Below are 53,332 nucleotides of genomic sequence, written 5' to 3'. Positions count from 1 at the left end.
GCAATCGCTGTCGTAGGCGTGGCTCCGATCCTCAGGGCCATCAGAGCATGAACCGCTCGCCCGTTCTCTAGCAAACCGGCGAGCCCGCGGAACCCAGGCGCTGAACGTTCCCACACAGCCTCGGGCCATGAGCCGACATTCCTTCGACGCCGTCGCCTTCGCCGGCGGCGGCAATCGCTGCTACTGGCAGGGCGGTTTCTGGGACGCCTTCACCGCCGCGCATCCACAGAAGCCCCGTTTCGTGGTCGGCGTCTCGGCCGGCGCCTTCCAGGCGTGTTTCTCGCTGATCGGCGAGGGCAGCCGGGTGCGCCGCATCGTCGTCGACGCCTGCGCCACCATCGAGCGCGAGGTGGAGTGGACGCGCCTGCTGAAGGGCCGCTCGCCCTTCGTGGTGGGAGGCCTCTACCGCGAGCTGATCGCCGACGTCTTCGGCGACCTCGAACTCGCGGCGCTGAAAGCTGCGCCCGAGATCCTCATCCAGGTGACGCATCCGCCACGCTTCATGCCGCCGCTGGTAGCGGCCTATGCCGCCATCGGCGCCTATCAGGTGGAGAAGGTCTGGGCGGGCGCGGCCCACTCGCGCGCCGGACGGCATGTCGGGCTGACGCCGAGCTGGGTGTCGACCCACGCCGTCGCCTCGCGCGAGGACCTGGTCGACGCCCTGATGGGGACCGCTGCCGTTCCGCCGTTCATGCCGGTGGGCTTGGTCAATGGCCGTCCAGCGCTGGACGGCGGCCTCGTCGACAATCCGCCGGTTGACCGCATCGCCGCCGTGGAGAAGGACGGCGGACGCTCGCTGGTGCTGACGACGCGGGCGGGCCGCACCATGCCGGAGGTCGAGAACCGGACGGTGGTGCGTCCCTCGGTGCCCATCCTCACCAGCCGCTTCGCCGTGACGGACGCGGACGCGATCCGCGCCGCCTACGAACTCGGCGTCAGGGATGGCGAAGCCTTCGCCGCTTCGCTGCGCTGAGGCCCCTCAGCCGCGCGCGTCGAGCCAGGCGGCGAGGTCCATGAAGGTTTCCAGCACCACGTCGGCATGGGTCTCGAAATCGTCGGGCACCAGCGGGCCGGAGGTGACGCCGACCGCGACGACGCCGGCCGCCCGCGCGGCATGCATGTCGTGCAGGCTGTCGCCGACCATGGCGACCTCGTGCGGCGCCATCTTCCAGGCGTCGAGAAAGGCGTGGATCTGGCCGGGGGCGGGCTTGCGGCCATGGCCCGAGTCCCAGCCGACGATGAAGTCGAAGTGGTGGTCGATGCCGAGGCGCGCCGTCTGGCTGCGGGCGCCATTCTCCGAGTCGTTGGTGACGACACCGAGGACGAGGCCGCGTGCCTTCAGGGCCGCGATGGCGCCGGCTGGATCGCCGATGGGGGTCAGGCCCGCCAGGCCCTCCTCGACGAAGAGAACGTCCATCTCGTCGGTGACCGCCTTGGAGAAGGGCACGCCGATAGCCTCGGCCCAGAGTGGCCCGTAGTCGGCGGATGAGCCGGCAACGAGCGGCGAGGTCGGGCGGAAGCGCATGGCGGCCTCGTCGAAATGCGAGGTGGCCATGAGCCGCTCGACCTTGCCGCGGTCGCCCCTGGCCATGCGTTCCATGACACGGAAGGCGGCAGGCCCCCAGGTGCGGTCGAAATCGACGAAGGTGCCGTCCTTGTCGAGGAGAATGGCGCGAATGGTCATGGGCAGCTCCTAGCCGCGCCATGTGACACGGCGGTAACGGCCGGTCCAGCGTTGCGGGATTGCAGGCTTGCCTTGACGGGGCGCGCAGCCTAATCCCGCCACGACGATTGAGAACGGGCGGTGGAGGCCTCGCCATGCGCTACATCTCGACCCGGGGCGAGGCTCCGGTGCTGGACTTTGCCGATGCCCTGCTCGCCGGACTTGCCCGCGACGGCGGCCTCTATGTGCCCGAGACCTGGCCGGCCATGGCGCCGGAGGCCATCGCGGCGCTGTCGGGGCAATCCTATGCCGAGGTCGCGAGGCGCGTGCTGGCGCCCTTCGTCGCCGACGCGATTCCCGCTGCCGCCATGGACCGCATGATCGAGGAGGCCTATGCCGCCTTCCGCCATCCCGCGGTGACGCCGCTGGTGCAGCTCTCCTCCTCTGAATGGGTCCTGGAGCTGTTCCACGGCCCCACGCTCGCCTTCAAGGACTGCGCCATGCAGCTCCTGGGACGGCTGATGGACCATGTGCTGAAGGCCCGCGGCCAGCGCGCCACCATCGTCGGCGCCACCTCGGGCGACACCGGCGGCGCGGCCATCGAGGCCTTCAGGGGACTCGACCAGGTCGACGTGGTGATCCTGTTCCCGGACGGGCGTGTCTCCGACGTGCAGCGGCGGATGATGACCACCGTCGATGCACCGAACGTCCATGCGGTGGCCATCGACGGCACGTTCGACGACTGCCAGGCCATCGTGAAGGGGCTGTTCAACAACCATGCCTTCCGCGACCGGGTGCGCCTGTCGGGCGTCAACTCCATCAACTGGGCGCGGATCGTCGCGCAGGTGGTCTATTACTTCGCCGCCGGCGCCGCCCTCGGCGCGCCGCACCGTGCCGCCCGCTACGTGGTGCCGACGGGGAATTTCGGCGACGTCTTCGCCGGCTATGTGGCGAAGCGCATGGGCCTGCCGATTGCCGAGCTGGTGGTCGCCACCAATGTCAACGACATCCTGGAGCGGACTATCCGCACCGGCCGCTATGAGGTCACGGGCGTCGTGCCGACCTCCTCGCCCTCCATGGACATCCAGGTGTCGTCCAACTTTGAGCGCCTGCTGTTCGACGCCCATGGCCGTGACGCCGGGGCTGTCCGGCGCATGATGGCGGGCCTTGCGCAGTCGAAGAGCTTCACCATCGGCGAGACGGCGCTTGCGGCCATCCGCTCGGAGTTCGCCGCCGCCCGCGCCGACGAGGCGGAGGTCGCCGGCATGATCAAGGCGACGCTTGCGGAGGCCGGCTATCTCCTGGACCCGCATACGGCGGTCGGGCTTGTCGCGGCGCGCAAGGTGAAGGCCGATCCGGCGGTGCCGACCGTCGTCCTCGCCACCGCCCATCCCGCCAAGTTCCCCGATGCGGTGGAGGCGGCCTCGGGGACGCGCCCGGCCCTGCCCGCCTGGCTCGGCAACCTGATGGAGCGCGAGGAGCACATCGCCCACCTGCCGAACGAACAGGCGGCCGTCGAGGCCTATGTGCTGGAGAAGACCCGCGCGGCGGTGGCCGGCGCGGCGTGAGGCCTCACATGCCGAGATAGGCCTTCCGGACCCCGTCGTCCGCCAGAAGCTCCGCGCCCGTGCCGGACAGCGTGATGCGGCCGTTCTCCAGCACATAGCCGCGGCTGGCGAGCCGCAAGGACACCGCGACGTTCTGCTCGACGAGGACACAGGTGAGCCCGCCCTCGGCGAGGTCGCGGATGGTGCGCAGCACGTCCTGCACGACGGTGGGCGCAAGGCCGAGCGAGGGCTCGTCGAACATGACGAGTTCCGGTTCGCCCATCAGGCAGCGGCCGATGGCGAGCATCTGCTGCTCGCCTCCCGACAGCGTCCCGGCGGCCTGGCCCGACCGCTCAAGCAGCCGCGGGAACATGGCATAGACGCGCTCGAGGTTGCGCGCCTTGTGCCGGTGGGCGCGCGGGATCATGGCGCCCATGGCGAGGTTCTCCGCCACGGACAGCGAGGGGAAGACCTGGCGGCCTTCCGCCACCTGTCCGATGCCGAGATCGCAGACCTCATGGCTCGGCAGTCCCGTGATGTCGCGGTCCTTGAAGCGGATGGTGCCGGAGGCGGGCCGGTGCATGCCGGCGATGGTGCGGATGAGCGAGGTCTTGCCGGCGCCGTTGGCGCCGACGATGGCGACGATGGAGCGCTCCGGCACCTCCAGCGAGACCTTGTCGAGGGCCTGGGCGTCGCCGTGGAAGACGTCGATGTCGTGGACCAGCAGCATCAGAGCGGACCCATCATAGCGCCTCGGCCCCGAGATAGCTCTCGAGCACCTTCGGGTGGCGCGTCACCTCCTCCGGCGTGCCCTCGGCGATCGTGGCGCCGTGGTGGAGGACGTGGATGCGGCCGGCCAGCGCCATGGTGGCGCGCATGACGTGCTCAATGAGCAGGATGGTGACCCCCTGCCGGTTGATGTCCTTCAGGATGGCGACGATGCGGTCGACCTCGGTCGGCCTCAGACCCGCCATCACCTCGTCGAGCAGGAGCAGCCGCGGCTGGGTCGCCAGCGCCCGGGCGCATTCGAGCCGCTTGCGGTCGGGCAGGGTCAGCGATTTCGCCTTGGCCTCCCGCCGATCCCAGAGGTCGAGACGGCGCAGCACCTCGCCAGCCACCGAGCGCGCCGCGTCCATGTCGGGCGCGCGCATCATGGCGCCGATGGTGGCGTTCTCCATGACGGTCAGTTCGGGGAAGGGCCTGACGATCTGGAAGGTGCGGGCGAGGCCGCGCCGGCACAGCTGGTGCGGCGGCACGCCGTCGGCGCGCTCGCCGGCGAAGGTGATGGTGCCGGCATCCGGCAACATCTCGCCGGCGATCATGTTGAACAGCGTTGTCTTGCCGGCACCGTTCGGGCCAATGACGGCGAAGATCTCGCCCTCCTCGACCGAGAGCGAGACAGTGTCGACGGCGGTGAGACCGCGGAAGCGCTTGGTGACGCCGCGGACGTCGAGGAGCGTCGTCATTCGCGCCCCTCCGGAATGCCGAGCTTCTTCTTCAGCCAGGGCCAGACGCCGTTCGGGGCATACCAGATGATCACCATCAGCGCCGCGCCGTAGAAGACGAGGTTGACGCCGGGAATGGCGCGGCCGGCGACCTTCTCCACCAGCGCGATGAGGGTCTGGCCGAGCGGCGTCAGGATGAAGGCGCCGAGGATCGGGCCGAACAGCGTGCCGAGGCCCCCGATGATCGGCGCGAGGATCATCTCGATGGAGCGCGCGATGTCGAAGGTCTGACTGGGAAAGAGGTTGTTCTGGTAGAAGGCATAGACGACGCCCGCGACCGCCGTCATGGCCGAGGAGACGAGAACCGCTGCCATCTTGGCACGGAACACGTCGATGCCGAGCGCCCGCGCCGCCTCCGCGTCCTCGCGCACGGCGAGCCAGGCATGGCCGAGCCGGGAGCGCCGCAGCGCGGCGCAGACGAGGAAGGCCACCACCATCATGACCAGGGCCACGTAGTAGAACAGCATCGGCCCGCCGCGCAGGTTTACCGGGTTGGTGACGGGCGAGACGGGAATGAAGAAGCCGGCCGCGCCGCCGACGAAGGACCAGTTGTCGAAGCCGATGCGGGCGACCTCGGCGAAGGCGATGGTCAGCAGCGCGAAATAGACGCCCTCGATGCCGAAGCGGAAACCGAGCCAGCCGATGACGGCGCCGAAGGCCATGGCGACCAGCATGGCCGGGACGACGGCGATGGCGGGCGAGACGCCGAACTTCACCCAGAGCAGCGCGCCGACATAGCCGCCAAGGCCCACATAGAGCGCATGGCCGAGGGAGAGCTGGCCGCAGAAGCCCATCATGATGTTCCACGCCTGGCCGACGGTGGCGAACCAGAAGATCAGGAAGAAGACCGAGAGCAGGTAGCGGTCGAGAACGGCGGGCGCCACCAGCAGCACGGCGACGAAGGCCGCGAGCAGGACGAGGGCGCGGCGCGGCGCCTCGTCGACGAGCCTGGCCAGAACCGCGAAGGGGTTCATGCCCGCCTCCCCAGCAGGCCCTGCGGCCTGAGCGCGAGGACGAGCACGAGCAGCGCGAAGGAGGCCATGGTTTTCATCGACGGGGCGATGAGGACGGAGGCCATGGCCTCGGCGATGCCGATGAGCAGGCCGCCGACGATGGCGCCAGTCATCGAGCCCATGCCGCCGATGATGACGATGGTGAAGGCGAGCAGGGTGAAGGCCGGCGCGATCATCGGCGTCGCGTCGGTCAGCGTCACCATCAGCGCGCCGGCCGCGCCGACGCAGGCGAGGCCAAGGCCGAAGGTCAGCGCGTAGAGCTTCTTCACGTCGAGGCCGACCACGGCGGCGCCGACGAGATTGTCGGCGCAGGCGCGGATGGCGACGCCCGTATCGGTGAAGCGGAAGAAGGCGAAGAGCAGCCCGGCGACAGCGAGGGCCGCCACTGCCGCATAGACGCGCACCTTGTCGACGATGATCGCGCCGATCTCCCAGCTGTCGAAGGAATAGGGAAGATTGGCGCTGCGGGCATCGGGGCCGAAGATCATCAGCGTGCCGTTGACCATGATGATGGCGAGGCCCACCAGCAGAATGAACTGCTCATGCTCCGGGCGCGACACGAAGGGGTTGATGAGCGTGCGCTGCAGGCCATAGCCGATGACGAAGAACGCCGCGGCGATCGGCAGCATGGACAGGAAGGGGTCGAGGCCGAAGGAGCGGAACAGCACGAAGGCCGCATACATGGCGACGACGGCAAACTCGCCATGGGCGAAGTTGACCACCCGGACGACGCCGAAGATGACCGAGAGGCCCAGCGCCATCAGGCCATAGACGAGGCCCGTCAGGACGCCCTGGACGAGAACATTGGCGTAGAGCGACCAGAGCATGCGGTCCGGGGGTCCTTTGTGGGCGACAGCCGCAGTTAGCGCGACATCGCATCGCGAGCAACCCGACCGGGCGCCGTGCAGCCGGTCACGGCGCCGCAGCGAACAGGCGGGTCGGTATGCCGAGAAACGGGCCGGCCTCGGCAAGACGCCGGTCGAGGGTTTGAATGGAGGCGCCATGGGTCGCTGCGACAGCCAGGTGCAAGGCGTCTCCGGCGCGCAGGCCAAGTTTCTGCTGATCGACGAAGGCAGCCGCCATCCGAAAATGCCGGGCATCCACCGGCAGTATGACAAGGCTTTCGGCAGTCATTGCGTTGAAGGCTGAAAGGCAAGCCGCACGTTGATCCAGCGAGATGCCTCCCGTCCGCAGCTTGACCGCGAGAGCCGAGGAGACTTCCGTGATCGTCCAGTCGCTGATCGCAAGCGGCTCAGATCCATGGCTCTCAAGCCAATGGTGGACGGCCGGCGTCATGGCTTCCTGCGACAGGGCCGCAATGATGAACGACGTGTCGAGATAGACCATCAGTAGCGGTCGCTATCCCGCATGGCCCGAACCAGATCAGCGGCACTCTCCGCCTGCGCCGGCAGACTGTCCGTCAAGGCCCGCAGCCGCCCGACATCGACCGGCTTGCGCGCATGGGGGATGGAGGCGAGGCGGGCCACCGGCTTGCCGCGGCGCGTGATATCGACGCTCTCGCCGGCCTCGACCCGGTCGATGAGCGCGCTGAGATGGGACTTGGCATCGGCGAGATTGATGGTGGGCATGGAGGCTTCCTGACCAACTGGATGGTCATATAGCCTGAATGGCCGAGGAGCGCCAGCGTGACGGCCGGCGCTCCGTGACGCGTTGCCTCAGCTCCGCCCCTGCCAGGCCGGGAAGGGCAGAACCGGCTCGGCCAGGGCGACGTCCTTCGGCAGGACGACGGTCGGCACGCGCTTGAGGTTCTGCACCAGCGCCGATCCGATGTTCGGGTTCTGGCCCTTGGCGTCGAAAGTGATCGGGCCGCCGATCATCACATGCTCGGCGAGACTGGTGGCGCGCACCGCCTCCATGAGCTGGGCGCCGTTGGTCGTGCCGGCGCGCTTGAAGGCGTCGGCGGCGATGAGGAGGCCCTCGAAGGCGAAGCCGGCGTTGAAGCTGTCGACGGCGAAGCGGTTGTTCGGGTTCGCCTTGGCGAAGGCCTTCTCGAAGGCCTGCGTCATGGTTGACTTCGGGTTCGCCCAGGGCAGGCCGAACAGCACGAAATCGGCCAGCGGCCCCAGCGCCTGGTAGAACTCCTCGTCGTAGAAGCCGGGCGAGCCGGGCGAGATGATCGCCTTCGGCTGGAAGCGCTGGCGCACCATGTCGCGCACCATCTTGATGGCATCGGAGGCGCGGGTGACGCACATGACGAGGTCGGGATTGATGGAGCGGATCTTGGTGACCTCGACGGAGAGGTCCTGCGCCCGCGGGTCGTAGGCGATCTTCTCGACCAGTTGGATCGGCAGGTTCACGCGCGGCCAGATGGCGTCCATGGCGTTGCGCTGGGCGGTGCCGAACGTGTCGTTGGCGTGCAGGAACACCGCCTTCTCCAGCTTCACGTTCTTGGCGTCCATCACGTCCTTGATCAGACGCAGGCCGTTGGTGACGAGCTGGCCGCCGGTCTGGAAGTTGCGGACCAGGAACTTGTAACCCTGCTCGGTGATCTGCGGCGCGGCGGCGATGTTGACCACGAAGGGCACCTGCCGCTGCTCGGTCACCTGGGCGATGGCGAGCGTATGGCCGCTATCGAAGGCGCCGGTGAGCACATGGCAGCCGTCGTTGATGGCGCGCTCGGCCTGGGTGCGGGCGACGTCGGCGTTCGACTCGGTGTCGATATGGACGATCTCGACCTTGTAGCCGAGCTGGGCGAGCAGTTCCGGCGCGGCCAGAACGCCGCGATGCATCGACTGCCCGGCCTGGGCGAAGAAGCCCGAGCGCGGCAGCAGCGAGCCGATCTTCAGCGTCTGGGCCTGTGCCCTGACGATGCCCGGGGCGGCGAGGGTCGCGGCGGCGCCGGCGACGACGGCACGGCGCGAGAAACTGGTGGTCTTTGGCATCGAGATCCTCCCTGTGCCCGAAGGTTCTCATCCCGCGGGCCGACTGAAGGGCGCGATCTTACGCAAACCCGCGCGGAGGGAAAGCCGGGCGCGACGCATGGCCACTCCCTCTTTCGGAGCGCGCGGCGTATCGCGCGGAGGTCAGGCGATCGTCTTCTGCTCGAAGCGGCAGATGTCGGCGATGATACACCTGCCGCAGAGGGGCTTTGCCGCCTTGCACACGTAGCGGCCGTGCAGGATGAGCCAGTGGTGCGCGTGCAGGCGATAGGCGTCGGGCACCACCTTCTCGAGCCCCAGTTCCACCGCCAGCGGCGTCTTGCCCGGCGCGAGCCCGGTGCGGTTGGCGACCCGGAACAGGTGGGTATCGACGGCGATGGTGGGAATGCCGAAGGCCATGTTGAGCACGACGTTCGCCGTCTTGCGCCCGACGCCGGGAAGCGCTTCCAGCGCCTCACGCTCGGCCGGCACCTCGCCGCCGTGTCCGGCGATGAGCTTCTCCGACAGGGCGATGACGTTCTTCGCCTTGTTGCGGAACAGCCCGATCGTCTTGATGTAGCCGGTCAGCTTCTCCTCGCCGAGCGCCACCATCTTCTGCGGCGTGTCGGCGACCTGGAAAAGCGGCCGCGTCGCCTTGTTGACGCCGACGTCCGTCGCCTGCGCCGACAGCACCACGGCGACCAGCAGCGTATAGGGGTTGACGCTTTCGAGTTCGCCCTTCGGCTCGGGCTCGACCTGATGGAAGCGGAAGAAGATCGCCTCGATCTCCTGCGGCGTCAGGCCGTCGCGCTTGCGCCGCTTCGCTGCAGCCTTAGCGGCGGCCACATTGGCGAGCGCCTTGCCCGGACGCTTCACCGTCGACGCGGACTTGCGGTTTGACGGTCTGGCAGTGGTCGGGGCGCGCATGTCCGTCGTATAGTCCGAGGTCATGAACCCCGGCAACATGAACGCGACGATGCGGGCGAGCGCTGTGGAGGAGCCTCCGGGCTCCCCCCTGTTCGCGGCCATCCTGACGCCGCACCGCTCGATGGGTTGGCCCGGCTTCATCGCCATCATGGCGGCGGTGGGGGCCGTCAATCTCGTCGGCGGGGTGGTTTTCGCCGCCGTCGGCGCGTGGCCCGTCGTGCCATTCCTCGGGCTCGACGTGCTGATCATCTTCCTTGCCTTCCGCGCCAACTATCGCCATGCGCGCGCCTTCGAGGAGGTCATCGTCACGCCGAGCGAGATCCGCATCCGCAAGGTGAGCTGGCACGGACGCGCCCGCGAGTGGCGGTTCAATCCCGCCTGGACACGCCTCGCCCAGACGCGCGACGAGGAGGACGGTCAGGTTCTGACGCTGACCCTCGACGAGGGCCGGCGCCGCCTCGACATCGCGACCTTCCTGCCTCCCATCGAACGCGAGGGCTTCGGCAGGGCGCTGCGGCTTGCCCTCGATGAGGCGCGCCGCGGACCGACGCGCACGCGGTTCGACTAACGTTCTCCAACAGCAACAGGTAGCAAGGCATGGCCGGATCGGTCGATCGCGTTAGAGAGGCGCTGAGGTCAAAGGGTCACCCCGACGATATCGTCACCTTTCCTGACAGCACCCGCACAGCGTCCGAAGCCGCCGCCGCCGTCGGCTGCGAGGTGGCGCAGATCGCCAAGTCCATCCTGTTCCGCGCCGGCGACACGCCGGTCCTGGTGGTCGCCTCCGGGGCCAACCGCATCGATGCCGCCAAGGTGGCGGCGGAGATCGCGGCGCCCGTGGCGCGACCGGACGCGGCATGGGTGCGCCAGGTGACCGGCTTCGCCATCGGCGGCGTCTCGCCCGTGGGGCACCTGACGGCGCCGACGGTGCTGATCGACGAGGACCTCGCTGCCCTCGACCCGATCTGGGCGGCCGCGGGGGCGCCCAATGCCATCTTCCGCACCGGCTTCGCCGAACTGGTGAGGATCAGCGGCGGGCGGGTCGCGGACATCAGGGAATAGGTCGTTCACCCGCAGGAATCGGGTGGCTGCCCTCCCCGCGACAGGCCACATTGCGTGCATGTCACCGCCCGGGAGCCGCCCCCATGCTGAATATCGTCCAGCTCGAGAAACATGGCACGCCGATCCGGCTTGCCGAGGCCGCCGACGACTACGAGATCGTCCGCCGCACGCTCGCCTTCATCACCGACCATTGGCGCCGCCAGCCGACGGTGGAGGAGATGGCCGGCCATGTCGGCCTGTCCCCCGGCCATCTTCATCACCTGTTCCGCCGCTGGGCGGGGCTGACGCCGAAGGATTTCCTGCAGGCCATCACGCTGGATGCCGCCCGCGCCCTGCTGCGCGACGAGGCGACCGTTCTCGATACGGCCTACGAGGTCGGCTACTCCGGCCCCGGGCGGCTGCACGACCTCTTCGTCACCCACGAGGCCATGTCTCCGGGCGAGTTCAAGTCGGGCGGCGAGAGCCTGACCATGCGCTACGGCTTCCACCCCTCCCCCTTCGGCCTGGCCATCGTGGTGGCGACCGACAGGGGCCTCGCCGGCCTCGGCTTCTGCGACGGCGGCGGCGAGCCCTCGGCGCTGGCCGACATGAAGGGGCGCTGGCCGAAGGCGATCTTCGTCGAGGATACCGCGGCAACGGCGCCGCTGGCCCGACGCGTCTTCGACCCGGAGGCCTGGGCCGGCGACCGGCCGCTCCGCGTCTGCCTCATCGGCACGGATTTCGAGGTGCGGGTCTGGGAGACATTGCTGCGCATCCCCATGGGCAAGGCGACGACCTACTCGACCATCGCCAGCCACATCGGCAGGCCGACGGCCGCGCGCGCGGTCGGGGCTGCGGTCGGCAAGAACCCCATTTCCTTCGTCGTGCCCTGCCACCGGGTGCTCGGACGCTCCGGTGCGCTGACGGGCTATCACTGGGGCCTGACGCGCAAGCAGGCCATGCTGGGCTGGGAGGCCGGGCACGCGGGGTAGGGCGGCGACTCGCCCTCCTGTTTGCCCCTCGCCCGTCCACTTCCGAAGGGAGTGCTCGCCATCGCCGCGCCGATGATCTTCGCCCATGTGATGCCGCTGCTGTTCGGCACCGTCATCGCCACCGATTCACGAGCTTGAGCGCGCCCCACGATCCCAGCAGCGCTGCGAGCATCACGCCCGCAAGAGCGACTTCCATCAGGGGAGACCCCTGGTCCGCCAGCGAAGACCCACGCAAATTCACCAGCATGATCTGATTCAGGAACACGAAGATCACCACCACGGCCATGCCGCCGAGGTTGGCGCCCGCAAGTGCGCCGACGAACGAGACGACGAGGTTGACGATCCAGCCGACCACCCCTCGCTTTTCCGTCCACGCCTCGTGGATCCCGACAGCCAGTGCGGCGACGATGAATGCCAGCCCGATCACCAGCGACCCGCCGACGCTCGACCGCGGAATCGAACCTGTCGCCTGGAGAAGCACGACGGCGATCACGGCTGCCAGCGCGATGTACTTCATGACGCTCGCTCTGATGCTCTGGTAGAGGCGTGAGCGTTCACATCCGGCTCGATATCGGCGTCAAAAATATGGCCGTTGCGACGCTGTCGGCCGCTCCCTCTGCGCGCCTGCGCAAATTCGACCGCCAGATGGACCCACATCCGGAATTCAAAAACGAGGATCGCCAGAGCTGGAAGGCTGACTGCCGGAATTGTCATTGCGCGCGCTGGATTTGGCGGCCCGCCCGAAGCTAGAAGGAGAGCGTGACCCACACCCTCCCCATCCCGGCTTCCCCCGTCGTCAGCCATCGCCGCGTGCTCGCCATCGCCGTGCCGATGATCTTCGCCCATATGACGACGCCGCTGCTCGGCATCGTCAGCGCCACCGCCATCGGCAGGCTGGGCGACGCCACGGCGCTGGCCGCGGTGGCGCTCGGCGCCGTCATCATCGACGTGATCTTCTGGGCCTTCGCCTTCCTGCGCATGGGCACGATCGGGCTGACGGCGCAGGCGCTCGGCCGCGCCGACGACATCGAGCGGCGCGCCGTCATCGCTCGCGCCCTGCTGCTCGCCGTCGCCTGCGGTGTCGCGCTCATCGTGCTGCAACGCCCGCTGCTCTGGCTGTTCTTCAAGGCGATGGGCGCGTCGGAGGCCGTGACAATCGCCGCCGACACCTATGTCTCGATCCGGCTCCTGTCGGCGCCGGCGGTGTTCATCAACTTCGCCATTCTCGGCTGGCTCATCGGCCAGGCGCGGACGATGACCGGGCTGGTGCTGCAGATCGTCATCAATGTCGCCAACATGGGAATGACGGTGCTGTTCGTCTCCGTGCTCGGCCTCGGCATCCCGGGCGCGGCGACCGCCAACGCGCTGGCCGAATATGGCGGCGCGGTCGCGGGCCTCGTCATCGTCATGGCCTCGCTCGGCTGGCGCTTCGCGGTGCCACGATCGGTGATCCTCGACCGGCAGCGCATCGTCCGCACCATCGCCATCAACCGCGACATCATGATCCGCACGGCGGCGCTGGTCGGCTCCTTCGCCTTCTTCACACGGCAGGGGGCGGTCGGCGGCGACACGGTGCTGGCGGCCAATGCCATCCTGATGAACTTCGTCGGCATCGCCGCCTTCTTTCTCGACGGCTTCGCCACATCCGCCGAGCAGCTCGGCGGACAGGCGGTCGGGGCGCGGGACGAAACGGCTTTCCGCCGCGCCGTGTGGCTGTCGGCCCTCTGGGCGGTGGTCTTCGGAACCCTCGCCTCCGCCGCCTTCTTCGCCGGCGGCGGTCATGCGATCGACTTCGTCACGACCTCGCAGGCCGTGCGCGACGAGGCGCGGCGCTACCTGCCCTACATGGCGCTGACGCCGTTCACCGGCGTGATGGCCTTCCTGTTCGACGGTGTGTTCATCGGCGCCACATGGACGGTCGCCATGCGCAACTGCATGGTCGCGGCGATGGCGACCTTCATCGCGGCGTGGTGGCTTCTCAGGGGCTACGGCAATGACGGGCTGTGGATCGCATTCCTGATCCTGCAGGCCGTGCGCGGGCTCTATCAGGGGCTGGTGCTGCCCGGCCTGATGCGCGCGACCTTCAGGTGAGGCGCCAGTCGGCGTTCGACGTGCCGACGAGATCGGCGACGGACGCCAGCCGGTCGCGGGCGAGACGGGCCGTCAGTCCCTCGCTGATCTCGCCGATCAGGCCGAACCCCTTGAACACCATCGCCGAATAGAGCTGCACCAGCGTCGCCCCGGCGGCGATCTTGGCATAGGCGTCCTCGGCCGAGGCGATACCGCCGACGCCGATCAGCGGGAACTGGCCTTCGACACGGCGGAAGGTCTCGGCGAGCATCTTCGTCGACCTGTCGAAGAGCGGCCTGCCCGACAGGCCACCCGCCTGCTTCGCCGTCGCCTGGTCCTTCAGGCTGGCGGGACGGTCGATGGTGGTGTTGGAGACGATCATCCCGTCGATGCCGCGCTGGCGGCTGACCCTCACCATGTCGTCGAGGCCGTCGAGGCTGAGGTCCGGCGCGATCTTGACGAGGATGGGCCTGCCCGGCGCCGCCTTGTCGCGCGCCTCGATGCAGCGGGCGAGAACCTCGTCGAGGAAGCTCGCCTGCTGCAGGTCGCGCAGGCCCGGCGTGTTGGGCGAGGAGACATTGACCGAGAGATAGGAGACGTGGGGGCCGAGGCGCTCGACCAGCAGGCCGTAGTCGGCGACGCGATCCACCGACTCCTTGTTCGGCCCGATGTTGACGCCGACGATGCCAGAGCGACGGGCGCGCGCCGCGAGACGGCGGGCGACCGCGTCGACGCCGTCGGAGTTCAGGCCATAGCGGTTGATCACGGCCTCGTCCGGCACGAGGCGGAAGACGCGCGGCTTCGGATTGCCGGGCTGCGGCTTCGGCGTCACGCCGCCGACCTCGACGAAGCCGAAGCCGAGCCTCAGCGCCGCGTCGGGCACCTCGGCATTCTTGTCGAAGCCTGCGGCGAGCCCGATCGGATTGGGGAAGGCAAGACCGAAGGCCGAAACGGCGAGGCGCCTGTCATCGGCCCCGCAGGCGGGGATCGGCAGGGACTTCAGCGCGGCGATGGCAAGGTTGTGCCCGGTTTCCGGATCGGTGGAGAGGAGAACCGGACGGGCGAGGCGCGAGACGATGGCGAGGAGCGACATGGCCCCGTGTTTGGCACCGGATGGCGGAGCCGGCAAGGGCGCCGAGGCGCCTTCCGGCGCCTCGTGCGTCAACGGGCTCGCGCCGCCGCCCTCACAGCCGCACGATCTTCGCATCCACCGGCCATTCCAGCGTCTTCAGTGCCTGGGCGAGGTCGTCGATCAGGTCGTCGGCATCCTCCAGGCCGACGGACAGGCGCAGCAGGCCGTCGGTGATGCCCATCTCCAGCTTCTCGGCCGGCGTGAAGCGGTCATGCGTGGTCGTCGGCGGATGGGTGATGAGGCTCTTCGCATCGCCGAGATTGTTGGAGATCCTGATGATGTTCAGGGCGTTGGCGACACGGAAGGCGCCGGCCTTGCCGCCCTCGACCTCGAAGGCCACCAGCGTCGAGCCGCCGCGCATCTGGCGCTGGGCGAGTTCGTATTGCGGATGGTCCTTGCGGCCGGGATAGATGACCTTCGTCACGCCCGGCAGCCCGGCGAGTGCGTCGGCCACCTTGGCCGCGCTCTGCGCCTGGCGCTCGACGCGCAGCGGCAGCGTCTCCAGGCTCTTCAGCACCACCCAGGCGTTGAACGGGCTCATGGCCGGGCCGGTCTGGCGCAGATACTGGTAGACATTGTCCTGGATAAATTGCTTCGAGCCGAGGATGACGCCACCGAGGCAGCGGCCCTGACCATCGATGTGCTTGGTCGTGGAATAGACCACGCAGTCGGCGCCGAGCTGCAGCGGGCTCTGCATCATCGGGGTGGCGAAGACGTTGTCGACGGTCACCTTGATGCCGGTCTTCTTCGCAATCACGCAGATCGCGGCGATGTCATAGACCTCAAGGGTCGGGTTGGTCGGGCTCTCGAGGAAGAAGACCTTGGTGTTGGGCCTCACCGCCGCCTCCCACTGGGCGAGGTCGGCGCCGTCGACGAGGGTCGACTGGACGCCGAAGCGCGGCAGCAGCGTCTCGATGATATAGCGGCAGGAGCCGAACAGCGCCTTGCAGGCCACCACGTGGTCGCCGGCCGAGAGCTGGCCGAACATGGCGGCATTGACCGCAGCCATGCCGGTGGCGGTCGCCTTGGCGGCTTCCGCGCCTTCGAGGAGCGCCATGCGGTCCTCGAACATCTGCACCGTCGGGTTGGAGAAGCGGGCGTAGATGAAGCCGGCGTCCGTGCCCTTGAAGCGCGCCTCGGCCTGCTCGGCCGACTCGTAGACATGGCCCTGGGTCAGGAACAGCGCCTCCGAGGTCTCGCCGAACTCGGACCGGATCGTGCCGCCGTGGACGAGGCGCGTCGCCGGCCGGACGCGGGTGGGGTCAAAGGGCTTCTTCATCGGCTCGTCCTCGCGTCGCAGTCCGGGGGGACTTGTCCCCCGAAAAAACAGAACCCGGCCCGGCAAAAGCCGAGGCCGGGTTGATCCCGCGCGCCCGGCCTTTTAGCGAATTGTTTAGCGTGGTTCGCAAGCCGGCCGGCCAAATCTCCACGTCGTGGCGAGCGTGGTAGGGCGGCGGGGAGAACGCGTCAAGTGTTTTGTTCGTTTTGACGAACGATTCGTTCGTCGGAGTTTGGCCGCATGCTGGGTGATACGGATCAGGGGATTCTGCCGTCGCAGGCCATCGACGATCTGGTGGCGCGCGGCGCCATCCGCATCGCCCGCGCGCTCGAGGCCGACCAGGTGCAGCCGGCCTCGCTCGACCTCAGGCTCGGGACGCGCGCCTACCGCATCCGCGCGAGCTTCCTGCCGGGTCCCGCGACGACCGTGGCGGACCGCCTGCAGTCCCTCGCGCTGCACGAGTTCGACCTGACGCGGGGGGCAGTGCTGGAAACCGGCTGTGTCTATCTCGTCGAGCTCCTGGAAGGGCTGGCGCTGCGCGACGGGATCGCGGCCACCGCCAACCCGAAAAGCTCGACCGGCCGCCTCGACGTCTTCACCCGGGTCATCCTCGACCGGGCCCAGGCCTTCGACACGATCCCCGCCGACTACGAGGGGCCGCTCTATCTGGAGATCTCACCGCAGACCTTCCCGATCCTCGTGCGCACCGGCTCGCGCCTGTCGCAGATGCGCTTCCGCCGCGGCAAGGCCGAGCTCGGCCTCGACGACCTCAACGCGCTGCAGGAGAGCGAGCGCCTCGTCGATACCGGCGCGCCTGTGGTGGGGCCGGTCGGCATCGCGGTGTCGATCGACCTCCGAGGCGAGGCCTGGGGCGGGCTCCTCGGCTACCGCGCCAAGCGCCATTCCAGCGTCATCGACGTCGACAAGAAGGCGGCGCACGACGTGCTCGACTTCTGGGAGCCGATCCAGGAGCGCGGCAAGGGCGAGATGATCCTCGACCCCGACGAGTTCTACATCCTCGCCTCCAAGGAGGCCGTCGTGGTGCCGCCGGACTATGCGGCGGAGATGCTGCCATTTGATCCGCTGGTGGGCGAGTTCCGCGCCCACTATGCCGGCTTCTTCGACCCCGGCTTCGGCCATTCCTCGGCCGGCGGGCGCGGCGCCCGGGCCGTGCTGGAGGTTCGCTCGCGCGAGGTGCCCTTCATACTCGAGCACGGGCAGATCGTGGCGCGGCTCGTATATGAACGCATGACCGAGCGGCCGCGCAGCCTCTACGGGCAGGTCGGGTCGAACTACCAGGCCCAGGGGCTGAAGCTGTCGAAGCACTTCCGCTAGCGCCCCCCCTCACACCCCCGACAATTGCTGCTCCACCAGACGGGCGAAGCAGCTGGCGCCGATCGGCAGCAGATCGTCGTTGAAGTCGTAGTGGCCGTTGTGGACCGGCACGGCCTTGTGCGTCTCGGTCACCTGTCCCAGCAGCATGAAGGCGCCGGGGGCCTTCTCCAGGTAGTAGGCGAAGTCTTCGCCGGCGGTGAGCGAGGGCAGGTCCGTCTTGATGAGGTCGTCGCCGACAACGTCGCGCGCCGCAGCCTCGAAGGCGGAGGCCTCCTCCGCCGTGTTGATGGTCGGCGGGTAGGAGCGTTTGTAGTCGAGGATGAGTTCCACCCCGTGGGCGGCGCAGAGCCCGTTCACCGTCTGGTGGAACAGTTCGTCCATTGCCGTGCGGGTGGCGGGCTTCAGCGTGCGGATGGTCCCTGACATGGTCACCGTCTCGGGGATGACGATCTGCGAGGTTCCCGCGTGGAACATGCCGATGGAGAGGACGACGGTGTCGTGCGGGTCCATGCGCCGGCTGACGAGGCTCTGCAGCGCGCCGTAGATCTGCACGGCGCAGGGCAGCGGGTCGAGGCCGCGATGCGGCTGCGCCGCGTGGCTGGAGCGGCCCTTCACCGTGATGGTGAAGTAGTCGACGGCGGCCAGCACCGTGCCGGGGCGGATGGCCGCGGTGCCGAGCGGCAGGTCCCAGGCATTGTGAATGCCGTAGACCTGATCGCAGGGGAACTTCTCGAACAGGCCGTCGCGCAGCATCTCGGCGGCGCCGGTGAGGCCCTCTTCCGCCGGCTGGAAAATGAGATGCACCGTGCCCGAGAAGTTGCGCGTCTCGGCGAGATAGCGGGCAGCGCCCAGCAGCATGGTGGTGTGGCCGTCATGGCCGCAGGCGTGCATGCGGTTCTCGTAGGTGCTCTTGTAGGGCAGATGATCGTTGAGCTCGGGCATGGGCAGCGCGTCCATGTCGGCGCGCAGGCCGATCTTGCGGTTGCCGGGCCGGCCGTGGATGACGCCCATGATGCCGGTCTTGCCGAAGCCGCGATGCACCTCGATGCCCCAGGATTCCAGCTTCTCGGCAACGATGCCGGAGGTACGCACCTCCTCGAAGCCGATCTCGGGATGGGCGTGGAAGTCGCGGCGCCATTCCGTCATCTCGGGGTGAAAGGCGGCGATACGGTCGATGACGGCCATGGCATTCCTCGCGAGGGGCGACGGGAGATGGCGCAAAGGCTATCGGCCCGGCCCGGGAACGCCAATGGGCGCGGTGCAGCGCAGCCCTGCGGCTCTTACGCCCGCCGGAAGGTGAGGTAGCAGGGCGTGCGGCCTTCCCGCAGGGCCTTGGCCTCGTAGCGGGTCGACTGCCAGTTGGGCCAGGGTGTCGTCCAGTCTGCGGCGGTCCGGGCTGCGAAGGTGAAATCGGTCGAACGCAACAGGCGCTCCAGCGTCCAGGCGGCGTAGTGGTCGATGTCGGTGGCGAAGCGGAACTCTCCCCCAGGCTTCAGGATGCGGGCGAACTGGCGGATCGTTTCGTCCGACACGAAGCGGCGCTTGTGGTGCCGCGTCTTCGGCCAGGGATCGGGGTAGAGCAGGTAGACGATGTCGAGCGAGGCATCCGGGAACCAGGGCAGGAGGACGCCCGCGTCCTCGGTATGCAGGCGGACATTGTCGATGGTGCCGCGCTCGATCTCGGCCAGCACCTTGGCCATGCCGTTGACGAAGGGCTCGACGCCAACGAAACCGAGATGGGGATGGGCGGTTGCCTCGCGCACCAGGTGCTCGCCGCCGCCGAAGCCGATTTCCAGCACATAACCGTCGAGCGGCCGGAGAAAGAGCCCGGCGAGATCGCAGGGCCGGGAGGGATCGACCCGAAGGCGCGGCAGCAGCGTCTCGAACAGGTCGGCCTGGTGCGGGCGCAGGGCCTTGCCCTTGCGCCGCCCGAAGAAGGAGCCCTGCCCCGCGAGGCGCTTGTCGTCGGTCATGGCAGAGATCGGTGTTCGCATGGCACTTGGAAAATTGACCTGCATCGGCCAGATGCGTCCGTCGAGGCTCGCTTCATCGACGCGGGCCCGATGCCTGGCAAGTCCCCGAGACGAGAAAAGGGGGCCGAGGCCCCCTTCCCTTTCAACACGGTGGACCGTCGCCTCAGGCGACGGCTTCCTTCAGCTTGGCGACGAGGTCGGTCTTCTCCCAGGAGAAGCTGCCGTCGCGGCCGGCCTTGCGACCGAAATGGCCGTAGGCGGAGGTGCGGGCATAGATGGCCTTGTTGAGGCCGAGGTGCTCGCGGATGCCGCGCGGCGAGAGGTCCATGACCTCGGCCAGGGCCTTCTCCACCTTGGCCTCGTCGACGCCGGCCTTGGCCGTGCCGTGCAGGTCGACATAGATCGACAGCGGCTTGGCGACGCCGATGGCGTAGGACAGCTGGATGGTGCAGCGCTCGGCGAGCTTGGCGGCGACCACGTTCTTGGCGAGGTAGCGCGCGGCGTAGGCGGCCGAGCGGTCAACCTTGGTCGGGTCCTTGCCGGAGAAGGCGCCGCCGCCGTGCGGGGCCGCGCCGCCGTAGGTGTCGACGATGATCTTGCGGCCGGTGAGGCCAGCGTCGCCGTCCGGACCGCCGATGACGAACTTGCCGGTGGGGTTGATCCACCACTTGCAGTCCTTGGCGATCTCGATGCCGTTCAGGGTCTCGCGGATCACCGGCTCGACGATCTTCTGGACGTCCTTGGAGGTCAGCTTCTCGTCGAGATGCTGGGTCGACAGCACGATCTGGGTGACCGCGGCCGGCTTGCCGTTCTCGTAGCGGATGGTGACCTGGCTCTTGGCGTCGGGCCCGAGCTTCTCGCAGCCGCGCTCGCCGGCCTTGCGGTACCGGGTGAGGTTCTCGAGGATCTTGTGGGCGTAGTAGATCGGCGCCGGCATCAGTTCCGGCGTCTCGCGGCAGGCATAGCCGAACATGATGCCCTGGTCGCCCGCGCCGACGTCCTTGTTGCCGGCCTCGTCGACACCCTGGGCGATGTCCGCCGACTGGGAGTGCAGCAGGACGTCGATCTTGGCCGTCTTCCAGTGGAAACCGGCCTGCTCGTAGCCGATCGCCTTGATCGCCTTGCGCGCCGCCGACTTGAACTTGGACGGGTTCACCAGCGGGTTGCCATGGGCATCCTTCACGACCTTGCCGTCCTTGCCCTTCTTCAGCAGCGAATCCGGCACGCGGACCTCGCCGGCGATGACGACGCGGTTGGTGGTCGCCAGCGTCTCGGCCGCAATGCGGACGGAGGAGGCGGGAACGCCTGCCTTGGCCGCTTCCTTGAAGACCAGATCGACGATCTCGTCGGAGATGCGGTCGCAGACCTTGTCCGGATGGCCTTCGGACACGGATTCCGACGTGAAGAGGTAGGAACTGCGGGACACGAAACGTCCTCCAGAAGCAAAGGCCCACGGGGATCGCGGGGCGAGGCGCCGTCGTTATCGGTGGCACCATGAACCGGATTTGAACATCCGCACGCCGGAAAGCGGCGCGGCTGCCGGGGGACGCACAAGGGGCGCGACACCCAAACCGGCGAGGGTTCTGGCAACAGCTTGTTCGGCGGTCAAGTCCGAATATGGCAAAAAGGCCGATTCGTTCGCGAAAAAGAACGACTGACGCCGAATTGCCGACGGAGGATCATCGTCGTCCGGTCAGACCGGCTCGTCCTCGTCACCCGCGATGGCGGTAACGAGATCGACGATCTTGCGGCGCACCTTGGGGTTCTTGATCCGGATAAAGGCCCGGTTGAGCGAGAGGCCCTCGCTGGTCGACAGGAAATCGGCGACGTAGGAGGCAGCGCCGACATCGGAGAAGCCGCCTTCCGGGGCCGGCTCACCGGAGGGAGCGCCCTCGAAGAAGAAGGAGACGGGAACCGAGAGGATGGCGGCGATCTGCTGCAATCGGCTCGCGCCGATGCGATTCGTGCCCTTCTCGTATTTCTGCACCTGCTGGAACGTCAGGGCCAAGCGTTCGCCCAGCTTTTCCTGACTCATTCCCAACATCATCCGGCGCATTCGGACGCGGCTGCCAACGTGCTTGTCGATCGGGTTCGGGGACTTTTTTACAACCATCAAAGACTCTCCGTGCCTCCGCACGCGTTCACCAGACCCACGGACATCCCTCCCAAAGAGTGGCAGTTCCCGCTTCCCCGCGCGAGCCTCAATATTGCACCATGCGATCCGCACTATAGCCCATCAAGTGCGCCGGGGAACACCAATTGATCAGCTTATGGCCAATTGTCCAGATCGTTACAAGTAAATTGACGGCTGCCACCTTGTCACAAGGGATGTCTGCTCGCGCGCCGTCCGGAGCGGAGAAGAAGCAGCAGGAGGCCGGCACAGGCGACGCCGAGCGGAAAGTGACCGGCGCGCGCGAATACGGTTCGCGGCAGGGCCTTCGGCAGGTCCGCGTCGAGCACGTCGCGCGCTCCCAGCGGCAGTGACCGCAGGACGCGGCCGGTCGGATCGACGACGGCAGAGATGCCGTTGTTGGCGGCGCGGACGACGGGAAGCCCCTCTTCGACCGCCCGGACCGCGGTCTGGTGCATGTGCTGGTAGGGGCCCGGAGTGACGCCGAACCAGGCGTCGTTGGTGACGTTCAGGAGCCATTGCGGGCGCTGGTCCGCCGCGGTTACCGCGCCGGGAAAGATCACCTCGTAGCAGATCAGGATACCGACGGGCGGAGCGCCGGGAACCAAAAGGGTCCGTCGCCGGTCGCCGGCCGAGAAGCCGCCCCGCTGGCGGGTGATCGCTTCCAGCCCCAGGGCTTCGAGGCGGTCGTGAAACGGCAGATACTCGCCGAAGGGGACGAGGTGAACCTTGTCGTAGGTCTCGCCGATGACGCCCTCGTGGTCGATGACGTAGGCGGAATTGAAGACGCGGGGGTCGCGCCTGCCGGGAAGGGGCTCGTCGGGCCGGGCCGCTCCGGTGATCAGGGTGACCCCCGGCGGGATCAGGTCGGCGATCTTCGACAGCGCCTCCCGGTCCCAGATGAGGAAGAAGGGAAAGGCCGATTCCGGCCAGATCACGTGGGTGACGTCGCGAATGCCGGATCGCTCCGGCGAGGTCGGCTTGTCGGAGAGTTCGGCGTAGCGGGCAAGGATCGCGTCGCGCGCCTCGGGCCGGAAGCGCTGGTCCTGCGGAATATCCGGCTGGACGATGCGGAGCTTCACACCGGGAACGAAGGCGATCTCGGTGGTCGAGACGCGCCAGCCGCCGAACAGGGCGAGGCACATGAGCGAGAGGACCGCGCCCGCCGGCACCGCCCAGCGGGCGGTCGGGGCCGCATCCTCGTCGCCGAGGACCGTCGGGCTGGCGAAGACCAGAACGGTCACCAGCGTCAGCCCATAGACGCCGACGATGGCGGCGCCCTGGGCCAGCCAGAGATATTGCGTCAGCGCATAGCCGTAGAGGTTCCAGGGGAAGCCCGTGAGCAGGGTCCCGCGCAGGAACTCGGCCACCATGAGGCCGAGCGCCAGCGCCACGATGCGGCGGGCGCCAGGTCGCCAGAGAAGGCGCGCCAGCATCGCCCCGAGGGCTGTGAACAGGGCAAGCCCGGCGGGCAGCAGCGTCACGGCGGCCGGCAGCAGCCAGGCGAACCTGTCGGCTTCCACCAGGAAGGCCGAGCCGATCCACCAGAGGCCGGCGAGGTGATAGCCGAAGCCGAACCACCAGCCGGTCCGGCCGGCGGCGAGGATCGTGCGCCAGCCGCCGCCGGCGGCCGCGGCGCCGTCGAGAAGCCAGACGAGAAGCGGGAAGCTGATCGCCAGAACGGGAAAGGCGCCGAAGGGCGGCATGGCGAGGGCGCCGAGGGCCCCGGCGCCGAAGGCGATGCCCGTCCGCTTCCACCCCCAGGCGAGAATCACCGCGCGCGCGACGTCGCGGATCGTCACGGCGCCGCGCCCTTCTGGATGCCTGGCGAATCGTCGGGGAACCGGCTCATGGATTGCGTGTCGGTCAGCCGGCCTTCCGGGTCAAGCGGCGGGCCGTTCAGCCCGCCTTGTCGACCTGGCCGACCGGCGCTGGCGTCCCGCTCTGCACCGCCGGCGCCGGCAAGCCCTGCGCCGAGGCGGCCGCCACGGCCATGGGGGCGGGGGCGCCCGGCGGAGTCGATGCCACGGCGGCGGCGGCCGACTGCTCTTCCTCGTCCTTGCGTCGCCCGCGCGCTGCCGGCCGGCTGATGAGGCCGCGGCCACGGGTGATCTTGACGCGTTTTACCCGCCGCGGATCGGCGTCGATGATCTCGAACTCGAGTTCGCCGGGACCTGCGACCAGTTCGCCGCGGACGGGCACATGGCCGGCCAGGACGGTCAGGTAGCCGCCGAGCGTGTCGACCTCCTCGCTGATCTCCTCGCCCGGCTCGAACTCGGGGCCGAGCATGTCGCGAACCTCGTCGAGCGTGGCGCGCGCGTCGGCGATATAGGCGCCATCGGCCATCTGCGAGATGGTGCGGGCAGTGTCGACGTCGTGCTCGTCCTCGATGTCGCCGACGATGCTCTCGACGATGTCCTCCATGGCGATGAGGCCGTCTGTGCCGCCATATTCGTCCACAACAAGCGCGAGCTGGATGCGGGTCGCCTGCATGCGCGCCAGCAGGTCGATGGCCGGCATGGAGGGCGGGACGAACAGGATCGGCCGGATCAGGCGCGTCGCCGACAGGGCGACATTGAGATCGACGGCGCCGAGATCGAGTCCGTTCGCGACCTTCGGCGCCTCGGCCACCGCCGTCTCCGCGGCCACCTCGACGGGCTTGCCGCGGGTGCGGCGCTTGCGCGTCGCCTTCTTCGCCTCGGCGAACAGGTGTTTCACCAGATCCTTGATGTGGACCATGCCGACGGGGTCGTCGAGCGTGTCGTCATAGACGACGAGCCGGGTGTGGCCGGCATCCTCGAACGCCTGCATCAGGATGGCGAGGGAGGTATCCTTCTGCACGGCCATGATGTCGGCGCGCGGCTGGGCGAGGTCGTTCACCCGGCTTTCGCGCAGGTCGAGGATGTTGCGCAGCATCGACCGCTCTTCCGGCGTGAAGCCGGCTGCGGCGGGCGCATTTTCCTCCAGCACGTCCTCAAGGTTCTGCCGTGCGGAGGTGCCTGACCTCAGACGCAGGCGGGAGAAGAGCCGGTCGACCCAGCGGTCGTGCCTGTCGGCGCCGCGCTCGGGTTCGGGCTTGCCAGGTTCCGGAGGCTGTCCGCCCTGGGGGTTCGGCGTGGTAGCGGCCTCGGCCGCGGTGCTTCGGTATCGACTGTCGCTAGGGTCGGGCATGGGTTCCATCGGGCGTCTCTCGCCCGGCCGCGTGGGGATCGCGAATTCCGAGGCCCGCGAGGATCGAGGTTTCAAGGGCCTCCATCCTCAGGGCTTCCGCTTCGGTCTCGTGATCATAGCCTAAAAGATGCAGGAGGCCATGGATCGTCAAGTGGGTCAGGTGATCGACCGGGGTCAAATCCTCCTCCGCGGCCTCGCGGATGAGGGTCTCCCAGGCGATGATCACGTCGCCGAGCAAAGGCCCGTGCGCGGCCGGAAAGGACAGCACATTGGTCGGCTTGTCCTTCGCCCGGTAGTCCCGGTTGAGCGCCTGCACGGCGGCGTCGTCGGCCAGCGCCAACGACAGCTCGGCATCGGCCGGCACGGCAACATCGTCCCGCGCCGCGACAGCGTCCACCGCCCGATGGACGACCGATTCGGCCTCCGGAAGCCCGTCCCAGAGATCGGAGAGGATCGCGATCTCCGTGACGATCGCCGCCCCCTCGATACGGCCTGCGCTCATGCCTCGCGCATGCGGCGCGGCATGTGCGGCGCCGTGTGCTCGCCGGAGCGCGTCGCAGCCTCGTAGGCCTTGACGATGCGGCCGACGAGCTCGTGGCGCACCACGTCGTCCTCGGTGAAATAGCTCTGGGCGATGCCCTCGACAGGGTCGAGGAGATCCAGCGCCTCGGACAGGCCCGATTTCATCCCCGGCGGCAGGTCGACCTGGGTCGGGTCGCCGGTGATGATCATGCGCGAGTTCTCGCCAAGACGGGTCAGGAACATCTTCATCTGCATCGATGTCGTGTTCTGCGCCTCATCGAGGATGACCACCGCATTGGTCAGGGTGCGGCCGCGCATGAAGGCGAGCGGCGCGATCTCGATCATGCCGGACTGCATGCCGCGCTCGACCCGCGGGGCGTCCATCAGGTCGTAGAGCGCGTCGTAGATCGGACGCAGATAGGGATCGACCTTCTCCTTCATGTCGCCGGGCAGGAAGCCGAGCCGTTCGCCGGCCTCCACCGCCGGCCGGGTGAGGATGAGACGATCCACCATGCCCTTGTCGAGCAGGGCGACGGCCTGGGCGACGGCGAGCCAGGTCTTGCCGGTGCCGGCCGGGCCGATGCCGAAGACGAGTTCGTGGCGCTTCAGCGCGCGGATGTAGGCGTCCTGCGCCGGGGTGCGGGCGCGAACGGTGCGCTTGCGCGTGACGATCTCCTCGTGGCCGAGGCGCGGGGCGCCGTCCGCCTCGAACAGGGACCCTTGAGAGGTCGACATGCGGATGGCGCCGTCGACATCGCCGAGATTGACGTCGTGGCCGCTCTTGAGCCGTGCGTAGAGGTTTTCCAGCACAACCTTGCCCTGCTCGCAGGGATCGGCGGGGCCGATGAGATTGACCAGGTTGCCGCGCGCCGTGGCACGGATTCCGAGCCGCTTCTCCAGGAAGGCGAGATTCTGGTCGTACTGACCGAACAGGCGGCTGGCGAGGCGGTTGTCGTCGAAGGAGAGGGTGATCTCGGCCTCGGCCGTGTCGTCATGCGTCGCAAGCCAGGGAATGTTGCGTCCGCTATCCGGGCCGAAGCCGCCCCCGCTGGGATTTTTCAACCGCGCCGTCCTCTTGTCCTGGGTTGAGACCACTTACTCTGCTGCATGCACTGCCGGAATATGGGACGTCCCGACGAGATCGCCATCCAGGGAGTTTGTCTTGGCTCCCGTGATTCGGACAGGGACGATGCTGCCGATGAGAGACGACGGTCCGATGACCTGCACCGGTGACAGATAGGGCGAGCGGCCGACCACCTGGCCGGGCTTGCGGCCGGCCTTTTCGAAGAGGACATCGACCGTCCGGCCGACGAGGCTCTCCTGGAAGGCGTGCTGCTGGGCGGTCACCAGCGCCTGAAGTTCATGCAGCCGCGCCGTCTTCAGGCCCTCGTCGAGGTGCCCGTCCATCTCGGCGCCGGGCGTTCCGGGCCGCGAGGAATAGGAGAAGGTGTAGGCGGCCGCGAATCCGACCCGGCGGACGAGATCGAGCGTGTCGGCGAAATCGGCGTCGGTCTCGCCGGGGAAGCCGACGATGAAGTCGGAGGTCAGCGCGATGTCGGGGCGCGCCTGCCGGACGCGGTCGACGAGGCGGAAATAGTCGTCGCGCGTGTGCTTGCGGTTCATGCGCTTCAGCACGGCCGAGGAGCCGGACTGCACGGGCAGGTGCAGGTAGGGCATGAGTTCGGGCAGGTCGCGATGCGCCTCGACGAGGTCGTCGGACATCTCGCGGGGGTGGCTCGTGGTGTAGCGCAGGCGCGCGATGCCCGGCACGTCGGCGAGGCGGCGCAGGATCCGCGCCAGCGTCCATTCGGACCCGTCCGGCCCGATGCCGTGATAGGCGTTGACGTTCTGGCCGAGGAGGGTGACCTCGCGCACGCCGGCCGCGGTGAGCGTTTCCACTTCGGCGAGGACCTGCGCGACGGACCGCGAGACCTCGGCGCCGCGCGTATAGGGCACGACGCAGAAGGTGCAGAACTTGTCGCAGCCCTCCTGCACCGTGACGAAGGCGGTGAGGCCGCGCGAGCGGGTCCTCGCCTCGCTCGCCGCCGGCAGCGCGCCGAACTTGTCCTCGACCGGAAACTCGGTGTCGACGACCCCGGGCCGCACCGCGGCGCGGCCGACGAGATCGGGCAGGCGGTGATAGCTCTGCGGGCCGACGACGAGGTCGACGACTTTCGCACGCTTCACGATCTCCTCGCCCTCGGCCTGCGCGACGCAGCCCGCGACGCCCACCATGACCTTGCGGCCGGCCGCCCTCGCCTCTTCCTTGATGACGCGCATGCGGCCGAGCTCGGAATAGACCTTCTCGGCGGCGCGCTCACGGATGTGGCAGGTGTTGAGCAGGATGAGGTCGGCCTCCTCCGGTGTCGCCACCTCGCGATAGCCCTCGGCGCCCATGACGTCGGCCATGCGCTGGCTGTCATAGACGTTCATCTGGCAGCCGTAGGACTTGACGTAGACGGCTTTCGGCTGCGGCTTGTCGGCGGATTCGCTCATCAGTGGCTCCGGAGGACGGAGCTATAGCGGGTTCGGGCAGGGGCGTTAAGGGGGCAGCGTCCGGCGGCGTTGCCGGTTTCAGCGAACCAGATGCCCGCCATCGTCGTATCCAGCCGGTTGTGGCCATCGGCGGAGATGATCCCATGCGACTTCTAACGACGTTTCTGGCATCCGCCTGGATGCTGGCTGTCACCGCGGCCGGCGCCCATGCGATCGACGGCACCTGGTTGCGCGGCGACGGCAATGCGCGGGTGCGCATCGCGCCCTGCGGCGACAAGGTCTGCGCCGTCAACCTGTGGATCGGCGACACCAGCGGCGGCGAGGAGGTCGGCGACCGCCTCGTCATGACGCTGGCGCGCCAGGGCGAGGGCAAGTTCGAGGGCACCGCCTTCGACCCGAAGCGCGGGCGCAGCTATGCCATCTCCATCACCACCAGCGGCGACCGGCTGACGACGCGCGGCTGCATCCTCGGCCGCCTGCTGTGCCGGGATGTGAACTGGACAGCGGCGCGCTGACGCGCGCCGCCTCCGGAAGGCTCAGCGCGGCGGCGTGCAGCGACGCGGCGGCATGATCGGCTGGTTGCCGATCGGGCTGGTGAAGCCCGGACCGCCGAGGCGCAGGAAGTCGCCGGTGCAGCCGAAGCGGCGCATGATGTCGTACGTGACGAGGATACCGGCGACGCCGATAATGCCGACGGCGGTCCATTTCACGGTGGTGGCAGAGCCCGCGACGATGATCACCGGCTTCTTGGCATGGGCGGCGGGAGCGGTGCCGACGACGGCGGCAAGCGACAGGGCCGCGGCGACGGCGGCGCCCTTCAGGGTGATACGCATGGAACTTGACCCTCGATACGCGGAACAGGGGCGGGCAGCGGCAGGCCAGCCCGTCCATCGACGCGGAACGCCGACGTTCAAATCTTATCAACAGCTTAAGGCGCTGTCAGAGGTCGGGACAGAGATGTTTGACGTAACGTTAATGCGCCGAGTGGCGGGCCCATCGCGGGGTCGGCGCTACTTCCGTCGGCGCAGGCGGACAAATGCCCATAGGACGAATGGAAGACCGACCAGGAACACTGTCACGCCCAATCGCCAAGCAAATCGCCATTCCAACTCGGCTTTGTCCGCACCCGGAAGCGCGCTCATCCAAGCGGTCTGGATCGCCCACAAGAAGAAGACTGGCGCAAGCAGAAGGCAGATGGCTGCCAGAATGCACCCTGCCCTCTGCATCTCGCTCGCCCTTCCGCAAGCCGTTGGTCAGCCCCTCACCCCGCATCGAGCGGCGTCGCCCCCGCCGGCGAGCCATCCGCCGCCAGGGTGATCTTCTGCACCCGCGCCTCGGCGTCGCGCAGCAGCGCCTCGCAGCGCTTCTTCAGCGCCTCGCCGCGCTCGTAGATGGCGATGGAATCCTCGAGCGGCACGTTGCCGCCTTCCAGCTTCTGGACGATCTGCTCGAGTTCCCCCAGCGCCTTCTCGAAGGAGAGGGCCGCGACATCGGCATGGGGGGCGGCGCTCTTGTCGCTCATGGGGCACTCCGGACAGGCGAATCGTCGGGTCAGCCCCGCATCAATGCCATGACATGGGCGCTGACGGAACGGCCGAGGCCTTCGAGGTCATAGCCACCCTCCAGCAGGGAGACGACGCGGCCACCGCAGGTCTCGTCCGCGACCTCCATCATCCGCTTGGTCGCCCAGGCGAAATCCGCCTCGGTCAGGTTGATGTTGGCGAGCGGGTCGCGCTCATGCGCGTCGAAGCCGGCGGAGATGATGACGAGATCGGGCCGGAAGGCGCGCATACGCGGCAGGATCACCGTGTCCATCGCCTCGCGGAACTGGTCGCCGCCGTCGCCGGCGCGAAGCGGCGCGTTGACGATCTGGTTGTGGGCGCCGGTCTCGTTCAGCGCGCCGGTGCCGGGATAGAGCGGCATCTCGTGCGTCGACAGGTACATGACGGACGGATCGGACCAGAAGATGTCCTGCGTGCCGTTGCCGTGATGGACATCGAAATCCATGATCGCGACGCGCTCGGCGCCGTATTTCGCCTGGGCGTGGCGCGCCGCGATCGCGGCGTTGTTGAACAGGCAGAAGCCCATGGCGGTCGCCATCTCGGCATGGTGGCCGGGAGGCCGCGTGGCGACGAAGGCATTGGCCACCTTTGATGTCATCACCTCGTCGACGGCGAAGAGGCCGCCGCCGGCCGAGCGCAGTGCCGCCTCGTAGGAGCCGGGGGACAGGGTCGTGTCGCCGTCGACATGGACCAGGCCGACAAAGGGCGTGGCGTTGACCAGCTTCTCGACAAATTCCGGGGGATGAACCCGCAGGATGGCCTCGACCGGCGCCTCGGGCGCCTCGTCGCGGGCGAGGTCGGCGAAGCGCTCATGCTCGAGCACGTGGGTGATCATGCGCAGGCGGTCGGCGCGCTCGGGATGGCCGAAGGGCGTCTGGTGCTCGAGGCACTTGGCGTGGGAGATGACGAGTGTGGTCACGGCAGCCGGCCCTTCGATGCACTGTGACGGACCGTGCGGGACCGCCCGGAACTCATGGGGCCATGAATAAAGCATGGTGCGGGCTTCGCAACCGATGCCGCCCACGCAAACGTGATGGGGCTGTCGCCCTTCCCCGCCGGTGCCTCGCCGAACATGCGTTCCCCCGTCCCGCGCCCTGTGTCAGGCTGATGACGTTCTCAGACACTGCTCGGGGTTTTTCATGGTCCGTGCATTGATCCTTGTCGTGTTGTTGGCCATGGGCTGGCATTCGTCGGCACTGGCCCAGGGCCGCTCGGCGGCGAGCGAGGTCGACGTCCAGATCGTCCTGGCGGTCGACATCTCCTACTCGATGGACCCGGAAGAACAGCGTCTCCAGCGCGAGGGCTACATCAAGGCCATCACCTCGCCGGAAGTACTCGACGCCATCCGCAAGGGGCTGATCGGCAAGATCGCCGTCAGCTATCTGGAATGGGCCGGCCACCACGAGCGGCAGGTCGTCATCGACTGGCGCATCATCGACGGCCCCGAGAGCGCCCGCGCCTTCGCCGCGGAGCTGGAGGCCAAGCCCTACCGGCGCGCCTTCCGCACCTCGATCTCCGGCGCCATCCAGGCAAGCGTCGACCTCCTTGAAAAGTCCGGCCTGAGGTCGATGCGGCGCGTCATCGACGTGTCCGGCGACGGTTCGAACAACAACGGACCGCATGTCGAGATCGCCCGCGACGACGCCCTCGCCAAGGGCATCGTGATCAACGGCCTGCCCATCGTCATGCCGCGCCGGAACACGCGCTACGCCGATGTTCCCAACCTCGACGCCTACTATCAGGACTGCGTGGTGGGCGGCCCCGGCTCCTTCGTCATCGCGATCACCACGCCGGAGGAATTCGTCACGGCGACCCGGCGCAAGCTGGTGCTCGAGGTGGCGGGGATCCTGCCCGCCTGGCCGGCGCCGGACGGACCTCGCATCGTTCCCGCCCAGACGCAGAAGGTCGACTGTCTGGCCGGCGAGCGCATCTGGCGCGAGCGCTTCGAGCGCAACTGAGCCCGCACGCACCAGCCGTCGCCATCGCGTGCCCGCGCTCATCTGTCCCGCGACCCGTCCTCTTGCATCGGGCCGCGCTTCGGGTTTGTCTGCGCGCCCAATCCCAAGGAGGGTGACATGGATTTCGGCCTGTCCGACAAGAAAGCACTGGTTCTGGCCTCGAGCCGCGGCCTCGGTCTCGGCATCGCGGAGGCGCTCGCCGCCGAAGGCGCGACCGTCATGCTCGTCGGCCGCACCGCCGACCGCATCAAGGCCAATGCCGAGGCGATCACCGCCCGCGGCAAGGGCAAGGCCTATGGCATCGCCGCCGACCTCGGCGCCGAGGGCGCCGTCGAGGAGATCGTGGCGCTCGCCGAGAAGACCCTCGGGCAGATCGACATCCTCGTGAACAACACCGGCGGCCCGCCGGCCAAGCCGGCCACCGAAGTCGCCCCCGAAGAATGGGCTAAGATGTTCAAGGTGATGGTGGAGCCGGTGTTCCAGATCACCGCAAAGGTCCTGCCGGGCATGCGCGCCCGCAAATGGGGCCGCATCCTCACCGTCGCGTCCTCCGGCGTCGAGAACCCGATCCCGAACCTTGCCCTGTCGAACGCCCTGCGCTCGACCATCGTCGGCTGGTCGAAGACGCTGTCGACCGAGGTCGCCAAGGACAACGTCACCGTCAACATGATCCTGCCGGGCCGCATCGCCACCGACCGCATCAAGGAACTGGACGAGGCCAATTCCAAGCGCAGCGGCAAGTCGATGGACGAGATCCAGGCCGCCTCGATCGCCACGATCCCGGCCGGCCGCCTCGGTACCGCCGCGGAATTCGGCGCCGCCGCCGCCTTCCTCTGCTCCGAGCAGGCCGCCTACATCACCGGGTCGAAGATCCGCGTCGACGGCGGCGCGACGAAGAACGTCTGATGCACCCCATCACCTGAGACGACCAGATGCCCGGGCCAGGTCCCGGGCATCTGCATTCAGGGAACCGGGCTCCTGCCGGTTTCTTGCGGCGGCGCAAGCCCACACGGCCCCGCTGCCTGTCGCCTTGGCGCTCTCCCTCGGTTAGACTTTCCGACATCGTTCTCCAGCCCCCGAGGAGCCTCCGATGTCCTTTGCCCCGACACCCGATCCTGCCCCCGGCGACAGCTTCGCCTGCGACGCCATCGACATGGTCATCGTGCCGCGGACGCACGACATCGGCGGCTTCACCGTGCGCCGCGCCCTGCCCTTCGCCAAACGGCGGATGGTGGGCCCCTTCATCTTCTTCGACCACATGGGTCCGGCCGAATTCAAGGATGGCGGCGGCATCGACGTGCGCCCTCACCCCCATATTGGCCTGTCCACCGTCACCTATCTCTTCGAGGGCGAGATCCAGCACCGCGACTCGCTCGGCACCTACCTGCCGGTCCGCCCCGGCGAGGTGAACCTGATGACCGCCGGTCGCGGCATCGTCCATTCCGAGCGCACCGACCCTGCCCTCAAGGCCTCCGGCCACAAGCTGCACGGCATCCAGAGCTGGGTCGCCCTGCCGAAGACGCACGAGGAGACGACGCCCGGCTTCGAGCATGTCGAGGAACGCGAGCTGCCCGTCATCCGCGGCGACGGCAAGACGATCCGCGTCGTCATGGGCACGCTCTATGGCGAGACCTCGCCGGTCACGCAGAACTGGGAGACCATCTACGGCGACATCATTCTGGAGGCCGGGGCGAAGCTGCCGGTCGATACCGACACGGAAGAGCGCTGCCTCTACGTCGTCTCCGGCGAGATCGACCTGCAGGGCGACATCTTCCGGGAGGGACAGCTTCTGGTGCTGAGGCCAGGCGACCGCATCACCCTCTCCGCCGTGACGCCGGCGCGGCTCATCCTCTGCGGCGGGGCGACCATGGATGGGCCCCGCATCATCTGGTGGAACTTCGTCTCGTCGTCGAAGGAAAGACTGGAGCAGGCCAAGGAGGACTGGAAGCAGAAGCGCTTCGACACCGTGCCGGGGGACGAAGAGGAGTTCATCCCCCTGCCGGAGTGAGGCGTCAGGCGGGCGCCTGCGCCTTTTCCTCGAACTGCAGGAAGGCCGTGTAGGCGTCGGCCGCATACATCAGCGAGGGGCCGCCGCCCATCTGGATGGCGACGCCGAGCACCTCGGCCACCTCCTGGCGGGTGGCGCCGAGCTTCACCAGCGCCTCGGCGTGATAGCCGAGGCAGCCGTCGCAGCGGGCCGCGACACCCAGCGCCAGGGCGATGAACTCCTTGGTCTTCTTCGAGACGGCGCCGTCCTTCATGGCGGCCTGCGTCATGGTCGAGAAGCCCGCCATGGTGTCGCCGGCCTCTTTGCGCAGGTCGCGCAGGCCGGCGGACAGGGCCTTGGTGATCTCGGGGTAGGTCTTGGTCATGGATGCCGATCCGTGTTCATATTCTTAATTTTGCATATAATGACAAACGACACCGCAGACAATGCCTGCGACCGCACACCACGCCTGCACCGGTGAGGCCTCCCGGCCACGCCACATTGCGCCACCCCATCCGGTGGTGTACCCCTCGGACCCCTGCGATCCCTATTGATCCGTCCCGCCACAAGCCGGTGACACGAGTGACCGAACGCCCCAGCACGCCGCTTCTCGACACGATCCGCCTGCCCGCCGATCTCCGCAGATTGCCCGAACATCAGATCAAGCAGGTCGCCGCGGAACTGCGGGCGGAGACCATCTCCGCTGTTTCGGTGACGGGGGGGCATCTCGGCGCCGGACTCGGCGTGATCGAACTGACGACCGCGCTGCACTACGTGTTCGACACACCATCCGACCGCATCATCTGGGACGTCGGCCACCAGGCCTATCCGCACAAGATCCTCACCGGCCGGCGCGACCGCATCCGCACGCTGCGCCAGGCCGGCGGCCTCTCGGGATTCACTAAGCGCTCCGAGAGCGAATACGACCCCTTCGGCGCCGCCCATTCCTCGACCTCGATCTCGGCGGGACTCGGCATGGCGGTCGCCCGCGATCTCGACGGCGCGAAGAACCATGTGATCGCGGTGATCGGCGACGGCGCCATGTCCGCCGGCATGGCCTATGAGGCGATGAACAACGCCGGCGCGCGCCACGAGCGGCTGATCGTCATCCTCAACGACAACGACATGTCGATCGCCCCGCCGGTCGGCGCCATGTCCGCCTATCTGGCCCGTCTCGCCTCGGGCAAGACCTATCTCAGGCTGCGCGACATCGGAAAGCAACTGACCAAGCACCTCGGCAAGACCATCGACCGCACCGTGACGCGCGCGGTGGAGCATGCGCGCGGCTTCGTCACCGGCGGCACGCTGTTCGAGGAACTCGGCTTCTATTATGTCGGGCCCATCGACGGGCACAATCTCGACCATCTGCTGCCCGTGTTGAAGAACGTCCGGGACGCCGATTTCGGCCCGATCCTGGTGCATGTCGTGACCCAGAAGGGCAAGGGCTACGCCCCCGCCGAGGAGACCGCCGACAAGCTCCACGCGGTGGCGAAGTTCGACGTCGTCACCGGCACGCAGGTGAAGGCCAAGGCCAATGCGCCAAGCTATACGAAGGTGTTCGGCGAGAGCCTGATCAGGGAGGCGGCGAAGGACGAGAAGATCGTCGCCATCACCGCCGCCATGCCCTCCGGCACCGGTATCGACCTCTTCGAGACGATCTATCCCGCCCGTACCTTCGATGTCGGCATCGCCGAGCAGCATGCCGTGACCTTTGCGGCGGGCCTTGCGACGGAGGGCTACAAGCCCTTCTGCGCCATCTACTCGACCTTCCTGCAGCGGGCCTACGACCAGGTCGTGCACGACGTCGCCCTGCAGAGGCTTCCGGTGCGCTTTCCCATCGACCGCGCTGGCCTCGTCGGCGCCGATGGCGCCACCCATGCCGGCTCCTTCGACGTCGCCTATCTCGGCTGCCTGCCGGGCATGACCATCATGGCGGCGGCCGACGAGGCCGAACTCATGCACATGGTCGCGACCGCCGCGGCCTATGACGACGGCCCCATCGCCTTCCGCTATCCGCGCGGCGAGGGCGTCGGCGTCGACCTGCCGGCGGAAGGCGTGCCGCTCGCCATCGGCAAGGGGCGGATCGTCCGCGAGGGAACGCGCGTCGCGCTCCTGTCGCTCGGCACCCGTCTCGCCGAATGCCTGAAGGCGGCCGAGGATCTCGGCGCGCTCGGCCTGTCGACCACCGTGGCCGACGCCCGCTTCGCCAAGCCGCTGGACATCGATCTCGTCACCCGCCTCGCCCGCGAGCACGAGGTGCTGATCACGGTGGAGGAAGGCTCCATCGGCGGATTCGGCTCGTTCGTGCTTCATGCGCTGGCCGACCGCGGCCTGCTGGACGGCGCCTTCCGCGTCCGCTCCATGGTGCTGCCGGACGTCTATCTCGACCAGGACAAACCCGAGGCCATGTATGCGAAGGCGGGCCTCGACGCGAAAGGCATCGTCGCCAGGGTCTTCGAGGCGCTGGGCCGCGAGGTCGTCACCGTTGCATCCGGGGCGCTGAGGGCTTGACCACGCCCCGGCGCCGCGCCGACCTGCTTCTCGTCGAGCGCGGCCATTTCGAAAGCCGCGCGCGAGCACAGGCGGCGATTGCCGCCGGCCTCGTGGTCGCGGACGGCAGGCCGGTCCGCAAGGCCTCCGAAGAGATCCCCTCCAATGCCGCTATCGTCGCGGAAGCGCCCCATCCCTGGGTGTCGCGCGGCGGCATGAAGCTGGCAAAGGCGCTGGAGGCCTTCATGGTACGCCCCGGCGGGAGGGTCTGCCTCGACGTCGGCTCCTCGACCGGCGGGTTCACCCACGTGCTGCTGACCGAGGGCGCGAAGCATGTCTTCGCGGTCGATACCGGCCGCGGCCAGTTTCACGCCAGCCTGCGCGATGATCCGCGCGTCACCCTGATGGAAGGCACCGACATCCGCCACCTGACACCCGACGCTCTGCCCGACCGGCCCGATCTCGCCGTCATCGACGTCAGCTTCATCTCCCTGAGGCTGGTGCTGCCGGCGGTCTCGGCCCTGCTCGCTCCCGACGCCGAACTCGTCACGCTCATCAAGCCGCAGTTCGAGGTCGGCCGCGGCCATGTCGGCAAGAACGGCATCGTGACGGATGACGCCGCGCGCGACGCGGCCGTGGCCGGGATCAGGGCGGAGGCGGAAGGCTTCGGCTGGCGCATCGGCGGCATGATCGACAGCCCGATTTCCGGCGGCGACGGCAACCGCGAATTCCTCATGCACGGGTGCCGGCCTTGACCCGTCGTTGGCATAAGGCACAGCCGAAGTACGTCCTTCGAGGCTCGGGCCAGGGCCCTCGCGCCTCAGGATGAGGAGCGAGCTGCCAGGCATCTGGGACGAACTGAGCGCCGGCCATTGCATCTGAAGCCACCGGAGTGCCATTCACTCCCGTCCTCATCCTGAGGTGCGAGCCACGGCGAGCCTCGAAGGACGCACTACTTTCGTGCAGGGAGCCAAAGATCGGAACCTCATGACCACCCGTCTCACCATCTCCCATGTCGGCCATCGCGGCGACGGCATCGCCGGCGACCGGTTCGTGCCCCTCACGCTGCCCGGCGAAGTGGTGGAGGTCGAGGGTGAGGCCGAGCGGGTCATCGCCTCGCGCATCGTCACGCCGAGCCCCGACCGCGTCGCCCCGCCCTGCCCGCATTTCGGCACCTGCGGCGGCTGCGCCCTGCAGCACTGGGCCAGCGCCCCCTATCTCGCCTGGAAGCGCGATATCCTGGTCACGACGCTCGCCCAGCATGGACTTCATCCGGAGGTGGCGCCGACCATCGATGCGCAGGGCGAGGGCCGCCGCCGCGTCACCTTCCACGCCCGGCGGGGCACCGGCCCGCGCCTCGAGGTCGGCTTCGCCGCGGCGCGCAGCCACGCCATCATCGCCATCGACGCCTGCCCCCTTCTGGCACCCTCCCTCGACACCGCCCTGCCCGCCGCGCGCCTCGTCGCCCGCGCACTGGAGGGTGTCGGCAAGCCGATCGACATCCAGGTCACGGCGACGATCCAGGGTCTCGACATGGACCTGCGCGGGCCCGGCCGTCTCGGCGAGAAGGACCGCCTGCGCCTGATCGAGGCGGCCAACGCCGCCTCCCTCGTGCGCCTCACCAATCACGGCGACCTCGTCATGCAGCGCGAGCCGCCCTCGGTGCTGATCGACGGCATCCGCGTGCACTTGCCGCCGGGCGGCTTCCTGCAGGCGACCGAGGCAGGCGAAGCGGTTCTGGCAAGCCTGGTGCTCGAGGGCGTCGGCAAGGCGAAATCGGTGGCTGATCTCTTCTGCGGCGTCGGCCCCTTCGCCCTCAGGCTCGCCCGCCAGGCCAAGGTCAGGGCGGTGGATTCCGACGCCGCCGCGATCGCGGCGCTGGCGCAGGCCGTGCGCATGGCGTCCGGCCTCAAGCCCATCCAGGCCGAGACGCGCGACCTGTTCCGCCGGCCGCTGATGCTCTCGGACCTGAAGGGCCTCGACGCGGTGGTGTTCGACCCGCCGCGCGCCGGCGCCGAGGTTCAGGCGAGGACGCTCGCCAAGGCCGATGTCGGACGCATCGTCGCCGTCTCATGCAATGCCGGGACCTTCGCCCGCGACGCCTGCATCCTGATCGCGGCGGGCTGGACGCTCGGCTCGGTCACGCCGGTCGACCAGTTCCAATGGTCGGCGCATGTCGAACTGGTCGCGACTTTCAGCCGGTAGCCTCAGGAGCGCGGTGCGGCGGCCCTCGCCAGCCGGTCGCGGATGGCCTCCCCAAGACCTTCCCCGGGGATCGGCATGACGGCGATGCGCGCCGCGCCCGACGCATCCAGCCCCCGCAGATGGCCGAAGAGGTTGGCCGCCGCCTCGGCGAGATCGCCCGACATCGAGAGGTTGAGGACGGTCGTCGCCCCTGTCGGCACGTCGGAACCGAAGGCGAGCAGCGCCTCTCCGGGCTCCACGGTCACGGCGTTGAGCCGGATGCCGGCCTGCGGGGCGTAGTGCGACGCGAGCATGCCCGGCGCGATGGTCGCCTCGCCCGCCGCGGCGGCGAGCTTCCGGCCGATGACGGCCTCGATCGCCCCGCGCGCCACGCCGCCGGGCCGGAGCAGGACAGGCGCGCCGCCGAGGCAGGCGACGATGGTCGATTCCACACCCACGTCGGTCGGCCCGCCATCGACGACGGCGTCGATCCGCCCGTCGAGATCGGCAAGCACGTGGGCCGCCGTCGTCGGGCTGACATGACCGGAGCGATTGGCCGACGGGGCGGCGACGGGCCGACCGGCGGCTTTCAGGATCGCCTGCGCGATCGGATGGTCCGGCACGCGCAGACCGACCGTGTCGAGCCCGGCGCGGGTGAGATCGCAGATGCCTGCGCCCTCCGCCATGGGGACGACGAGGGTCAAGGGGCCGGGCCAGAAGGCGCGGGCGAGCGCCGCCGCGTCGGCGTCGAAGGTTCCCAGCGCCAAGGCTTCGTCGGTCGTCGCCACATGGGCGATCAGCGGATTGAAGCTCGGCCGGCCCTTGGCCTCATAGATGCCGGCCACCGCCCGGCCGTCCGTGGCGTCGGCGCCGAGGCCATAGACGGTCTCGGTGGGGAAGGCGACGAGGCGGCCGGCGCGCAACATCCTGCCGGCTTCGGCAAGGCTGGCGGCATCCGGGGCAAGGCGTTGGGTAGAACGGGCTGTCATGGCCGGCGCTTAGCACGGGCGGGCGGGAAACTCACGTTGGAAGGAGCCCCGGGCTCTTGCCCCTCACCCTTCCCCCGATCCGCCATCCGGCGTCCTTGCCGCTGGGCCATGTCAGACCTAGAAACAGAGCCGACCGGAGGATGCCCATGACCTATCGCGCGCCCGTCGCCGACATGATCGACACGCTGAAGCATGCCGTCGGGCTCGAGGAAGCCCTGGCGAGCGGCCTCTATGGCGACCTCACGCTGGATGACGTCTCCGCCATCCTGGAAGAGGCCGGCAAGTTCGCGAGCGACCGCATCGCCCCGCTGAACAGCCTCGGCGACCGCCACGGCACGCCGTTCAAGGACGGTGTCGTGACCATGCCTCCCGGCTGGAAGGAGGTCTATACCGACTGGGCGGCCGCCGGCTGGAACGGCCTCATGGCCGATGCCGATTTCGGCGGCCAGGGCCTGCCCTGCGTGATCAATTCCGCCTGCATCGAGATGTGGAACGCCGCCTCCGGCGCCTTCGGCCTCGGGCCGCTGCTGACCCAGGGCGCCATCGAGGCGATCACCGCCCACGCCTCGGAGGACCTCAAGGCCAAATACCTGCCGAAGATGATCACCGGCGAGTGGACCGGCACGATGAACCTGACCGAGCCCTCCGCAGGCTCGGACCTGTCGGCCTTAAGGACCCGAGCCGAGCGCGCCGACGACGGTACCTACCGCATCACCGGCTCGAAGATCTTCATCACCTATGGCGAGCACGACCTGACCGAGAACATCATCCACCTCGTGCTGGCGCGCCTGCCCGATGCCCCGGCCGGCACCAAGGGCATCTCGCTGTTCCTCGTGCCGAAATTCCTCGTGAACGCCGATGGCTCCATCGGCGCGCGCAACGACGTGCGCTGCCACTCCATCGAGCACAAGCTCGGCGTCCACGCCTCGCCCACCTGCACCATGGTCTATGGCGACCAGGGCGGCGCTGTCGGCTGGCTGGTGGGCGAAGAGAACCGCGGCCTCATGGCCATGTTCACGATGATGAACAATGCCCGGCTCGCGGTCGCCCTGCAGGGTGTCTCCATCGCCGAGCGGGCGACGCAGCAGGCCATCGCCTATGCGATGGACCGGCGGCAGGGCAAGGCGCCGGGCTCGAAGACCGAGGGCATCAGCCCGATCATCGAGCACCCGGACGTCAAGCGCATGCTCGCCACCATGCGCGCCTCGACGCGCGCGGCACGGGCCATCTGCTACATGCTGGCTGCCGAGATCGACCGCGCCCATCTCGCCGCCACCGAGGAGGAGCGGAAGGCCGGCAATGCGCGCGCCTCGCTGCTCACGCCCATCGCCAAGGCCTTCTCCACCGACATCGGCAACGAGGTCGCCTCGCTCGGCGTGCAGGTTCATGGCGGCATGGGCTTCGTCGAGGAGACGGGCGCGGCGCAGCACATGCGGGACGCACGCATCTACGCCATCTACGAGGGCACCAACGGCATCCAGGCCATCGACCTCGTCAGCCGCAAGATCGGCATCGACGGCGGCGCGCTGGTGGAGGCGGAGATCGCGCGCATGCGCGGCATCGTGGCCGAGGTCGCGCGGTCCAACGCGGCGGACTTCGGCCTGACGGCCTCCCGCCTCGGCGAGGCGGTCGACGCGCTCGCGGCGTCGACGCGCCATCTCCTGGAGGCGCTGAAGTCGGACCCGGCGGATGCCCAGGCTGGCGCCACGCCCTATGCGCGGCTCTTCGGCCTGGCGCTGGGCGGCACCTCGCTCGCCGAGAAGGCGTTGAAGGCGCGCGCCAACGGCGTCGACGAGGCAGCCCGCGCCGAAGCCCTCGGCCTCGCCCGCTTCTTCGCCGAGAATCTCGCGACCGCTGCGCCCGGCCTCGGCGCCAGCGTCACCTCCGGCGGCCAGGCCGTCGTCGATCTCGACATCCCGTTCGCCAGCTAAGGACCCACCCATGGACGGCACCCCCGCGAAGGCAAGCACCGACCACGTGACGATCACCCGTCACGACAAGGGCGTGGTGCTGGTGCGCATGAACCGCTTCGACAAGAAGAACGCGCTCACCGGCGCCATGTACGACACCATGCGCGGCGTCATCGAGAATGCGGGCGCGGAGGGCACCCGCGCCGTGGTCTTCGCCGGCGGGCCGGGCGTCTTCACCTCGGGCAACGATATCGGCGACTTCATCCAGCGTTCGTCCGGCGGCGAGACCCGCTCGCCGGCCGGCGACTTCATCAAGGCGCTGGCGACCGTCGAGGTGCCGATGATCGCCGCCGTCGATGGCCTCGCCATCGGCATCGGCACCACCATGATGCTGCACATGGACCTCGCCTATGCGAGCCCCAACGCCATGTTCCGCATGCCCTTTGTCGACCTCGGGCTGGTGCCGGAGGCGGCCTCCTCGCTGCTCTTCCCGCGCCTCGCCGGCATCAAGAAGGCGACCGAGTATCTCATGTTGGCCGAGCCCTTCGGCGCGGCCGAGGCCGAGGCCATGGGACTGGTGAACGCCGTGCTGCCGGCGGAGGAGATCGAGGCGAAGGCTCTGGCGGTGGCGACCAAGCTCGCCTCCAAGCCGCCCATCGCGCTCGCCCATTCCCGCCGTCTGCTGCGCAAGGGCGCGGAGGAAGTCCGCGCCCGCATGGAGGAGGAGGGCGCGCTGTTCGCCGAGCTTCTGAAGGGCGACGAGGCGAAGCAGGCCTTCATGGCCTTCATTTCGCGGAAATAAGGGCACCGGCATCGGCCGGGTTCCCTGTCGGAGCGCCCTCAGCCCTCCAGCATTTCCGTCGAGACGATCTCGATGCCGAATCCGCCGAGCCCGACATAGTGGCGGGTCTTGGAGGCCAGCAGCTTGATGCGGTTGGCGCCGAGGTCCCGCAGGATCTGCGCGCCGAGGCCGATCTCGCGCCACTGGTCGTCACGCATCTTGGCGGAGCCGTGGCTCTCGTGGATGTCGGCGGCGGGGGCGGTTGCCGCCAGCGACTGGGCCGGCACCCCGGCCGTGCCGTCGCGCAGATAGACGAGGATGCCGCCCTTCTCGGCCAGTAGCTTCATCGCCGCATCGGTCGAGCGGTGCTTGCCGAAGACGTCGCGCAGCACGGTCTCGCGATGCAGGCGCACGAGGGTCGAGCCTGATTCATCCACGTCACCGAAGACCAGGGCAAGGTGCTCCACCCGGTCGTAGGGCGTGCGATAGGCGATGCCGCGGGCCGGGCCATAGGGGGTTTCGATCGGAAAATCGCCGGCGCGCTCCACCAGTCGGTCGCGCGCCTGCCTGTATTTGATGAGGTCGGCGACCGAGACCATGACGAGGCCGTGCTTCTCGGCGAAGGCGGTCACCTGCGGACCCCGCGTCACCGTGCCGTCGTCATTGACGAGCTCGCAGATGACGCCGATCGGCGGCAGCCCGGCGAGCTTGCAGAGATCGACCGCGGCCTCCGTATGGCCGGAGCGCATGAGAACGCCGCCATCCTTGGCGATCAGCGGGAAGATGTGGCCGGGGCGGACGAAGTCCACCGCTCCGACATTGGGATTGGCCAGCGCACGGACCGTGGCGGTGCGGTCATCGGCGGAGATGCCGGTGGTCGTGCCGTGACGGTAGTCCACCGAAACGGTGAAGGCGGTGCCGTGCGGCGAGTCGTTGGACGAGACCATCGGGTCGAGGCGCAGGCGCTGCGCCTCCTGCAGGGTCAGCGGCGTGCAGACGATGCCGGAGGTATGGCGGACGATGAAAGCCATCTGTTCCGGCGTGCAGAGCGAGGCAGCGACGATGAGATCGCCCTCGTTCTCGCGGTCGTCGTCGTCGGTCACCACGACGATCTGCCCCCTGGCGAAGGCATCGAGGGCGGCCTTCACGCGTTCGGCGGCTTCGAGCATGGATCTCTCCTCATCACGCGGCCCCTTGAGGCCGATAAAGTCGTTCGGGGTCACGGCACCCGCCGTCAGTTCGGCGATGCGCTGGGCCGTCTCGCGCGACATCCACGGCGCGTCGCCATTGCACAGCGCGGTGATGGTGGCGGGCGAGACGCCGAGCTGGCGGGCGAAGGCCAGCCGCGTCATGCCGGCGCGGGCGAGCCAGATGTCGAGTTTCATGGGTGCAAGATGGCCGCGAGGGCAATTTCAGTCAAACTGAAATTCTGCGGACACAGGTCTGCATTTCGGCCGGGGTGAACGGACTGCATCCATGAAGTGCGTCCTTCGAGGCTCGCTCCGCTCGCACCTCAGGATGAGGAGGGCATCGAGTTGCACGGGCCGCGGCAATGGAAGCGAGCCCGACCTATGCCGCACCCGGATGCCGGACTCCACCTTCCTCATCCTGAGGTGCGAGCCCCCGGCGATGCCTCGGCATCGTCCGGCGGCGAGCCTCGAAGGACGCACTTGCTCCCTGCAGGGCGCTCCGGCTCACCCGTTCTGGCCGCGGTTCCGGAGATAGTGGTCGGCGATCACGCAGGCGACCATGGCCTCGCCGACCGGCACGGCGCGGATGCCGACACAGGGGTCGTGGCGGCCCTTGGTGAGGATGTCGGTCTCGCCGCCCGACTTGTCGATGGTCAGGCGCGGGGTGAGGATCGACGAGGTCGGCTTCACGGCGAAGCGGGCGACGATGGCCTGGCCGGTCGAGATGCCGCCGAGGATGCCGCCGGCATGATTGGACAGGAACAGCGGCTTGCCGTCATTGCCCATGCGGATCTCGTCGGCATTCTCCTCGCCGGTCAGCTCCGCCGCGCCGAAGCCCGAACCGATCTCGACGCCCTTCACCGCATTGATGCCCATGAGGGCGCCGGCGATCTCCGCGTCGAGCTTGCCATAGATCGGGGCACCGAGACCCGCGGGCACGCCCTCGGCGACGATCTCCAGCACCGCACCGATGGAGGAGCCGGACTTGCGGATGCCGTCGAGATAGGTCTCGTAGAAGGCCGCCCTCTTCGCGTCCGGGCAGAAGAACGGGTTGTTGCCGACCTCCGCCCAGTCCCACCTGTCGCGATCGATGGCGTGCGGTCCCATCTGCACCAGCGCGCCGCGCACCACGAGGCCGGGCACGACCTTGCGGGCGATGGCGCCCGCGGCGACGCGGGCGGCCGTCTCCCGCGCCGAGGAGCGCCCGCCGCCGCGATAGTCGCGGATGCCGTATTTCGCCTCGTAGGTGAAGTCGGCGTGTCCCGGCCGGAACTTGTCCTTGATGTCGGAATAGTCCTTCGAGCGCTGGTCGGTGTTCTCGATCAGCAGCGCGATGGGGGTTCCCGTCGTCACCTGCACGCCCTCGTCGTCCGTCATCACACCGGAGAGGATCTTCACCTGGTCCGCCTCCCGGCGCTGGGTGGTGAAGCGCGAGGTGCCGGGCCTGCGGCGGTCGAGATCGGCCTGGATGTCCTCGGCGGTCAGGGGAATGCGCGGCGGGCAGCCGTCCACCACGCAGCCGAGCGCTACCCCATGGCTCTCGCCGAAGGTGGTTACGCGGAACAGGTGGCCGAAGGTGTTGTGCGACATGGGATGCCGATTACAGGGGCGCGCGGCGCGCGGCAAGCCGACCGACCGGCCGTCACTCCTCCAGATAGATTCCCGTATCGAACTTGATCCGCTGCAGGTTGAAGCTCGAGCGGAAGCGCTTGATGTTGTGTTCCTGCGCCAGCACCTGCCGGACGAAGTGGTTGTAGTGGTCCATGTCGCGGCACACCACGATGAGCAGGTAGTCGGTCTCGCCGGTGACGAAATAGCATTGCTGCACCTCCGGCTGGCTCGAAATGTGCCGCTCGAAGGACCGCAGCACGTCCTCGCGCTGACGGTCGAGTTCGACCGAGACGAAGGCGATCAGCGTTGTCCCGACCCGCGCCGGATCGACCAGCGCCACCTCGCGGGCGATGTAGCCCTCGTCCTTCAGCCGCCGCACGCGCCGCGAGGTCGGTGCCGGCGACAGGCCGACCTCAGAGGCCAGATCCTGGTTGGGGATTGCGGCGTTCCGCTGCAGCCGGTTGAGGATCTTCCGGTCGATGCGGTCGAGGGGCTCGTTCGCAACGGCCGGTGTCGACTTTGGATTGCGCGATACAGCCGGCTTTTTCATCTGGATTGCGCTCCCTGGCCTGAATGGCGCAATCAGACAAGCAATTCTTGTGCAAGTTCGCAACCCGCCGACCCTCCCGCCGTGGCACGCTTTTCTTCCATCGGACGACCGGTGGGTCGCCCGTCGCCATGTCACAAGCGCCGGAGACCTGCGATGGCCAGCAAGCTGCAACTCGACAAATTTCCCCGTCAAAAGCTGACCTTCGGCCCTTCGCCGGTGGAAAAGCTCGATCGCCTCTCCGCGCATCTCGGCGGCGACGTCGAGATCTGGGCCAAGCGCGAGGACTGCAACAGCGGCCTCGCCTTCGGCGGCAACAAGCTGCGCAAGCTCGAATATCTGATCCCCGAGGCGATCCAGCAGAACTGCGACACGCTGGTCACCATCGGCGGTGTCCAGTCGAACCACACCCGCCAGGTGGCGGCCACCGCCGCCAAGCTCGGCATGAAGTGCCGCCTCGTGCAGGAGAGCTGGGTCAACTGGAACGACGCCGTCTATGATCGCGTCGGCAACATCCAGATGAGCCGCATCATGGGCGCCCATGTCGAACTCGTCGACGAGGGCTTCGGAATCGAGTTCAAGCAGAGCTGGGAGAACGCGCTGGAGGACGTGAAGGCCAAGGGCGGCAAGCCCTATGCGATCCCGGCCGGGGCCTCCGACCACAAGCTGGGCGGTCTCGGCTTCGTCGGCTTCGCCGAGGAGGTCAGGGCGCAGGAGGCCGAGCTGGGCTTTGCCTTCGACTACATCGTGGTCTGCTCGGTGACCGGTTCCACACAGGCCGGCATGGTGGTGGGATTTGCCGCCGACGGCCGCGCCGACCGCGTCATCGGCATCGATGCCTCTGCGACGCCGAAGGAGACGCGCGCGCAGATCAAGCGCATCGCCGAACGCACCGCCGACCTGGTCGGCCTCGGCCGCGCCATCACCGACGCCGACATCGTCCTCAACGAGGACTACGCCTATCCCGAATACGGCCTCGCCTCGCCGGAGACGGTGGAGGCCATCCGCCTGTCGGCGCGCACCGAGGGCATGCTCACCGACCCGGTCTATGAGGGCAAATCCATGCAGGGCATGATCGATCTGGTGAAGAAGGGCTTCTTCCCCAAGGGCTCGAAGGTGCTCTACGCCCATCTCGGCGGCGTACCCGCGCTCAACGGCTACAGCTACCTGTTCAGGAACGGCTGAGCCATGACGGGGCCGGCGCTTCTCCTGGAGGTGCCGTGCGGAGCGGCCAGCCTCCAGACTGCCGTGCTGCACCGCCTCGCCGCCATGGCGCTGGGCGGTGCGGCGACGGTGATCGCCGCCGGGAGCGACGGCGAGACCGGCGTCCACGTCACGCTGGTCGCCTTTCCGGCGGTTGGCCTTCGGGAGGCCTTCCGCACCGACATCGCCGATCTCGTGGCGTCGGGGCTCGTCATCCGCCCCCTGGCTCTCAAGCAGCCGCCCTCGAACGGGCCGGCCCTGCTGTTTCCCTAGACGCCCGTCGGCGCCAGGACGCCGCCGACGCGGAGCGGCGTCACGGCCGTTGCGAGGCCGTTCGCACCGATATCGACGATGATCCCCGAGAGGGTCGCCACACCTCCGGCCGGCTCGAACTTGCCGCCCGGCGTCTTCTCGCGCATGCGGCGCAGCGGCTCGGCCTTGTCCATGCCGATGACGCCGTCATAGTCGCCGCACATGCCGACATCGGTCTGAAAGGCGGTGCCGCCCGGCAGGACGCGGTGGTCGGCGGTCGGCACATGGGTGTGGGTGCCGACGACGAGCGACACGCGCCCGTCCAGCACATGGCCCATGACCTGCTTCTCGCTGGTGGCCTCGGCATGGATGTCGACGCCGATGGCATCGGCCACCCGGCCGAGCGGAGCGGCCTCCACCTCGCGTTCCACCGCGGCGAAGGGGTCGTCCATGGCGTCCATGAAGACGCGACCCATGACGTTGACCACCAGCACCTGCGCGCCGTTCTTCGCCTCGATCAGCGCCGCGCCGCGGCCGGGCGTGCCGGTGGGGTAGTTGACGGGGCGGACGAGGCGCGGCGCGCGGTCGATGAAGACGAGGGCTTCCCGCTGGTCCCAGGAGTGGTTGCCGAGGGTGACGCAGTCGGCGCCGGCGTCGAGCAGTTCCTCGTAGATCGCCTCGGTGATGCCGAAGCCATGCGCCGCGTTCTCGCCGTTGATCACGACGCAGTCGAGCTTCATCTGCGCGATCAGGCCGGGCAGGTTTTCGGTGACGGCGGTCCGGCCGGACTTGCCGACCACATCGCCGAGAAAGAGGAGGCGCATCAGAAAGCCCTGAAACCGGTCTCGTTGAGCAGGAAATCGAGCTTCCGGTCATGAGGCTCGTGCGGCACGGCGTCAACCTCCTGGCACGCGAAGGCGATGCCGACGGCGATGCGGCGCGCCATGGCGTCGAGACGTGCGAGCGCCATGTCGTAGTGGCCCTTGCCGTAGCCGATGCGGTGGCCGTTGCGGTCGAAGGCGGCGAGCGGCGTCAGCAGCACCTCGGGGAAGACCTCCGCGGCCTCCGGGCCGGGGCCGTAGGTGCCGAAGCCCATGGGCACGAGGTCGGCGCCGCGGACGAGTTCGCGGAAGATCATCGACTCCTTGCGGTCGGGGAAGGCGGGAAGCGCAAGGCGGGCGCCGGCCCGGCGCAGGCGGTCCATCAGCGGGCGGACGTCGATCTCCGACCGGATCGGCAGGAAGCCGGAGACGACCTTGCCGGCGACGTCGATGCGGTCGAGCGGAAAGGTCTCGGCCAGCGTCAGGGCCGCCTCGATGCGAAAGGCGGGGTCGAGGGCATCGCGGCGGGCGAGCGCGGCGTCGCGCAGGGCGGCCTTGGAGAGCGGGGTCATGGGGACCACTTAGCCGAGCTGCGTGCCGGCGTCACCAAGGGGGCGTTGCACTTGCCTGATGCAGGCCGCGAGCTGCGCGAGAACCCCAATGGGAGAGGAGAAGTGGAGCCGCTCGGCCGTCGGACAAGCGATCCCGGGAACCTACCTAAGTAGGTGGGCGCCGTGTGCCCAAGTCCACGGACAAGGGCAGGAACAGCTCCCGTGAGATCGATAAGGCCCCGGGGAATTTGTGCCCTGACGCGCGTCGCAGCTCCAACCCCAAGATAGGGCGGATGCCGTGCCGGCGAAAGGGCCGTCGCGGTGATCGCGACGAATTCACCGCTGCCATCCCGCCTCGCCGGTTGACGCTCGCCACACCTGCCCCCCAATAGGGTCCAAACCCCGAAGAACCGCTTGCCGGAACACCCATGCCGCTGCCGAAGCCCGTCACCGCCCTCGCCCCGCCGCTGCCCGAGGCCCTGATCGCCCGGTTTGCGGCCATCGTCGGCGAGCGCTACGCCATCACCGATCCCGATGACCAGGCGCCCTATCTGCGCGACGACCGCGGTCTCTACCATGGCCGCACGCCGCTGGTGGTGCGCCCGGGCTCGACGGACGAGGTCGCCGCGGTCATGGCGCTCGCCCACGAGACCGCCACGCCCGTGGTGCCTCAGGGCGGCGCGACGGGGCTCGTCGGCGGCCATGTGCCGCACGAGACGGGTGCGGAGATCGTCCTCTCGCTCAACCGCATGACGGCGATCCGCGCCATCGACCCCGCCGGCAACACCATGACGGTCGATGCCGGCGTCACCCTCCAGCAGGCGCAGGACGCGGCCGCCGGGGTCGGCCGCCTGTTCCCGCTCAACATCGGCTCGAAGGGCTCCTGCACCATCGGCGGCAACCTCTCGACCAATGCGGGCGGCACGCAGGCCGTCGCCTATGGCATGGCGCGCGATCTCGTCCTCGGGCTAGAGGTGGTGCTGGCCGACGGCCGCATCTGGCATGGCCTCAGAACGCTGAAGAAGGACAATACCGGCTACGACCTGAAGCACCTGTTCATCGGCGCCGAAGGTACGCTCGGCATCATCACCGCCGCCGTGCTGAAGCTCGCCCCGGCGCCGCGGTCGGTCGAGGCCGCCTGGGTCGCCGTGCCATCGCCGGAAGCGGGCCTTGCCCTGCTCAACGCCGCGCAGGAGCGAGCCGGCCCCTCCGTGACCGGCTTCGAACTGATGCCGCGCAACCTGTTCGAGTTCGTGCTGCGGCACCTCGCGGGCGCGCGCGATCCGCTGGCCGAGCCCTCGCCCTGGTACTGCCTCGTGGAACTGTCCACCGCCTCAGCCGCGGGCCTGCGCGAGACGCTGGAGGAGATCCTCGCGACCGGTTTCGAGGAGGGCACCGTGACCGACGCGGCGCTCGCCGACTCCATCGACCAGCGCAACACCTTCTGGCGCCTGCGCGAGGGCATGAGCGAGGTGCAGAAGCTGGAAGGCGGCTCGATCAAGCACGACGTCTCCGTGCCCGTCGCCGCCGTCCCCGCCTTCATCGCCGAGGCGGTGGCGGCGTGCCTCGCCTACATGCCGGACTGCCGGCCCGTGCCCTTCGGCCACCTCGGCGACGGCAACATCCACTTCAACGTCAGCCAGCCCGTCAGGATGGACAGGGCGGCCTTCCTTGAGCACTGGGATGCGGTGCAGACCATCGTTCACGACATCGTCGGCACCTATGGCGGGTCGATCTCGGCGGAACACGGCATCGGCCGGATGAAGCGTGACCTGCTTCCGGGGGTGAAGGACCCGGTCGCCATGGACATCATGCGGCAGGTGAAGGCCGTGCTCGACCCCAAGGGGCTGCTGAACCCCGGCAAGGTTCTCTAGCGCCGCCGGCCAAAGCCGGCGGCACCTTGCCGATCGGACGCGTCAGGCGGCGACCTTGCCGAGGAAGTCCTCGACGGCGGCGCCGAGACCTGCGGCCGACTGCTCGACGCTCGCGGTGGTCTGGCCCATCGTCTCCGACGACGCGGCGCTGGCGCCGGCCTTGGCCGCGATGTCGCCGACCGCCGCCTCGATCCGATCGGTCAGATCGCGCATCTCGCCGATGCTGCGGTTGATCTCCTGCACGGCAGCCGACTGCTCCTCGATGCCGGCGGCGAGCGCCGCCGCATTGTGATCGATCTGGCCCATGCGGCTGGAGATGCCCTCGATGGCGCCGACAGCGCCCTTGGTCAGTTGTTGGACGGAAGAGATCTGCTGGGCGATCTCCTCGGTGGCCTTGGAGGTCTGGACGGCGAGCGACTTCACCTCGGAGGCGACGACAGCGAAGCCCTTGCCGGCATCGCCCGCACGTGCCGCCTCGATGGTGGCGTTGAGGGCGAGGAGGTTGGTCTGCTCGGCGATGGACTGGATCAGGGCGACGACGGCGCCGATCTTCTCGGCGGCCCCCGACAGTTCGGAGATGTTGTCATTGGCCTGGGTCGCCTCGCCGGCGAGTTCACGCACCACGGACGCGGTTTCTCCGACCTTCTGGGCGAGTTCGCCGACCGAAGCGCTGAGCTGGTCGGTGGCTGTGGCGACCGCTCCGATATTGGTCACGGCAGCCTGCGAGGAATGGGCGGCGCGCTCGGTCATCGCGACCGTGCCATGGGCGGCCTCGCGAACAGTCCCGGAGGCATCGCCAAGCGCCGCCATGCCGCTGCGAACGCCGGCGAGGACACCGGCGACGTGCCCCTTGAAGTCACCGATGGCGGCTTCGAGACGGGCCTGCCGCTCGGTCTGGGCTGCGGTGAGCGCGCGTTCGCTGGAGGCTGCGGCTTCCATCCGCTCGGTGGCGAGATTGGCCTCCGCGATCGCGGCATCTGAGACGGCGAAGGCCGAGGCAAGTCGATCGCAGAGCCAGGCGAGCGCCACGGCCTGCGCCACCAGGATGACGGCATGAATGACGACACGTCCGAAATCCCCGCCCTCGGGGAACACGGCCAGCGGATAGAGCATGTTAAGGCCGAGATGGTGGACGGCGACGACTACCGTGTAGGCGGCGACCGAGCGCCAGCAGCACCACAGCGCGACGACGGCGAGGCCGGCGAAGAAGGCCATGTGCATGTCGATCTGATAGACCGAGCGCTCAAGCGCGAAGGTGAGGAAGGCGACCAGCGCCGCGGCTGTCACCGATGATCCGACGCGTGCGGTGACGTCGGTCCGGCCCTTGCCGATCGCGAGCAGGCCGAGCGCGGCGACGATGACGGTGCCGGCAAGGGTAACGACCATGCCGCCGGTGCCGCGCATCAGCGCCAGACCGACGATGAGCAGGGCCAGCGCGGCGAGCGCGCCCTGCATGACGGGCGCGACGGTCGCGCGCAGCCGGTCGAGTGTGGAGGAGGACGAGGCGAGGCTCATGAAATGAAGTCCCTTTTCACAGCGAGACGAAGGGCGAAAGGCAGGCGGCCGCCATCGTGGCATCGACCACGAGAAGCGCACCGGCGCCGTAGAGCCTCGCCACGAAGTCGGGGGCCGTCGAGGAGGCGATGACGATGCGGTTGCCGCGGCTTGCCGCGCGCAGTTCTCCCTCGGCCCGCGCGGCGATGGCGGCAGCGCCCCCGACCTCCGCCGACCAGGCGATGACCGCGACGGGCCGACCCGGCCGCGGGGTCGCCGCAACGAGAGCGGGCACGACGAGGCAGGCGAAGACGATCAGAGGGAGCAGCAAGCGGGTGCGAGGCGCCGGTCGCGGTGGCATGGGAGAACCCGGGGCGGGGCCGCCCGGACGGGATAGTCCGGGGACGAGCTCCGGATAATTGCCCGTGACTTGTTGTGATTTCCTTAAGGATGCCGGCGCGTCACCTGCGACCGACGGACAGACCGTCGCGCCGGAACAAGACCCGGTCAGGGAGGCTCAGTCGAACAGGCTCCCCTGCCCGCCTGGCCCGCCAGAGGAGCCGCGGGTCGAGCGGCCCGCCGGCGATCGCGGAACGGCCGCAGGTGCAGCGCCCGGGTCTGCCGGCGCCTGGACCTCGGGTCCGTCGTTCGACACGCGGTTCACGGCTGCAGACACCTGAACCAGTTCCATCTCTACCTGAAGCGGCGGTGACAGCAGGGCCTCCGCGCGCTCGGTGGGCGTTGAGGGATCGAGCCATTCGTTCCAGTTGGCCGGATCCAGCACCACCGGCGTGCGGTGATGGATCGCCGACAGGGGCGGCGCTGCCGGACCGGTGATCAGCGCCACGGTGTCGACCTCCGCGCCGTCGGGCGACATCCAGGTCTCCCACAGCGCGGGAAAGGCGAAGAGGCCGCCATCGGGCCGCCGCGCCATGAAGGGCGTCTTCACCTTGCCCTCCGTCTTCCACTCGTAGAAGGCATCGGCCGGCATCAATGCGCGACGGCGGATGAAGGCCACGCGGAAGGAGGGCTTCTCGCGGGCGCCCTCGGTGCGGATGTTGAACACGAGGGGAAAATCCTTCGGGTCCTTGACCCAGCCCGGGATGAATCCCCAGCGCATCAGCACGAAGCGGCGCCTGCCCTGGTCGATCGTCACCACCGGCACGGGCTGCGTCGGCGCGATGTTGTAGCGCGGGGGAAAGTTCGGCCGGTCCTCGTAGCCGAAGGCGGCCTGCATCACCTCGGGGATCGTCTTGATGGCGTAGCGCCCACACATGATGACCTCGTTCCGCCGGCCGTGTCGCAGGTTCGTGGCGGCGGCTGGCGCGACTTAAGCCTTCCTTCACCACGGGCATGGCTCAGTGTGACAGAAGTCGGGGGCTGCCACATTCCATGCTCGATGTCGTTCGTCAGGAAGCCAGTATCGCGCTGACGCCGGAACGCCTGCGCGCGGCCAATATCCATCCCGAGACCCGGCTCGCCACCGACTACCTCAACCATTTCAACGAGGTCATCATGCTGCTTGAGCTGGTGCCCTCCATGCCGGACTGCATCGACGACGTCCTCACCTGGCAGCCTGCCACCTACGAGGCGCATTTCCACCGGTCGCACTACCGCGACAAGGAGCTTGCGATCGCCGCTTTCGAGCAGGCGCCGGTCGGCGCGCGGCGCCGCTTTCTCGCCCTGGTCGACGAGATGAACGCGGTGATGCTCGACACCATCGACCAGTTGCGCGAACACGCCGGCACGCCGATGGCGGGCTATATCGCCGAAGAGGCCTGCGACCGGCTGAAGCATCTCGCCGCGCGCACCTCCGGCGTGATGAACGCCGTTGTCCAGGACGACGAGGACGGCGATGGCGCCTCGACGCAGGACACGATCGACGCCCTGATGACCCGCTGAACCGGCGCTTTCCGCCATGTCCGACCGCACCTACCCGGCGCGCCCCATCCTCGCCGTCTCCACGGCGGTGATCCGCGACGGGCGCGTCCTGCTGGCACAGCGCGCCAGGCCGCCGGGCGCCGGCCTCTACAGCCTTCCGGGCGGCCTCGTCGAGATCGGCGAGACGGTGGGCGAGGCGGCGGCCCGCGAACTCATGGAAGAGGTTGGCGTCACGGCGCAGCCGGTGGGGCTCTGCGGTGCGCGCGACATCATCCTGCGCGACGATGCGGGACGGATCGAGCGTCACTTCGTCGTCCTCTGCTTCGCCGCGCTATGGAGGTCCGGCGAGGGCACCGTCTCGCCGGAGGCCG

55 protein-coding genes, 1 other RNA gene and 1 riboswitch (1 of these 57 running past the window's edge) are annotated in these 53,332 nt (G+C 68.6%); of the genes, 21 read left to right on the top strand and 35 right to left on the bottom strand.

The genetic code is table 11. From position 1 onward, the window contains the following. The first annotated feature begins 127 nt into the window (after positions 1–127). Complete coding sequence (locus ACJ4V0_RS19035) at positions 128–973, top strand: patatin-like phospholipase family protein (protein WP_448301185.1); 846 nt, start codon at positions 128–130, stop codon at positions 971–973. A 6-nt stretch (positions 974–979) separates the two neighbouring features. On the opposite strand, the gene ACJ4V0_RS19030 is transcribed toward ACJ4V0_RS19035, so the two are convergent. Continuing rightward, positions 980–1,684, bottom strand: a complete 705-nt coding sequence (locus ACJ4V0_RS19030; RefSeq protein ID WP_448301184.1) for an HAD family hydrolase — start codon at positions 1,682–1,684, stop codon at positions 980–982. 134 nt (positions 1,685–1,818) lie between these two features. Between ACJ4V0_RS19030 and thrC the strand changes: the two genes are divergently transcribed. After that, positions 1,819–3,231: a threonine synthase gene (thrC, locus tag ACJ4V0_RS19025; RefSeq protein WP_448301183.1), complete on the top strand. Its 1,413-nt coding sequence runs from the start codon at positions 1,819–1,821 to the stop codon at positions 3,229–3,231. Between the two features lie 4 nt (positions 3,232–3,235). Here the strand turns inward: thrC and ACJ4V0_RS19020 are convergent, their stop codons facing one another. The 8 genes from ACJ4V0_RS19020 to nth all read right to left on the bottom strand — a co-directional run bounded on the left by ACJ4V0_RS19020 (position 3,236) and on the right by nth (position 9,558). Then, complete coding sequence (locus ACJ4V0_RS19020; RefSeq protein ID WP_448301182.1) at positions 3,236–3,940, bottom strand: ABC transporter ATP-binding protein; 705 nt, start codon at positions 3,938–3,940, stop codon at positions 3,236–3,238. A gap of 13 nt (positions 3,941–3,953) precedes the next feature. Next, positions 3,954–4,676 carry an ABC transporter ATP-binding protein gene (locus ACJ4V0_RS19015; RefSeq protein ID WP_448301181.1) on the bottom strand — a complete coding sequence of 241 codons (723 nt, stop codon included), beginning with the start codon at positions 4,674–4,676 and terminating at the stop codon, positions 3,954–3,956. Next, positions 4,673–5,689 carry a branched-chain amino acid ABC transporter permease gene (locus tag ACJ4V0_RS19010; protein WP_448301180.1) on the bottom strand — a complete coding sequence of 339 codons (1,017 nt, stop codon included), beginning with the start codon at positions 5,687–5,689 and terminating at the stop codon, positions 4,673–4,675. Before ACJ4V0_RS19010 ends, ACJ4V0_RS19015 begins: the two co-directional genes overlap by 4 nt. Continuing rightward, positions 5,686–6,555 carry a branched-chain amino acid ABC transporter permease gene (locus ACJ4V0_RS19005; RefSeq protein WP_448301179.1) on the bottom strand — a complete coding sequence of 290 codons (870 nt, stop codon included), beginning with the start codon at positions 6,553–6,555 and terminating at the stop codon, positions 5,686–5,688. The genes ACJ4V0_RS19010 and ACJ4V0_RS19005 overlap by 4 nt, the downstream gene beginning before the upstream one ends. Before the next feature lie 85 nt (positions 6,556–6,640). After that, positions 6,641–7,075, bottom strand: a complete 435-nt coding sequence (locus tag ACJ4V0_RS19000) for a type II toxin-antitoxin system VapC family toxin (RefSeq protein ID WP_448301178.1) — start codon at positions 7,073–7,075, stop codon at positions 6,641–6,643. Further along, entirely contained in the window at positions 7,075–7,317 is a 243-nt protein-coding gene (locus ACJ4V0_RS18995) for a type II toxin-antitoxin system Phd/YefM family antitoxin (RefSeq protein ID WP_448301177.1), read from the bottom strand. The genes ACJ4V0_RS19000 and ACJ4V0_RS18995 overlap by 1 nt, the downstream gene beginning before the upstream one ends. Before the next feature lie 87 nt (positions 7,318–7,404). Further along, on the bottom strand, positions 7,405–8,631 hold the full coding sequence (locus tag ACJ4V0_RS18990; protein WP_448301176.1) for an ABC transporter substrate-binding protein: 1,227 nt from the start codon (positions 8,629–8,631) through the stop codon (positions 7,405–7,407). A gap of 141 nt (positions 8,632–8,772) precedes the next feature. Beyond that, the gene (nth, locus tag ACJ4V0_RS18985; protein ID WP_448301175.1) at positions 8,773–9,558 is read right to left on the bottom strand and encodes an endonuclease III; all 786 of its coding nucleotides are present in this window, start codon (positions 9,556–9,558) and stop codon (positions 8,773–8,775) included. Between the two features lie 13 nt (positions 9,559–9,571). Between nth and ACJ4V0_RS18980 the strand changes: the two genes are divergently transcribed. The 3 genes from ACJ4V0_RS18980 to ACJ4V0_RS18970 all read left to right on the top strand — a co-directional run bounded on the left by ACJ4V0_RS18980 (position 9,572) and on the right by ACJ4V0_RS18970 (position 11,567). Then, positions 9,572–10,102, top strand: coding sequence for a DUF2244 domain-containing protein (locus ACJ4V0_RS18980; RefSeq protein ID WP_448301174.1), 531 nt, complete (start codon positions 9,572–9,574; stop codon positions 10,100–10,102). A gap of 29 nt (positions 10,103–10,131) precedes the next feature. Then, complete coding sequence (locus ACJ4V0_RS18975) at positions 10,132–10,596, top strand: YbaK/EbsC family protein (protein WP_448301173.1); 465 nt, start codon at positions 10,132–10,134, stop codon at positions 10,594–10,596. Between the two features lie 83 nt (positions 10,597–10,679). Further along, on the top strand, positions 10,680–11,567 hold the full coding sequence (locus tag ACJ4V0_RS18970) for a methylated-DNA--[protein]-cysteine S-methyltransferase (protein ID WP_448301172.1): 888 nt from the start codon (positions 10,680–10,682) through the stop codon (positions 11,565–11,567). Positions 11,568–11,679: 112 nt separating this feature from the next. Here ACJ4V0_RS18970 and ACJ4V0_RS18965 read toward each other — a convergent pair whose 3' ends face one another. After that, positions 11,680–12,084 carry a hypothetical protein gene (locus tag ACJ4V0_RS18965; RefSeq protein WP_448301171.1) on the bottom strand — a complete coding sequence of 135 codons (405 nt, stop codon included), beginning with the start codon at positions 12,082–12,084 and terminating at the stop codon, positions 11,680–11,682. Between the two features lie 242 nt (positions 12,085–12,326). Between ACJ4V0_RS18965 and ACJ4V0_RS18960 the strand changes: the two genes are divergently transcribed. Continuing rightward, on the top strand, positions 12,327–13,658 hold the full coding sequence (locus ACJ4V0_RS18960) for an MATE family efflux transporter (RefSeq protein ID WP_448301170.1): 1,332 nt from the start codon (positions 12,327–12,329) through the stop codon (positions 13,656–13,658). Here ACJ4V0_RS18960 and ACJ4V0_RS18955 read toward each other — a convergent pair. Beyond that, complete coding sequence (locus ACJ4V0_RS18955; protein ID WP_448301169.1) at positions 13,651–14,730, bottom strand: quinone-dependent dihydroorotate dehydrogenase; 1,080 nt, start codon at positions 14,728–14,730, stop codon at positions 13,651–13,653. The genes ACJ4V0_RS18960 and ACJ4V0_RS18955 overlap by 8 nt on opposite strands. Before the next feature lie 91 nt (positions 14,731–14,821). Beyond that, entirely contained in the window at positions 14,822–16,048 is a 1,227-nt protein-coding gene (locus ACJ4V0_RS18950) for an O-succinylhomoserine sulfhydrylase (RefSeq protein ID WP_448301168.1), read from the bottom strand. A gap of 82 nt (positions 16,049–16,130) precedes the next feature. Continuing rightward, a riboswitch (SAM riboswitch) is annotated at positions 16,131–16,209 on the bottom strand. 79 nt (positions 16,210–16,288) lie between these two features. Here ACJ4V0_RS18950 and ACJ4V0_RS18945 point away from each other — a divergent pair. Then, positions 16,289–17,383 (top strand): 2'-deoxycytidine 5'-triphosphate deaminase, encoded by a 1,095-nt coding sequence (locus ACJ4V0_RS18945; protein WP_448301167.1) that lies wholly within the window; start codon positions 16,289–16,291, stop codon positions 17,381–17,383. 9 nt (positions 17,384–17,392) lie between these two features. Here ACJ4V0_RS18945 and ACJ4V0_RS18940 read toward each other — a convergent pair whose 3' ends face one another. The 9 genes from ACJ4V0_RS18940 to miaB form a co-directional block, all read right to left on the bottom strand. Continuing rightward, complete coding sequence (locus tag ACJ4V0_RS18940) at positions 17,393–18,568, bottom strand: M20 aminoacylase family protein (RefSeq protein WP_448301166.1); 1,176 nt, start codon at positions 18,566–18,568, stop codon at positions 17,393–17,395. 95 nt (positions 18,569–18,663) lie between these two features. Beyond that, a complete protein-coding gene (gene trmB, locus ACJ4V0_RS18935) occupies positions 18,664–19,356 on the bottom strand; it encodes a tRNA (guanosine(46)-N7)-methyltransferase TrmB (protein WP_448301165.1) in 693 nt (230 codons plus the stop codon). A gap of 163 nt (positions 19,357–19,519) precedes the next feature. Beyond that, positions 19,520–20,782, bottom strand: a complete 1,263-nt coding sequence (gene metK, locus ACJ4V0_RS18930; RefSeq protein WP_448301164.1) for a methionine adenosyltransferase — start codon at positions 20,780–20,782, stop codon at positions 19,520–19,522. A gap of 267 nt (positions 20,783–21,049) precedes the next feature. After that, complete coding sequence (locus ACJ4V0_RS18925) at positions 21,050–21,469, bottom strand: helix-turn-helix domain-containing protein (protein WP_448301163.1); 420 nt, start codon at positions 21,467–21,469, stop codon at positions 21,050–21,052. A gap of 206 nt (positions 21,470–21,675) precedes the next feature. Next, positions 21,676–23,289 carry an apolipoprotein N-acyltransferase gene (lnt, locus tag ACJ4V0_RS18920; RefSeq protein WP_448301162.1) on the bottom strand — a complete coding sequence of 538 codons (1,614 nt, stop codon included), beginning with the start codon at positions 23,287–23,289 and terminating at the stop codon, positions 21,676–21,678. Between the two features lie 97 nt (positions 23,290–23,386). Next, positions 23,387–24,658 carry a hemolysin family protein gene (locus tag ACJ4V0_RS18915; protein WP_448301161.1) on the bottom strand — a complete coding sequence of 424 codons (1,272 nt, stop codon included), beginning with the start codon at positions 24,656–24,658 and terminating at the stop codon, positions 23,387–23,389. After that, positions 24,645–25,160, bottom strand: coding sequence for an rRNA maturation RNase YbeY (gene ybeY, locus ACJ4V0_RS18910; RefSeq protein ID WP_448301160.1), 516 nt, complete (start codon positions 25,158–25,160; stop codon positions 24,645–24,647). Before ybeY ends, ACJ4V0_RS18915 begins: the two co-directional genes overlap by 14 nt. Then, positions 25,157–26,194, bottom strand: coding sequence for a PhoH family protein (locus ACJ4V0_RS18905; protein WP_448301186.1), 1,038 nt, complete (start codon positions 26,192–26,194; stop codon positions 25,157–25,159). The genes ybeY and ACJ4V0_RS18905 overlap by 4 nt, the downstream gene beginning before the upstream one ends. A gap of 81 nt (positions 26,195–26,275) precedes the next feature. Then, positions 26,276–27,676 carry a tRNA (N6-isopentenyl adenosine(37)-C2)-methylthiotransferase MiaB gene (gene miaB, locus ACJ4V0_RS18900; protein ID WP_448301159.1) on the bottom strand — a complete coding sequence of 467 codons (1,401 nt, stop codon included), beginning with the start codon at positions 27,674–27,676 and terminating at the stop codon, positions 26,276–26,278. Between the two features lie 143 nt (positions 27,677–27,819). Here miaB and ACJ4V0_RS18895 point away from each other — a divergent pair, with 143 nt between their 5' ends. Further along, a complete protein-coding gene (locus tag ACJ4V0_RS18895; RefSeq protein ID WP_448301158.1) occupies positions 27,820–28,191 on the top strand; it encodes a DUF2147 domain-containing protein in 372 nt (123 codons plus the stop codon). Positions 28,192–28,212: 21 nt separating this feature from the next. Here ACJ4V0_RS18895 and ACJ4V0_RS18890 read toward each other — a convergent pair whose 3' ends face one another. From ACJ4V0_RS18890 to ACJ4V0_RS18880, 3 genes are all read right to left on the bottom strand, one after another. Next, entirely contained in the window at positions 28,213–28,509 is a 297-nt protein-coding gene (locus ACJ4V0_RS18890; RefSeq protein WP_448301157.1) for a hypothetical protein, read from the bottom strand. Between the two features lie 428 nt (positions 28,510–28,937). Continuing rightward, positions 28,938–29,198 carry an exodeoxyribonuclease VII small subunit gene (locus ACJ4V0_RS18885; RefSeq protein ID WP_448301156.1) on the bottom strand — a complete coding sequence of 87 codons (261 nt, stop codon included), beginning with the start codon at positions 29,196–29,198 and terminating at the stop codon, positions 28,938–28,940. Between the two features lie 29 nt (positions 29,199–29,227). Then, positions 29,228–30,157, bottom strand: a complete 930-nt coding sequence (locus tag ACJ4V0_RS18880; protein ID WP_448301155.1) for a histone deacetylase family protein — start codon at positions 30,155–30,157, stop codon at positions 29,228–29,230. Positions 30,158–30,377: 220 nt separating this feature from the next. Between ACJ4V0_RS18880 and ACJ4V0_RS18875 the strand changes: the two genes are divergently transcribed. The 3 genes from ACJ4V0_RS18875 (at position 30,378) to ACJ4V0_RS18865 (ending at position 33,204) form a co-directional block, all read left to right on the top strand. Beyond that, positions 30,378–31,196, top strand: a complete 819-nt coding sequence (locus tag ACJ4V0_RS18875) for a DUF1194 domain-containing protein (RefSeq protein WP_448301154.1) — start codon at positions 30,378–30,380, stop codon at positions 31,194–31,196. Between the two features lie 117 nt (positions 31,197–31,313). After that, positions 31,314–32,102: an SDR family oxidoreductase gene (locus ACJ4V0_RS18870; RefSeq protein ID WP_448301153.1), complete on the top strand. Its 789-nt coding sequence runs from the start codon at positions 31,314–31,316 to the stop codon at positions 32,100–32,102. 184 nt (positions 32,103–32,286) lie between these two features. Further along, the gene (locus ACJ4V0_RS18865; protein WP_448301152.1) at positions 32,287–33,204 is read left to right on the top strand and encodes a pirin family protein; all 918 of its coding nucleotides are present in this window, start codon (positions 32,287–32,289) and stop codon (positions 33,202–33,204) included. A 4-nt stretch (positions 33,205–33,208) separates the two neighbouring features. On the opposite strand, the gene ACJ4V0_RS18860 is transcribed toward ACJ4V0_RS18865, so the two are convergent. Continuing rightward, on the bottom strand, positions 33,209–33,568 hold the full coding sequence (locus ACJ4V0_RS18860; RefSeq protein WP_448301151.1) for a carboxymuconolactone decarboxylase family protein: 360 nt from the start codon (positions 33,566–33,568) through the stop codon (positions 33,209–33,211). A gap of 197 nt (positions 33,569–33,765) precedes the next feature. Between ACJ4V0_RS18860 and dxs the strand changes: the two genes are divergently transcribed. The 3 genes from dxs (at position 33,766) to ACJ4V0_RS18845 (ending at position 37,878) form a co-directional block, all read left to right on the top strand. Continuing rightward, positions 33,766–35,694 (top strand): 1-deoxy-D-xylulose-5-phosphate synthase, encoded by a 1,929-nt coding sequence (dxs, locus tag ACJ4V0_RS18855; RefSeq protein WP_448301150.1) that lies wholly within the window; start codon positions 33,766–33,768, stop codon positions 35,692–35,694. Continuing rightward, positions 35,691–36,428, top strand: a complete 738-nt coding sequence (locus ACJ4V0_RS18850; protein ID WP_448301149.1) for a TlyA family RNA methyltransferase — start codon at positions 35,691–35,693, stop codon at positions 36,426–36,428. Before dxs ends, ACJ4V0_RS18850 begins: the two co-directional genes overlap by 4 nt. Positions 36,429–36,660: 232 nt before the next feature. After that, positions 36,661–37,878, top strand: a complete 1,218-nt coding sequence (locus tag ACJ4V0_RS18845) for a class I SAM-dependent RNA methyltransferase (protein ID WP_448301148.1) — start codon at positions 36,661–36,663, stop codon at positions 37,876–37,878. Positions 37,879–37,880: 2 nt separating this feature from the next. Here ACJ4V0_RS18845 and ACJ4V0_RS18840 read toward each other — a convergent pair whose 3' ends face one another. Then, positions 37,881–38,846 (bottom strand): L-threonylcarbamoyladenylate synthase, encoded by a 966-nt coding sequence (locus ACJ4V0_RS18840; protein ID WP_448301147.1) that lies wholly within the window; start codon positions 38,844–38,846, stop codon positions 37,881–37,883. Between the two features lie 146 nt (positions 38,847–38,992). Here ACJ4V0_RS18840 and ACJ4V0_RS18835 point away from each other — a divergent pair, with 146 nt between their 5' ends. Beyond that, complete coding sequence (locus ACJ4V0_RS18835; RefSeq protein ID WP_448301146.1) at positions 38,993–40,777, top strand: acyl-CoA dehydrogenase family protein; 1,785 nt, start codon at positions 38,993–38,995, stop codon at positions 40,775–40,777. Positions 40,778–40,787: 10 nt separating this feature from the next. Further along, the gene (locus tag ACJ4V0_RS18830; RefSeq protein WP_448301145.1) at positions 40,788–41,558 is read left to right on the top strand and encodes an enoyl-CoA hydratase-related protein; all 771 of its coding nucleotides are present in this window, start codon (positions 40,788–40,790) and stop codon (positions 41,556–41,558) included. Between the two features lie 38 nt (positions 41,559–41,596). On the opposite strand, the gene ribB is transcribed toward ACJ4V0_RS18830, so the two are convergent. The 3 genes from ribB to ACJ4V0_RS18815 form a co-directional block, all read right to left on the bottom strand. Further along, the gene (gene ribB / locus ACJ4V0_RS18825; RefSeq protein WP_448301144.1) at positions 41,597–42,922 is read right to left on the bottom strand and encodes a 3,4-dihydroxy-2-butanone-4-phosphate synthase; all 1,326 of its coding nucleotides are present in this window, start codon (positions 42,920–42,922) and stop codon (positions 41,597–41,599) included. Positions 42,923–43,231: 309 nt separating this feature from the next. Then, the gene (gene aroC, locus ACJ4V0_RS18820) at positions 43,232–44,317 is read right to left on the bottom strand and encodes a chorismate synthase (RefSeq protein ID WP_448301143.1); all 1,086 of its coding nucleotides are present in this window, start codon (positions 44,315–44,317) and stop codon (positions 43,232–43,234) included. Between the two features lie 52 nt (positions 44,318–44,369). Then, the gene (locus tag ACJ4V0_RS18815) at positions 44,370–44,888 is read right to left on the bottom strand and encodes an Lrp/AsnC family transcriptional regulator (RefSeq protein WP_448301142.1); all 519 of its coding nucleotides are present in this window, start codon (positions 44,886–44,888) and stop codon (positions 44,370–44,372) included. Between the two features lie 153 nt (positions 44,889–45,041). Between ACJ4V0_RS18815 and ACJ4V0_RS18810 the strand changes: the two genes are divergently transcribed. Both ACJ4V0_RS18810 and ACJ4V0_RS18805 read left to right on the top strand, forming a co-directional pair. Next, positions 45,042–46,070 (top strand): 1-aminocyclopropane-1-carboxylate deaminase, encoded by a 1,029-nt coding sequence (locus ACJ4V0_RS18810; RefSeq protein WP_448301141.1) that lies wholly within the window; start codon positions 45,042–45,044, stop codon positions 46,068–46,070. Positions 46,071–46,073: 3 nt separating this feature from the next. Further along, positions 46,074–46,361: a hypothetical protein gene (locus ACJ4V0_RS18805; RefSeq protein ID WP_448301140.1), complete on the top strand. Its 288-nt coding sequence runs from the start codon at positions 46,074–46,076 to the stop codon at positions 46,359–46,361. Here the strand turns inward: ACJ4V0_RS18805 and ACJ4V0_RS18800 are convergent. The 3 genes from ACJ4V0_RS18800 to ssrS form a co-directional block, all read right to left on the bottom strand. Continuing rightward, complete coding sequence (locus tag ACJ4V0_RS18800; protein WP_448301139.1) at positions 46,358–47,164, bottom strand: TIGR00282 family metallophosphoesterase; 807 nt, start codon at positions 47,162–47,164, stop codon at positions 46,358–46,360. The genes ACJ4V0_RS18805 and ACJ4V0_RS18800 overlap by 4 nt on opposite strands. Beyond that, complete coding sequence (locus tag ACJ4V0_RS18795; RefSeq protein ID WP_448301138.1) at positions 47,164–47,733, bottom strand: 5-formyltetrahydrofolate cyclo-ligase; 570 nt, start codon at positions 47,731–47,733, stop codon at positions 47,164–47,166. Before ACJ4V0_RS18795 ends, ACJ4V0_RS18800 begins: the two co-directional genes overlap by 1 nt. A gap of 101 nt (positions 47,734–47,834) precedes the next feature. Then, a non-coding RNA gene (gene ssrS / locus ACJ4V0_RS18790) (6S RNA) lies at positions 47,835–47,989 on the bottom strand. Positions 47,990–48,140: 151 nt separating this feature from the next. On the opposite strand from ssrS, the gene ACJ4V0_RS18785 reads away from it, so the two are divergent. Further along, on the top strand, positions 48,141–49,586 hold the full coding sequence (locus tag ACJ4V0_RS18785; RefSeq protein ID WP_448301137.1) for an FAD-binding oxidoreductase: 1,446 nt from the start codon (positions 48,141–48,143) through the stop codon (positions 49,584–49,586). A 42-nt stretch (positions 49,587–49,628) separates the two neighbouring features. On the opposite strand, the gene ACJ4V0_RS18780 is transcribed toward ACJ4V0_RS18785, so the two are convergent. From ACJ4V0_RS18780 to ACJ4V0_RS18770, 3 genes are all read right to left on the bottom strand, one after another. Then, entirely contained in the window at positions 49,629–51,101 is a 1,473-nt protein-coding gene (locus tag ACJ4V0_RS18780; protein ID WP_448301136.1) for a methyl-accepting chemotaxis protein, read from the bottom strand. Positions 51,102–51,117: 16 nt separating this feature from the next. After that, positions 51,118–51,411 carry a hypothetical protein gene (locus tag ACJ4V0_RS18775; protein ID WP_448301135.1) on the bottom strand — a complete coding sequence of 98 codons (294 nt, stop codon included), beginning with the start codon at positions 51,409–51,411 and terminating at the stop codon, positions 51,118–51,120. A gap of 186 nt (positions 51,412–51,597) precedes the next feature. Next, a complete protein-coding gene (locus ACJ4V0_RS18770) occupies positions 51,598–52,356 on the bottom strand; it encodes an SOS response-associated peptidase (protein WP_448301134.1) in 759 nt (252 codons plus the stop codon). Between the two features lie 116 nt (positions 52,357–52,472). Here ACJ4V0_RS18770 and ACJ4V0_RS18765 point away from each other — a divergent pair, with 116 nt between their 5' ends. Together ACJ4V0_RS18765 and ACJ4V0_RS18760 are read left to right on the top strand one after the other, a co-directional pair. After that, entirely contained in the window at positions 52,473–52,982 is a 510-nt protein-coding gene (locus ACJ4V0_RS18765; protein WP_448301133.1) for a hypothetical protein, read from the top strand. 16 nt (positions 52,983–52,998) lie between these two features. After that, positions 52,999–53,332, top strand: partial view of an NUDIX hydrolase gene (locus ACJ4V0_RS18760; RefSeq protein ID WP_448301132.1) — the 5' portion only. The gene runs 101 nt beyond the window's last position; 334 of the gene's 435 nt are visible here — the first part of the coding sequence; it begins with the start codon at positions 52,999–53,001; the stop codon falls past the right edge of the window.

This window comes from Phreatobacter aquiterrae, assembly GCF_053471285.1.
Note: the sequence above shows the minus strand (reverse complement) of the source record. Positions and strands in the feature narration are given on the sequence as shown.

Bases quoted from the DNA above. Each gene is read 5' to 3' on its own strand.
- ACJ4V0_RS19035 (WP_448301185.1), top strand. From the start codon at position 128: ATGAGCCGACATTCCTTCGACGCCGTCGCCTTCGCCGGCGGCGGCAAT.
- ACJ4V0_RS19030 (WP_448301184.1), bottom strand. From the start codon at position 1,684: ATGACCATTCGCGCCATTCTCCTCGACAAGGACGGCACCTTCGTCGAT.
- thrC (WP_448301183.1), top strand. From the start codon at position 1,819: ATGCGCTACATCTCGACCCGGGGCGAGGCTCCGGTGCTGGACTTTGCC.
- ACJ4V0_RS19020 (WP_448301182.1), bottom strand. From the start codon at position 3,940: ATGCTGCTGGTCCACGACATCGACGTCTTCCACGGCGACGCCCAGGCC.
- ACJ4V0_RS19015 (WP_448301181.1), bottom strand. From the start codon at position 4,676: ATGACGACGCTCCTCGACGTCCGCGGCGTCACCAAGCGCTTCCGCGGT.
- ACJ4V0_RS19010 (WP_448301180.1), bottom strand. From the start codon at position 5,689: ATGAACCCCTTCGCGGTTCTGGCCAGGCTCGTCGACGAGGCGCCGCGC.
- ACJ4V0_RS19005 (WP_448301179.1), bottom strand. From the start codon at position 6,555: ATGCTCTGGTCGCTCTACGCCAATGTTCTCGTCCAGGGCGTCCTGACG.
- ACJ4V0_RS19000 (WP_448301178.1), bottom strand. From the start codon at position 7,075: ATGGTCTATCTCGACACGTCGTTCATCATTGCGGCCCTGTCGCAGGAA.
- ACJ4V0_RS18995 (WP_448301177.1), bottom strand. From the start codon at position 7,317: ATGCCCACCATCAATCTCGCCGATGCCAAGTCCCATCTCAGCGCGCTC.
- ACJ4V0_RS18990 (WP_448301176.1), bottom strand. From the start codon at position 8,631: ATGCCAAAGACCACCAGTTTCTCGCGCCGTGCCGTCGTCGCCGGCGCC.
- nth (WP_448301175.1), bottom strand. From the start codon at position 9,558: ATGACCTCGGACTATACGACGGACATGCGCGCCCCGACCACTGCCAGA.
- ACJ4V0_RS18980 (WP_448301174.1), top strand. From the start codon at position 9,572: ATGAACGCGACGATGCGGGCGAGCGCTGTGGAGGAGCCTCCGGGCTCC.
- ACJ4V0_RS18975 (WP_448301173.1), top strand. From the start codon at position 10,132: ATGGCCGGATCGGTCGATCGCGTTAGAGAGGCGCTGAGGTCAAAGGGT.
- ACJ4V0_RS18970 (WP_448301172.1), top strand. From the start codon at position 10,680: ATGCTGAATATCGTCCAGCTCGAGAAACATGGCACGCCGATCCGGCTT.
- ACJ4V0_RS18965 (WP_448301171.1), bottom strand. From the start codon at position 12,084: ATGAAGTACATCGCGCTGGCAGCCGTGATCGCCGTCGTGCTTCTCCAG.
- ACJ4V0_RS18955 (WP_448301169.1), bottom strand. From the start codon at position 14,730: ATGTCGCTCCTCGCCATCGTCTCGCGCCTCGCCCGTCCGGTTCTCCTC.
- ACJ4V0_RS18950 (WP_448301168.1), bottom strand. From the start codon at position 16,048: ATGAAGAAGCCCTTTGACCCCACCCGCGTCCGGCCGGCGACGCGCCTC.
- ACJ4V0_RS18945 (WP_448301167.1), top strand. From the start codon at position 16,289: ATGCTGGGTGATACGGATCAGGGGATTCTGCCGTCGCAGGCCATCGAC.
- ACJ4V0_RS18940 (WP_448301166.1), bottom strand. From the start codon at position 18,568: ATGGCCGTCATCGACCGTATCGCCGCCTTTCACCCCGAGATGACGGAA.
- trmB (WP_448301165.1), bottom strand. From the start codon at position 19,356: ATGACCGACGACAAGCGCCTCGCGGGGCAGGGCTCCTTCTTCGGGCGG.
- ACJ4V0_RS18925 (WP_448301163.1), bottom strand. From the start codon at position 21,469: ATGGTTGTAAAAAAGTCCCCGAACCCGATCGACAAGCACGTTGGCAGC.
- ACJ4V0_RS18915 (WP_448301161.1), bottom strand. From the start codon at position 24,658: ATGCCCGACCCTAGCGACAGTCGATACCGAAGCACCGCGGCCGAGGCC.
- ybeY (WP_448301160.1), bottom strand. From the start codon at position 25,160: ATGAGCGCAGGCCGTATCGAGGGGGCGGCGATCGTCACGGAGATCGCG.
- miaB (WP_448301159.1), bottom strand. From the start codon at position 27,676: ATGAGCGAATCCGCCGACAAGCCGCAGCCGAAAGCCGTCTACGTCAAG.
- ACJ4V0_RS18895 (WP_448301158.1), top strand. From the start codon at position 27,820: ATGCGACTTCTAACGACGTTTCTGGCATCCGCCTGGATGCTGGCTGTC.
- ACJ4V0_RS18890 (WP_448301157.1), bottom strand. From the start codon at position 28,509: ATGCGTATCACCCTGAAGGGCGCCGCCGTCGCCGCGGCCCTGTCGCTT.
- ACJ4V0_RS18885 (WP_448301156.1), bottom strand. From the start codon at position 29,198: ATGAGCGACAAGAGCGCCGCCCCCCATGCCGATGTCGCGGCCCTCTCC.
- ACJ4V0_RS18875 (WP_448301154.1), top strand. From the start codon at position 30,378: ATGGTCCGTGCATTGATCCTTGTCGTGTTGTTGGCCATGGGCTGGCAT.
- ACJ4V0_RS18870 (WP_448301153.1), top strand. From the start codon at position 31,314: ATGGATTTCGGCCTGTCCGACAAGAAAGCACTGGTTCTGGCCTCGAGC.
- ACJ4V0_RS18865 (WP_448301152.1), top strand. From the start codon at position 32,287: ATGTCCTTTGCCCCGACACCCGATCCTGCCCCCGGCGACAGCTTCGCC.
- ACJ4V0_RS18860 (WP_448301151.1), bottom strand. From the start codon at position 33,568: ATGACCAAGACCTACCCCGAGATCACCAAGGCCCTGTCCGCCGGCCTG.
- ACJ4V0_RS18845 (WP_448301148.1), top strand. From the start codon at position 36,661: ATGACCACCCGTCTCACCATCTCCCATGTCGGCCATCGCGGCGACGGC.
- ACJ4V0_RS18840 (WP_448301147.1), bottom strand. From the start codon at position 38,846: ATGACAGCCCGTTCTACCCAACGCCTTGCCCCGGATGCCGCCAGCCTT.
- ACJ4V0_RS18835 (WP_448301146.1), top strand. From the start codon at position 38,993: ATGACCTATCGCGCGCCCGTCGCCGACATGATCGACACGCTGAAGCAT.
- ACJ4V0_RS18830 (WP_448301145.1), top strand. From the start codon at position 40,788: ATGGACGGCACCCCCGCGAAGGCAAGCACCGACCACGTGACGATCACC.
- ribB (WP_448301144.1), bottom strand. From the start codon at position 42,922: ATGAAACTCGACATCTGGCTCGCCCGCGCCGGCATGACGCGGCTGGCC.
- aroC (WP_448301143.1), bottom strand. From the start codon at position 44,317: ATGTCGCACAACACCTTCGGCCACCTGTTCCGCGTAACCACCTTCGGC.
- ACJ4V0_RS18815 (WP_448301142.1), bottom strand. From the start codon at position 44,888: ATGAAAAAGCCGGCTGTATCGCGCAATCCAAAGTCGACACCGGCCGTT.
- ACJ4V0_RS18810 (WP_448301141.1), top strand. From the start codon at position 45,042: ATGGCCAGCAAGCTGCAACTCGACAAATTTCCCCGTCAAAAGCTGACC.
- ACJ4V0_RS18805 (WP_448301140.1), top strand. From the start codon at position 46,074: ATGACGGGGCCGGCGCTTCTCCTGGAGGTGCCGTGCGGAGCGGCCAGC.
- ACJ4V0_RS18800 (WP_448301139.1), bottom strand. From the start codon at position 47,164: ATGCGCCTCCTCTTTCTCGGCGATGTGGTCGGCAAGTCCGGCCGGACC.
- ACJ4V0_RS18795 (WP_448301138.1), bottom strand. From the start codon at position 47,733: ATGACCCCGCTCTCCAAGGCCGCCCTGCGCGACGCCGCGCTCGCCCGC.
- ACJ4V0_RS18785 (WP_448301137.1), top strand. From the start codon at position 48,141: ATGCCGCTGCCGAAGCCCGTCACCGCCCTCGCCCCGCCGCTGCCCGAG.
- ACJ4V0_RS18780 (WP_448301136.1), bottom strand. From the start codon at position 51,101: ATGAGCCTCGCCTCGTCCTCCTCCACACTCGACCGGCTGCGCGCGACC.
- ACJ4V0_RS18770 (WP_448301134.1), bottom strand. From the start codon at position 52,356: ATGTGTGGGCGCTACGCCATCAAGACGATCCCCGAGGTGATGCAGGCC.
- ACJ4V0_RS18765 (WP_448301133.1), top strand. From the start codon at position 52,473: ATGCTCGATGTCGTTCGTCAGGAAGCCAGTATCGCGCTGACGCCGGAA.